A 57,360-nucleotide genomic window follows, 5' to 3' on the forward strand; every position below is an offset into this window, starting at 1 on the left:
CTTTGGGGTTGTGGGGGGGGGGGGGGGGGGGGGGGGGGGGGGGGGGGGGGCGGGGGGGGGGGGGGGCCGCCTTTTTGGGCGGGGGGGGGGGGGGGGGTTTGGGGTTGTTTTGTTGTGGGGGGGGGGGGGGGGGGGCCCTTGGGTCGGGGGGGCGGGGGGGCCCCCGCCACTACGAGTGCCACTAGCAGAAGCGCCGCTACGGGCTACCGCCCCGGCACGGCCGCCTGCGCCGCTGCCGGGGACCGGTGGTCGAAGGCGATCAACGGATCGCCGGTGAGGGGGTGTTCGACCACCGCCGCCCGTACGCCGAAGACCTCGGCCAGCAGCTCGGCGGTCAGCACCTCGCGCGGTGTCCCGGAGGCCACCAGGGCGCCGCCGTGCAGGACGTGCAGCCGGTCGCAGACCGAGGCGGCGGCGTTGAGGTCGTGCAGGGCGACCAGGGTGGTACGGCGCTGCTCCCTGAGCAGGGCGAGCAGTTCCACCTGGTGCCGGACGTCCAGGTGGTTGGTCGGCTCGTCCAGCACCAGGACGTCCGGCTGCTGGGCGAGCGCCCGGGCCAGCAGCACCCGTTGCCGTTCACCGCCGGAGAGCTGGGCGAACCGGCGGTCGACGGCCTCGGCCATGCCGACCCTGGTCAGTGCCTCGGAGGTGATCCGGTGGTCCTCGGCGTCGTCGGCCGCGAAGGCCCGCTTGTACGGGGTGCGGCCCATCGCGACCACCTCGCGGACACTCAACTCGAAGTCCCCGCCGCGCTCCTGGGGCAGCGCCCCGATGTGCCGGGCGGACTGCGCGGGCCGCAGCTCCGCGAGGTCCCGCCCGGCCAGCAGCACCCGGCCGGCGCTGGGCCGCAGGTGCCGGTAGACGGTGCGCAGCAGGCTGGACTTGCCACTGCCGTTGGGGCCGACCAGTCCGGCGATCTCCCCCTCCTCGGCGATCAGGTTGGCCCCGGCCAGCACCGTCCGGCCGGCCAGGGCGACGCTCAGGTCCTCGACGGCGATCCTCAACTGCGCTCCAGTCGTCGGTCCAGCAGGTAGAGCAGGGTGGGGGCGCCGAGGACGGCGGTGACCACGCCGATCGGCAGTTCCTGACCGTCCAGGGCGGTTCGGGCCACCGTGTCGACGACGACCAGCAGCAGCGCCCCGGTGAGCGCGGACAGCGGCAGCAGCCTCCGGTGGTCGCCGCCGACCAGCAGCCGGCACACGTGCGGCACCATCAGCCCGACGAAGCCGATCGCCCCGGAGACGGCGACCAGCACCCCGGTGAGCACACTGGTGACCACGAAGACCTCGCGGCGCAGCCGGGTGACGTCCACGCCGAGCCCGGCGGCCGTCTCGTCGCCCATCAGCATCGCGTTGAGCCCCCGGGCGCGGGCCTGGAGCAGGGCCAGTCCGAGCACCACGGCGACGGCAGGGACGGCGAGTTGGGCCCAGACGGCGCCGCCGAGGCTGCCCATCAGCCAGAACAGCACGCCCCTGGTCTGCTGCTCGTCGCGGGTCTGCAGGACCAGGTAGCTGGTGATGCCGCCGAGGAACTGGGCGATGCCGATGCCCGCGAGGACCAGCCGCAGCGGCGAGAAGCCGCCGCCGCGCCGGGCCATCAGCCAGACCAGCGAGAACGCGGCGAGCGCGCCGGCGAACGCCGCCAGGGAGACGGTGAGGCCGAGCGCGCTGCCGAAGGAGAGCTGGAGCCCGAGGGTGGTGCCGAGGACGATGGCGGCGACCGCGCCCAGCGAGGCACCGGAGGAGATGCCGAGCAGGTAGGGGTCGGCGAGCGGATTGCGGACCAGGGCCTGCACGGCGGTGCCGACCAGGCCGAGGCCGGCGCCCACCACGGCCGCCAACAGGGCGCGTGGGACGCGCAGTTGCCAGACGATGAGGTCGCGGGTGCCGGGTTCGGGGGCCCGACCGGTGAGCCGGCGGGCGACCACCGACCAGACCTCGCCGGGCGGGACGTCCACCGAGCCGAGCGAGACGGCGACGGTCAGCGCGAGCACCAGGGCGACGGCGAGGGCGACGGCCAGCGGCCCGGCCCGCAGGGTGCGGGCCGGGCGGGCTTCGCCGCGCTCGTTGCGAGCGATGGCCGACGTCACCGGCTACTGCCCGCTCTTGACGAGGTCCGGGTGGACGGTGGCGGCGATCTGCCGGACGGCCTCGGCGTTGCGCACCCCCGCGATGGTGGTCACCTCGGAGCCGAGCCGGACGAAGTGCCCCTCCTGGACGGCCTTCAGGCCCTGGGTCGCGGGGAAGCCCTTCAGGAAGGCCTCGGCCTCGTCGAAGGCCTTGCGGGTGGCCTCCTCGCTGCCCCGGTTGCGCACGGCCAGCTGGATCCAGTCCGGGTTCTTGGCGACCACGTCCTCCCAGGAGCCGGGCTTGAAGTCGGCGTCGCAGTCGGCGAACACGTTGCGCGCCCCGGCCTGGGTGATCACGGCGTTGGCGACCTGCCGGCCGCAGACCGCCACCGGCTGCTTGGTGCCGGCGTCGAAGTCGAAGACGAAGTAGCTCGGCCGCTGCCCCTCCGGCACGGCGGCGAGCGCGGTGCGGACCTCGCCGAGCTGCTTCTCCATCCCGGCGACCAGTTCCTCCGCCCGCGCGGCGGTGCCGGTGACGGCGCCCAGCCGGCGGACGTCGTCCTCGATCCCGGCGAGGTCGGTGCGCGGCGCCTTGGCGGCCTTCGGCGTCCCGGCGCAGGCGGTGGAGAGCAGGTACACGTGCTGAATGCCGGCCGCCGCGTATTCCTCCTCGCTCGGTCCGGTGGCGCCGCCGCCCATCATCGGCATCGCGCCGAAGGTGTCCACGTAGAGGTCGGCGCCGGAGCCGAGCAGCTTCTCCTTGGGTATGCCCTTGTCCCCGAGCACCGGCACCTTGGCGCCCTGCTCGGCGACGGCGGCGGGCAGGGTTCCCTTGCCGGGCGGGAAGCCGGTGCCGATCACCCGCTCGCCCGCGCCGAGTTGGAGCATCAGCTCCAGGCCGGCGGCATTGCTGGTGACGATCCTGGCGGGCGCCTTGGCGATGCTGGTCTCCTTGCCCGCGCAGTCGGCGACCTTGACGGGGAATCCACCGCCCGGGTCGTCCCGGACGGTGACGGAGGCGCTCGGCCCGCCCGCGGTCCCGCTTCCGCAGGCCGTGGCGAACAGGGCGACGGCGGCTGCGATTCCGCAGGCGACGCGAGGGCGCATGACAACTCTCTCCTGGTCGGTGACCGTGCTCGGTGACGGTGCTGGTGACCGCGTTGGTGACCGTGCTCGGTGCTTGTCGTGGCTGGGTCGTGGGTGGGTCGTGGCTGGTCGTGCCGAAGGCCCGTACTGCGGACCCGGACCAGGTAGTCGGGCGGCCGGGTCGATGGGTTCCCCGCGATTCGCGACCGGTCGTCGTCGGCGCGCCCTCGCCCCGGAGCCGGACGTAGGCTGGCCGGATGGCCGCCCCCACCGTCCCGCGCGACGATCTCGACCTCCCCGTCCGGCTCGGGCCGCGTCCGCCCCGCCGGGTGGTCTCGCTGGTGCCCTCGCTGACCGAGGCGGTCGCCGCCACCGCGCCCGGGCTGCTGGTCGGCGCCACCGACTGGTGCAGCCACCCCGCCGACCTGTCCGTCACCCGGATCGGCGGCACCAAGAACCCGGACGTCCCGCGCATCGTCGCGCTCGCGCCGGACCTCGTCCTCGCCAACGACGAGGAGAACCGGCGCCCCGACCTGGACGCGCTACGGGCGGCCGGCGTCCCGGTCTGGGTCACCGACATCCGCACCCTGGACGACGCCCTCAGCTCCCTGCACCGGCTGCTGACCACCGCCTGCGGACTGCCCCGGCCGCCGTGGCTGGACGAGGCGGAGGCGGCCTGGGCCCCGGTCGGGAGCGGCGGCACTCCCGCGCTGGGCGACGGCCCGCGGACCGTCGTGCCGATCTGGCGCCGCCCGTGGATGGTCCTCGGCCGCGACACCTTCGCCGGGGACCTGCTGTGCCGCCTGGGCCTGCGGCTCGTCCACGCCGACCACCCCGAGCGCTACCCGGCCGTTCCGCTGCCCGAACTGCTCGCCTGCCGACCCGAGTTGGTGGTCCTGCCGGACGAGCCGTACCGCTTCACCGCCGAGGACGGCCCGGAGGCGTTCCCGGGCATGCCGGCGGCGCTGGTCAGCGGACGGCACCTGACCTGGTACGGCCCCTCGCTGGTGACCGCCCCCGCCGTGCTGCGGCGGGCCCTCGACCACCCGTACGGTCCGGGCGGCGGAACGGGCGCCTCGTAGGACGACCGCCACTCACCGACGGCCGCCGATGACACGGGGGGCACGAGGGTTGAGCGAGGGCGGGAGGGAAAGCACCGACTGAGGGCAGGTGCTCCGGAACGTGACAGGGCCCGGGACGCGTGTTCGCGTCCCGGGCCCTGTGCCCTGCGGCCGTGTGGCCTTGCCGGCTTGTGTCGTCAGCCGCGCGCGGCGGTGACGGCGGCGCCCAGCGCCTCCTTGATCCGGGGACCGAGGCGGGCGAAGCCCAGCTCCTTCATGGCCGCCCGCAGCAGTTCCTCGTCGGTCCGCTCGACGCCGTCGCCGTCCACCCACCGCACCACGGCGAGCAGCTCGTCGGCGGAGTAGGCGGTCACGGGGCGACCGGGCGTGAAGTCCGGCTTCACGGGACGGACCTCGGCCTCCGGCTCGGCAGCGGGGGCTTCGGCAACGGCGACAGGCTCGGGCTCGGCCACCGGCGCGACCTCGACGGTCGGCTCGGGCTCGGGCGCGACGGCAGGATCCTCGGCCTCGACCACCGACTCCGCCGCCTCCACGGCAACAGCCTCGGGCTCGGTCTCGGCGACGGGCTCCTCGACAGCGGGCTCGGGGTCGGTGGCCGGCTCGGGCTCGGCAGCCGCCTCGGCGACCACGGCCTCAGCCGTCTCGATCTCGACCTCGACCGCAACGGCAGGCTCGTCCACCTCCGCGGCCGGCTCGTCGACGGTGGGCTCCACCGCGACAGCCACCGGCTCGGCCTCGACCTCAGCCTCGGCCGCAACCTCGGCGGCAGTCTCGGCAGTCTCGATCGCCGGCGCATCGGTCTCGGCGGCGGGCTCCTCCACCGCGTTCACCTCAGCCTCAACGGCGTCGGTGACCTCGGCGGTCGGCTCCTCGACGGCGGGCTCCGTCACGACGGCCTCAGGCTCGGTCTCGGCCACTGGCACGACCTCGACCTCGACCTCGGTCTCAGCCTCGGCCGCAACCTCGGCGATCGGCTCCTCGACCACGACCTCGGCGGCGGGCTCCTCGACCTCAACGACCTCGGCGGCCGGGTCGGCCTCCGGTTCCGTCTCCGCCGGGGTCTCGTCCACGGCCTCATCCACGGCCTCGGCCAGGGCGGCGGTCGCGGCCGCCACCAGGTCGTCGGCCGCCGGGGAGGGCGCCGGGAGGGTGACCACCGCGGCCTGGGCCTCCTCGTCGGCCTGCTCCGTCGCCGGCTCGTCGTCCGCGACACCCGTGTTCGACGACATCTCCGCCTCGACCTCGGCGTCGGTCTCGACCTCAGGCGTGATCTCGGCCTCGGCCTCGGCCTCGGCCTCGGGCTCGGGCTCGGGCTCGGGCTTGACCTCGACCTCGACCTCAGCGGCCGCGGGCGCCGCGGCGGCCTCGTCGGCCTCCTCCGCCGGAGCGGTCACCGGAGCCGGGGCCTTCTCTCCCAGCCCGTCCCGCTGCCCACCGGCCAGCGCCTGCAGGGCAGCCGCCTCGGCGTCAGCCAGGTCCACCGACTCCTCGGTCCCGGCCTTATCGGCCACAACCTCCTCGGCACCGGCCTCGCCGTCGACCTCGGCAGCGACCTCGTCCGTCGCCTCGGCAGCGTCCTCGGCCTCGGGCTGCTCCTCGACCGCCGCATCCCCCGTGGCGGTGGCCTTCTCCCCGAGCCCGTCCCGCTGCCCGGCGACCAGCGCCTGGCGGGCCGTGTACGCGGCCTCGGCGGCGCGGCGGTCGGCCTTGGCTGCGGCGAGTTCGGCGAGCAGGTCGGCGAGGCCGGCCTCCTCCAGGCCGACCCGCAGGCCGCGGATGGTGGGCAGGCGGTAGAGGGTGCCCTCGTCGGCGGCGAGCCGCTCGACCAGGTCGATCAGCTCGGCGAAGGGCAGCCCGTCCAGGTCGTGGTCGGGAAGCAGGCGGGCGAGGCCGCGCAGGCCGGTGTTGATCGCCTCGAAGGCCTGGGCGGTGCGGTCGACCAGGGCGCCGGCGCCGGGCACTCGCGGAAGGGTGCCGGCCGGGGCGAGCGCGGCCCAGGCGCGGCGCTCGATCTCGGCGGAGGTGAGGGCCTCGTGCAGGTCCTCCCGGCGGATGCGGCGGTCGGTGGCGAGGGCGACGGCCTGCTTGCGCAGCGAGCGGCCGCGCAGCCAGGAGAGCTTGACGCCGTTCTCGCGGCGCCAGGTGCTGTCGGCGGTGGCGGCGGCGAGGGCGCCGAGGTCGGCGTCGTACGCGGCGGGGAAGAGGGCCGTGGAGGTGCGGTGCACCCGCTGGAGCATCTCGACCAACAGCACGGTCTTGGCGACGGTGTCGGGCTCGTCCAGCTTGACGTCGGCGGCGAGGGCGGTGACGGCCTCCCAGGTCTGCTGGAGGTCGCTGCCGCGCAGTTCGGCGAGGGCCGTGGAGGCGGCGCGGGCGTCCTCGGGGGTGGCGACGGTGTCGACGGCCGCGTACCAGGCGTGGGTCTCGGCGGTGAGCGTGAAGGCCCCGAGCTCGGCGTAGCGGCCGAGGTCCTCGCGGAGGTCGGGCTCCGCGGCGGCGTCCTGGGGGTCCTTGACGTCTGCGGCGTCGGCGACGTCCGCCGGGTCGGCTGCGTCGGCGTTGCGCGAGTGAAGCACTGTCATGTGAGGTCCGGTTCTGGGCGACGACGGCGGGGCTGGCGGCGAGGGGGCGGCGGACCGGTTGCGCGGGGTCGCCCCTGAGGCGGGGCTGGGGGGCGCGCGGGCGGGCTGCCGGTTGTGGACGCCCAGAATACGGGTGCCCGTTCGAGGCTTGCACGCACCCACCGCCCCGACGGGCGGGTGTCGTGTGCCATACCGCCCGCCTGGCCGCCACTCGGGCGGTCCGCCCGGGTGGTCGGGCGTTGGTCCGGACGGGTGTCTCCGCTGCTCACGGCTCCTCCTCACGGCTCCTCCTCGCGGAACCCACCGCGGCTGTTCACCACGGCTGTTCACCGCGGCTCCTCTCGACGGCCCTCGGCCCGACGGTAGCCCCGGCGGAACCGCTCCATCGGCACCTCCCGGACGCCACGTCCCCGTACCGGGCCCGGCCGGCCGGGCGGCGGCCGGTAGCCGGCCCGGCCGAGGGCCTGCAGATCGACCGGCGCGAGGTATTCGCTGAGCGCGGTGCGGTGCCACCACGCGCCGGTTTCCCGCAGTTCGCGCCAATCGGTGAACCGGTAGAGGTAGAGGGTCGCCCGGACGTGGGTCGGCGGGGCGTCCGGGAAGGGGTTGTGGCGCAGCAGGCGCAGAGTGGCCCGGTCGCCGGACAGCAGGCGGGCGACGAAGGGGAGGAACCAGGGGCGGGCGTAGGCGGAGGAGATGCCGGCGAACCACATCAGCCAGTCGAGCCGCAGGTGGTAGGGCGCGAACTGGCGCGGGCGGCGGCGCACGTCGCCGGGCTTGCCCTTGAAGCCGTACTCGCGCCAGACGGTGTGCGGGGTGAGCACCGTCTCGTCGGTGCCCTCGACCACCACCTCCTGGCGGAACCGGTTGACACTGCCGAAGGCACCGTAGGTGTTGACGAGGTGCAGGCGGTTGAAGGAGCGGTTCATGGCCTGGCCGCGGGAGATCATGTTGCGCACCGGCCAGTAGCTGAGCACCAGGACGGCGGCGGTCAGCGCGATCACCAGCACCTCGTACCAGACCGGGGTGCCGGGGTAGGCGCGGGCGTGGACGGGCAGGCCGAGGCGGGCCGGTTCGACGGCGGCGAGGGCGAGGGCGATGGTCAGCCAGTTGAGCCAGGCGAAGTTGCCGGACGCCACCAGCCAGAGCTGGGTGGCGATGACGGCGCAGGCCGCGCCGCTCGCGACCGGCTGCGGCAACAGCAGGCCGACCGGTACGACGAGTTGGACGATGTGATTGACGGCGGCCTCGACCCGGTGCAGCGGGGCGGGCAGGTGGTGGAAGAACCAGCTGAGCGGTCCGGGCATCGGCTGGGTCTCGTGGTGATACTGGAGGCAGGTCAGGTCGCGCCAGCAGCTGTCGCCGCGCAGCTTGATCAGTCCGGCGCCGAACTCGACCCGGAAGGCCAGCCAACGCATCAGCCACAGCACCAGGGTGGGCGGGGCGGTGTCGGCGTCGCCCAGGAAGGCGGCGAGGAAGCCTGCTTCGAGCAGCAGGGACTCCCAGCCGAAGGAGTACCAGGTCTGCCCGACGTTGACGATGGAGAGGTAGAGGGTCCAGAGCACCGCCCACAGCAGGATCGACGCCCAGAGCGGGACGGCGTCGCCGAGCCCGGCCGCGACGGCGGCGGCGAGCGCGGCGCCGCTCCAGGCGACGGCGGCGAAGAACCGGTCGCTGTAGTGGAGGTGGAACAGGCCGGGCGACCGGCGGAACGGGACCCGGGCGGTGAAGCGGGGCACCGGCAGCATCCCGTCGGCGCCGATGAGCGCGCGGAACTGCCCGGCGGCGGCCAGGAATCCGATCAGGTAGAGGGCGGCGAGCAGGCGTTGGACGAGCAGCCGGCTCAGCCAGTAGTCGGGGGCGGCGAACCAGTCCATGCGGCCCATGCCTACCATCCGGTGCCCCGGGCACGGGCCCGGTCGGGGCGGCGGAGCGGGGAGGGTTCACCCGCTCGGCCCGGGCGGCGGGCCTCCGGCAGTGCCCGGCGGACGCGGACAAGCACGGGAACGTCACCCCGCGGGCACCCGGCGGGCTCCCGGCGCCGGACGGCAGCGTGGCGGGGTCCTCTCCACGGGGGTGAGAGGCGCCCCGCCACGGTGGTGGACGGTCCGCACCCGGCCGGGGTTCAGGCGGGCAGGCCGGGTCCGGCCCCGCCGGCGACGGCGGAGCGGCCGGGCACGGAGGCGCCGCTCTGCTGGAGCCGGTCGACGAGCAGGGCGGCCAGCGTGCCGAGTTCCTCCTCGGTGCGGGACTGGGCGGTGATGTCCATGCCGACGGTGAGGACGCCGTTGATCCGTCCGGTGAGCGCGGCCCGCAGCGGGGTGCAGGTGAAGCTGAACACCTGCCGTCCGCGCTGCGCGTCGGGACGGGCGGAGTCGATCCGGACGTCGTCGAGGACGGCGGTGCGACCGGTGTGGTACGCCTCCACGACGGTCTGTTCGAGGCCCGCGGCGCCGAGCTGCGGGTAGGCGGCGCCGATCGTCCCGTAGGCCGTCGGCGCGCCGAAGGTGTCGGTGTGCTGGGCGTTGGCGTACCGGATCTCCTGGACCGGGCCCTCGGTGAGCATGATGGGGAACGGCGAGCCGTCGAAGGCGGCGAACATCTCCTGGCGCTGGGCGAGCAGGCTGTCGCGCAGCCGGATCTCGGAGAGCAGCGCCTCGGCGAGGTGCTGGATGTCGCGCAGCCGCTCGCGCCCCCACTGCCGGGGTTCCCGGTCGAGGACGCAGACGGTGCCGATGACGGTGTTGGTGTCGTCGACGAGCGGAGCGCCGAGGTAGGCGCGGACGCCGAGTTCGTCCACCACCGGGTTCCCGGCGAACCGGGGGTAGGCGAGGATGTCGTCGAGGGCGAGGGGGGAGCGCTGGGCGACGACGTGCGGGCAGAAGCCGTGGCTCAGCGGCATCTCGCGGGTGGGGAGGTCGAACGCGATGCCGCGGTCCGCCCAGGACGATCCGTCCTCGGCCCTGGCATCGGTCGAACTTGGCGGAATGTAGAGCCCGCGGAACATCTGGCGTTCGTCATTGATGAAGTTGACCATCGCGATGGGAGCGCGCGTGATACTGGCTGCGAGGTGGGCGAAGCGGTCGAAGGCCTCGTCCGCGGACGGGTCGTTGAGCCCGAGGCCGCGCAGCCTGCGGGTTCGCGCGGACTCGCCGGAGGCACCCGGGAACTGGCCTTGAGTGCTCATCACATCAGTCATGGCGCACATGTAACCAGACATCAGAACAGCCGGACCGTCCCGATCGACCGTTCCTCAGCCTTGCCGATGGCCAGTCAAAACTGCACGTGAACGACCGGTCGACGGACCGTCACGGAAGCGAAGATCGATTCCCGGCCGGGGCCGGGGCGAAACCCCTCCGGGCGGGGACGGGCCGAATCGCGCCAATCCAAGATCGACTCTGGGCTGCCCCGGCACCCCATACAACAATGAGCCCTGCCGAAGACACGGACGATGCCCGCCACCGGGACACCGCCCGGTGACGCATGCGCCGATCGCACCGGGGCGACCGGCCGGAACTCCCGCACACCCACCGCCCCCGCGGGGTTGCCGGAGCGGCATCGACGGCACGAACGGAGGCACGGCACCGCACACACCGAGAGGACCGGAGCATGGCGATGGACTACTTCACCGACGACCGTCACGAGGAGCTTCGCGCCGAGGTCCGTGACTTCGCGGAGAAGGAGGTGCGTCCGCGGGTGGCCGGGATGGAGGCCGAGCGGAAGATCGAGTTCGAGCTGGCCCGGCAGATCGCCCGCCAGGGCTGGATCGGCGTGACGATCCCGCGGGAGTTCGGCGGCCTCGGCCTGGGGCACGTCGCCAAGACCGTGATCATCGAGGAGTTGGCCCGGGTCAGCGGGGCCGCCGGCTCGATCGCGCAGGCCTCCCAGCTGGGCGTGGCCAAGGTCCTCCACTACGGCTCCCAGGCCCAACGCCGCAAGTGGCTGCCGAAGTTCGCCTCCGGGGAGTGCCTGCCGACCATCGCCGTCACCGAGCCGGAATCCGGCGGGCACGTGCTCGGGATGACCGGAACGGCGGTGCGCGACGGCGACGAGTACGTGCTCAACGGCCGCAAGTGCTTCGTCGGCAACTCCCACATCGGGGACGTGCACGGCGTGGTCCTGCGCACCGGCCAGGGCAGCCGGGGCCTGTCCGCCTTCCTGGTCGAGAGCGACCGACCCGGGTTCCGCACCGGCTCCCCCGGGTCGCAGAGCGGGCTGCACGGCTTCAGCTTCGGCGAGATCCTCCTGGAGGACTGCCGCGTCCCGGCCGGCAACCGGCTCGGCCGGGAGGGGCAGGGGCTGGACGTCGCCTACTCCTCCTCCACGCTCTACGGCCGGATCAACCTCGCCGCCGTCGCGCTCGGCATCCACACCGCGATCGTCGAGGACACCGTCCGGTTCGCCGGGGGACGCGTCCTGTACGGCCAGCCGCTCAGCCAACTCCCGAACATCATGCTCAAGCTGGGCGAGATGCAGTCCCGGCTGATGACCGCCAGGCTCGCCGCCTACCATGCCTCCCACCTGCTCGACCACGGCCGCGCCTGCGACGCCGAGCTGATGAACGCCAAGCTCATCAACACCGAGTACGCGCTGGACTCCGCGCGCAACGCCATGGAGATCCACGCCGCCCGCGGCCTCCAGCCCGAGTTCGGCATCGAGCGCTACCTGCGGGACGCCACCCACGTCTACCCGCCGGCCGGCACCTCGGACGTCCAGCGGCTGCGGCTCGGGCAGTTCGCCTCGGGCACGTACGGCAAGCAGTGGTCGGCGGAGCTGTCCGACCTGACCAGCTGGGCCTGGAGCGAGCTCGCCGCCCAGCGGGAGGCCTCGGTGGAGAAGCCGCCGGGGAGGGGCGGACGGGTGCTGCCGATGCCACTGGCGGGCTGAGGCCCCACCTGCCACAGCGGCACTTGACCTGTTCCTGGCGAATTCCTCGGGGGGTTGTCCCCGCCCTCCGGGAACCGTCGGCACCATCGGGGCGAGGGCCGCGAGCTGCGGCGATGCACCGGCGGACCCTCCGGCCCGAACCCCGCTCCGACGCCATCAGCCCATCAGGACGGGCCAGTTGATATTGCGTCGACGCCGCCCGGGGCTGATAGCGTTCCGTGCCGTCGACGGCCGTGCTGCACCGCGCCGGAGCAGTGACAGCACGTCACCGGCTCCGGCACCCCCGGCCCCGACTCCCTGAAGCCCGGCCGCGCCGTACGGGATCGACCCCGCCGCTCGGACCCACCGGTCCGGACCGGCGTCCCGGTCCCGCGACTCGGCCCTGCAGCAAGGAACATCGGCCCTGCAGCAAGGAATCAGATGCCAGGCATACCGGCCCCCCGCACGGGCCACCGCGCCGGCCGGTCCGGCTCGCTCCGCGGCCCGCTCCTCTCCCTCGTACTGGTCCCCAGCCTGGGCCTCGCCGCCGCCTGGGGCTACGCCGTCCACCTGCTGCGCGACTCCGGACAGCGCACCGCACTGCTGGCCGGCAGCGCGGCCGTCGCCCTGGTGCTGCTGATCAGCCTGGTCCGTGGCGTCCGGACCGCCTGGGCCCTGTCCGCGCGGCTGTCCGGACTGCGGGCCGACACCTTCGCGCTCGCCCAGCAGGAGATCCCCGAGGTGGTCGGACGGCTGCGCGCCGGGGAGCAGGTGCCCGCCCCGGCCGTCTGGGCACCGTCCCGGCGGGCCGGCGACGACGTCCAGCAGACCTCGGAGGGCCTCGCCGCCGTCCGCCAGGCCGCGATCGCCGCCATCGTCCACCAGGCCCAGGGGCGCGAAGGGACGAAGAAGGTCTTCCTCAACATCGCCCGGCGCACCCAGATCCTGATCCACCGGCAGATCAGCATGCTGGACGCGCTCGAACGCGAGCACGAGGACCCGGAACTGCTGCGCGAACTGTTCGCGGTCGACCACCTGGCCACCCGGATGCGGCGCAACGCCGAGAACCTGGTCATTCTCGGCGGCGCCCTGCCCGCCCGGCGCTGGCGCAACGCCGTGCCCATGGTCAACGTGCTGCGCAGCGCCGTCTCGGAGACCGAGAGCTACTCCCGGGTCGTCGTCCAGGGCGTGCCGCGCGTCTCGCTCGACGGACAGGCCGTCGCCGACGTCATCCACCTGGTCGCCGAGCTGATCGAGAACGGCACCACCTTCTCCCCGCCGTACACCCAGGTGCAGGTCTCGGCTCAGGAGGTCGGGGAGGGCCTGGCGGTCGAGGTCGAGGACCGCGGGCTCGGCATGACCGAGCAGGAGTACCAGCGGTTCAACGCGTACCTGGCCAACCCGCCCGAGCTGGACGTCTCCGCGCTCGGCGACGACCTGCGGCTCGGTCTGTTCGTCGTCGCGCGCCTCGCCTCCCGGCACGAGGTCCGGGTCTCGCTGCGGCCGTCCCCGTACGGCGGCACCCGGGCGGTGGTGCTGGTGCCCTCGGCCCTGCTGGAGCAGGCCGGACACCCGGCCGCGGTGCCCGGACTGCCGTCGGGGGCCCGGATCACCCGGGCTCCGGTGTCCGAGGGGCAGGCGGGGCAGGCGGGGCAGGTGGGGCAGGCGGGGCAGCCGGAGCAGCCGGAGCAGGCGGGGCAGCCGGAGCAGCCGGAGCAGGCGGGGCAGCCGGAGCAGGCGGGGCAGGCGGGGCAGGCGGGGCAGGCGGGGGCCGAGGACGGCCCGGGTTCCGGCTCCGGTTCAGGTCCCGCGCCCGACGGCCTCGGACCGGGACCGTCGGACGCGGCGGCAGAGGGGCTCGGCGGGCCGCTGGGTGGGGTCCAGCAGGCTCCGGGGCCCTTCGGCCTCCCCGGGGCTCCCCCTGTCCCCTACGCCACGGACGGCCCCCGCACGGGCGGCGCAGGGCTCGGCGATGTCGCCGGTGTTGCTGGTGCCCCCGGGGTCGCGGGTGTCGCCGGGGTCGCGGGTGTCGCCGGTGCCGTCCGCGCCGATGCGCCGCCCGCCAACGGGGGCTTGGCGGTCGGCGCCGAGATCCCCGGGCTGCCCGGCGCCGTGGTCGTGCCCCGGCCCGTACTGCCGCGCATGTACGACCTGTCGGGCAGCCCCACGGGGGGACACACGGCCGGACTGCCCGCCGTCAGCCGCGCCGACGGCCCGGGGACGGGCCCGGGGACCGACCCGAAGGACGACACGGGCGATGGCCCGGACCGGGGACCGCGCACGCCCCGGGTCCTGCCGCGGCGGGCCCTCGACGCCGGGCCGGACGTGCCCCGGGGCGAACAGTGACGACGCGGCGCATCGGACCCCTGCACGATCACCACCGGACGCCGAGTGGTCCCGCCGCCCTCCGGCTCACCCCGCTCCCGCGCAGGAGACCCGAAGCCGCCGGACGGCGGCGAGGCCCCGGCCCAGGTGGCCCGGCGGCCCGCCGGCCCGGCAGCCTGAGCGGGCCGACTCGGCCTCAGGCCTTGGTGTGGACCGGGTGGAGCTCGGCGAGCGACCCGACCAGCGGGGCCAGCTCGGGGACCTCGGTCGCCTCGGCCAGCGTCGCCTCCAGGGCGGCGTCGTGCACCGGACGGGCGGCCGTCAGCAGGTCACGGCCCTCGGCCGTCAGCTCGGTGTAGATGCCGCGCCGGTCGTCCGAGCAGAGGAAGCGGCTGAGCAGGCCCCGGTCCTCCAGACGGCTCACCAGCCGGGTCGTCGCGCTGCTGCTCAGCGCCGCCGCGCGGGCCAGCTGCTGCATCCGCATGTGCCAGCCGTCCTGGCGGGAGAGCGCGTCCAGCACCGTGTACTCGACCACCGAGAGCTTGAACTCGGCCTGGAGCGCCTTCTCCAGTGCGGTGTCGATCATCCCGTGCAGCGCGGCGAGCGTCCGCCAGCCGCCGGCCCGGACCTCGGCCGCATCGTCGCGGATTCCCATGGCTCGCCCACCCTTCCGTCGCGCTGCTCGTGCCGTGAGCCGGACGAGGCCCCGTGCGAGGTCTCGTACCGGCTCTGGTACGAGGTCTCGTCCTGTTGTCTTCCTACGACAAGTATGCCAGTTGGCGCGGAATACCGGTCTGTGCAAATAGTTCGACTTGTACCCCGGCGGCCCCTCCCCTGCCGGCCTGCCGTGGAAGTCCCCTCACTCCTCCCCGGACCAGGCCGCCGCGCACAGCGCCGTGGCCAGCTCTTCGGTGTAGGAGGCCGCCGCCAGCCAGGCGGCGGCGAAGGCCTCGTGGTCGTCCGTGACGATCCGGCCGAAGACGTCGCGCTGACGGTTGGCAGCGGTGGCCCGCAGAGCGTCGAGGAGCTCGGCGGCCGTGGCCAGCCCGGCGGCACGCAGCAGCGCGCGGTCGGCCGCCGCCGAGGCCTCGCTCGGGACGAGGGCGTGCCGGCCGGTGGTGACCGTCTGCTCGACCCGGCGCCCGAGCACGTGGACGGGCGGGCCGTACGGCGCCGGGGCCGTCGGCCCGTCCGCCGGCCCACCGACCGGGCCGGGCCCCGCGAGGTCGGCGGTCTGGAGGCGTTCGAGGCCGAGGTTGACCCGGCCCGCCCGGGCCGCGGGCAGGGCGAGTCGGTCCGGCGTGCCCGGGGGCGTGCCGATCGCGAGCAGGCGCAGCTCCGGACGGTCCGCGCGCTCCAGCCGGCCGATCACCCGCAGCCGCAGGCCGGGCGCGGTGGCGAGCAGCGCCAGGTTCGCCCGGAACGGCAGGTCGGGGTGTTCGTGCGCGGGGCGCAGGACGATCACCGGACCGCCCGAGCCTCCCGGACCGTCCTCCGCCGGGCCGCCCGCGGCGCCCCCCGCCGTGTCTCCCGCCGTGCAGCGCGCCAGCAGCTGCGGCGTCCCGCCCGGGCCGGTGGGGGCGGTGCCCAGCAGGGTGACGTCCAGGAACAGCAGGTCGCTCCCCGCCGGGCGGCTCTCGTACGGCCGTTCCTGCGCCGCGAGCGCCCGGGCCACCTGTGCCGGAGCCGGTTCGGACCAGAGCCGGGCGGCCGGCTCCGCCGTCCACGCCGTGCCCGCCGCACGCACCGCCCGGACCAAGGCGCCGGCGCCCAGTCGGCCGCCGGTGGACCTGGTCGCGCCCTGGACGGCCAGCCCGGCCCGGCTCAACTCGCGGTGGCTGAGCGCGGCGTCACCCAGCCGGACCGTCCGGTTGCCCGCCCCGACCGCCTGCGGGGCGGCGGCCGCCGCGTCGTCGTGCGGCATCACCTCGGCGATCGTGCTCAGGCGCCCGTTGGCATCCACCGCCCAGCTGACCGCGCCCGCGTGCGTCGCCGTCAGCACCGGCTCGGCGAACAGGCCGTAGAGCCGCAGACCCCCCTCTTCCCGGTAGGCCTGGCGCGCGGTGCCGCGCAGTTCGGCGACCGGGGCGGCGCCGGCGGCCAGCGCGGCGGTGAGGCCGAGCAGTTCGCGCAGGCCCGCCACCAGGTCCACCAGGCGGTGGTCCGGCGCGCCGGAACGCGCCGCCCGGACCCTCGTCGCGACGGTGACCGCCGCCGAGGCCGGGCGGTGCAGGCCCGCGAGGCGTGCCCGGTGGGCGGCGCGCAGCAGCTCGGCCTGGGAGACGGCGCCCGCCCCGCTCACCCCGGCGGCCAGGACGGCGGCCGCGGCCTCGTGGAGGTGGCGGACGGCGGCGAGTTCGACGGTGGTGAGCGGGGCGGGGGCCGTCCGGTCGGTCGGCGCACCGGGCGTCTCCGGGGCTCCTTCCCGGCCTTCCGCGGCCGCCGACGCGGTGCCGCCGTCGGGCGCGGGTCCGGGCCCGGCCTCGGGCCCGGCCTCGGCCTCGGCCTCGGGGTCGGGCTCAGGCCCGGCCTCGGCGAGCGGGCAGAGGGTGACGGCGGCGGCCCGGTGCACGCAGGCCGGGGCCAGCAGACAGCCGCAGCGGACGTCGGCCTCCACCACGACCACCCCACCCGGGGCGTGCAGCACCAGCAGCGTCTCCTCGTCCACCTCCACCCGCCACTCGTCGCCCTCCCGGGCCACCGGCCGCTCCGCCAGCTTCGCCGCCGCGCCGTCCAGCCGCTTCTGCAGCCGGGCGCTCAGCCCGGCCACCACCTCGGCGACCACCTCGGGCCGTACGCCCGGCCAGTCGCTCGTCCGTGCCGTCACGCTCATCGCACCTTCTCCCCCACCCAGCGGGCCAGTTCCAGCGGGCTCAACGCCGCCACGGGCATCCCGGCCGCGACCAGTTGGCCCGCGACCGCCTTCGAGTAGCGGGCCGTCCCGGTGTCGTCCAGCGCCGCACAGCCGAGCAGGTGCACGTCGGAGTCGACCAGCGCCCGGGTCTGGGCCAGCAGCCCGCCGATCGGCCCGCCCTCCTCGAAGTCGCTGATCACCGCGATCAGCGTGCGGGACGGCACCGTCACCAGCTCCCGCGCGTAGCGCAGCCCGCTCGCGATGCTGGTGCCGCCGCCGACCCTCACCTCCAGCAGCAGGCTCAGCGGGTCGTCCACCCGTGCCGTGAGGTCCAGGACCTCGGTGGAGAAGGCCACGAAGTGGGTGCTCAGCGAGGGCACCCCGGCCAGGATCGAGGCCGTCAGCGCGGCCCACACCGTGGAGGCCTCCATCGACCCGGAGACGTCCACGACCAGGATCAGCCGCCAGTCGTTGGCCTGCCGAGCCCTGGTCCGGAAGACCGGGCGCTCGGGCACGATCAGGGTGCCGCCGTCCGGCCCGGGCCGGACGGTGGCGAGGTTGGCCCGGATGGTCCGGTCCAGGTCCAGCCCGCCGCCCGGGCGGCGGGACGGGCGCGGCACGGCGATCCCGGTCAGTGCCGGGCGCAGCCTGGTGGCCAGCTCCCGGTTCAGCTCGTCCACCAGCCGCCGCACCAGCGGGCGCAGCCGGGCCACCCGGGCCTCGGGCAGACCGCCCGCGTGGTCCAGCACGGTGCGCAGCAGCTCGACGGACGGGCGGACGGCGCCGGGGTCGATCGTCTCCAGGACGTCGGTACGGCCCTGGGCGACAGCGGCGGCCAGCACCTCCTCGCGCACGCCGGGGCCGAACAGCGACTCCAGCTCCTCGGCCCACTCCCGCACGCCGGGGTACGGGGCCTCGCGGCCTCCCCTGCCGCCCCGGCTGTCCAGGCCCGGGCCGGAGCCCTCGCCGTGGCCGGTGCCGTACAACTCGTCCAGGGCCGTGGCGAGTCGGGCACCGCGACCGGTCAGGCCGCCGTCGCCGGGGCGGCCGAGGAGCAGCCGCCAGCGCTCGGCGGGGGCGAGGGTGCGGGGCGCGGTGGTTGTGGTTGTAACGGTCGCGGCGGTCGCGGCGGTCGCGGAAATCGTGGCGGTTGGGGCGGTTGGGGCGGTCGTGGCGGGGAGCCGGGTGGGAGGCCGCTCCGAGGCCGTGGCCAGCGGCGCGACCGCCGGGGGCAGGAGGCCGCGGCGGGCGAGGGCCGCCCGTGCCGCGAGGTCCGCCCGCACCCAGCCGGCGAGCACGGCCGGGCCGGCCTCCTCGGGCAGCGCGGCGAGCCGGGCGCCCAGGCTCTCCTCGACCAGGGCCAGCAGCCGGTCGCGGGCGGCCGGACTGAGCGTGTCGAACCCGCCGCGCAGGGCGGGCAACCGGTCCAGGAAGGCGTCGTCGGGCAGCGAGGTGACCCGCTCCAGCACCGGCTCCAGTGCCTGCGGCGCGGAGTCGAACAGCCCCTCCGCCGCCGTCAGCAGACCGACCAGCGCCCGCCCGAGCGCCTGTCGCGTCTTCGGACCGGCCGCACCGTCCACCCAGGAGGCGGCCCGGCCGCCCAGCACCTCGGCCGGCTCCTGCCCGAGCAGCACCCGGACCGCACCGGCCGCGCCCCGTACCAACGGGCTCCCCCGCTCGGCGAGTTCGGCCAGCGTGTACGCCAGCCGCACTCCGCCGAGCCGGTCCGCCCGCCGCACCAGCTCGACCAGCGCCCGCGCGTCCTGCGGATCGTCCGACCCGCCCACGCCCTCCAGTTGCCGCACGGCGGCAATGGTGAGCACCTCCCCGGCCGCGGCGAGCACGGGCCGACCCGCCGGAACGGCGGAGGCGGGGGCGGAGGCCTCCCCTCCGACCGGGGCGTAGCCGGGGAAGTGGCCCGCGGTCAGCCGGTCGACGAGCGCCAGGGCGTCGAGGAGGTCGGGCAGCGTGGCGGAGGTGGGGAGGACGGTGGTGAGTTGGGCGAGGCGGGTCTCGGCGAGGGCGGGGAGGGCGCAGGAGGCGGCGGCGGTGAGGCCGTCGATGATCTCGCGCGGGGTCGGCTGGTCGGTGAGGCCGGCGCGCAGGGCGCCCTCGGCGGCCTGCGCGGGGGTGACGCCGCGGGTGCCGGCGACGGTGAGCATGGCGGCGCTGGCGGGCGTCCAGTGCAGGCGCCAGCGGGTGCCGAGGGTTTCGGTGCCGCCGGCGCCGGTGGTGGCGACGGGCTCGGCGTAGGGGACCTCGCAGACGGTGAGCCGGTGCAGGAGGATCTCGCGGCGGCGGTCGAGGTCACTGCGCAGCGGGTCGAGGCGCAGGTCCCGCGGGCCGGGGTCGGCGGGGCCTGGCAGGCCGAGGCCGGCGAGGAGCGTCTCGACGGCGGGGGCGAGTCCGCTGCGCGGGGCGGCGGGGGTGGGGCGGCCGGTGCGGGTGCCGACCAGCACCTGTTCGAGGGCGCGGGCGACGGCCCGGCCGCGGCCCAGGGGTTCGCCCTGGGCGAGGACGGTCTGCACCGCTTCGACGAGTTCGCCGCGGCCGGGGGCGGCGTGGCCGCGCAGCCGGGCGAGGTCGCCGGCCAGGCGGACGATCTCGCGGGCGTCGGCCGGGCCGCTGGGGTGGTCCTGGCTGCGCAGGGCGGCGCAGATCCGGACGGCGGTGGTGGTGAGCGCCTCGGCGAGGCGTTCCGGGTCGCCGCCGGCGTCCAGGACGGTGTGCTGCCACTCCGGGTCGCGGATGCCCGCCGGGTAGCCGGAGCGGGCGTCGAGCAGCGGGTAGGTGTACGGGATCAGGGACAGGACGTGCCCGGGGTCGTCCGGGTGCGGCGGCTCCTCGGCGGCGAGGGGGCCGTCCAGCAGGGCGGGGGCGTGGAAGGCGCCGATCACGGCGGCGACCCGGCGCCCGCCGGCCGAGGCGTCCTGGATGCGGGCCCTCATCCAGGCCTCGCGGCGCAGGTCGTACGGGTCGACGCCGGGGCCGCGCTCGGCGTCCCGGCGCAGCGCCCAGCCGACCAGCAGGGCGGCGCGCCGGACGGCTTCCGGGGAGGAACCCGGGGCGGCCGTCTCGACCAGACGGTCCCACAGGTCCTCGTCGGCGTCCCGGCCGGTGAGGCGGTGGCGCAGCGCGTCGGCGACGCCGGGTGCTTCCGGGCCTCCGTCGGTGCGCCTCGACTCCCCCGCCCGCTCCCCAGTCCGCTCCACGGCGCGCTCGCCGCCCCGCGCGGCGGCGCGGTGGGCGAGCGGGAGGTCGCAGGCGATGGCCTCCACCCCGTTGCGCCGGGCCCAGCGCAGGGCGGCGAGTTCCGGGGAGAAGTCGGCGAACGGGTAGAAGGCGGGCCCGGCCGCCTCGTCGGGCCCGGCCGGGGCCGCCGCGAGGGCGACCGGGGCCAGGGTGGCCTCGTCGGCGAGCCGGCCGAGCCAGGGCTGGAACTCGGCGGGCAGCTCGACCAGGACGGCGTCCGGCCGGGCGGCGTCGAGCAGCGCGGGGACGACCGCGCTGAGGGACGGCGCGTGGTGGCGCACGCCGATCAGGTGGGGCCCGGGGCGGCCGGTGCCGGAGGCGGCCAGCCGGTCGGCCTCGGCCCGGACCGTCCGGTCCGCGTCGTCCGGGCGGGGGATCTCCGCGCTGCTCATCGGATCAGGCCTCCAGTGCCGAGCGGAGGTCCCACAGGGTGCGCCAGGTGGCGGCGCCCTGTTCGGCGCGGCGGCGGACCGGGCCGTCCCAGTAGCCGAGCAGCCGGGCCGCGTCGGCCGGCTCGTCCTTGCGGACCACACCGAGGAGCTGGCCGGGCAGCCGGCCGAGCAGGTCCCCGCCGTCGGGCAGGTAGGCGGCGCTGACCCCGAGCGAGGTGGCGACGGAGACCGCCTCGGCGGTGCTCATCACGGTGGACGGGCGTTCGACGTCCCAGCCCTCGGTGGAGCGGCCGGTGCGCAGGTCGCGGAACGCGGTGACCAGGGCCTCCAGGACGGCGTCGTCCACGGCGTAGGCGGCGCCGGCCCGGGCCACGGCGGTGGTGGACTGGCGGCGGACCAGGTCGACCTCGGCGGCGAGGCTGCCGATCGGGCCGACCGTCTCGAAGTTGAAGCGCCGCTTGAGCGCCGCGGACATCTCGCTGACGCCCTTGTCCCGCAGGTTGGCGGTGGCGATCAGGGTGAAGCCGGCCGCGGCGTGCAGCTGCCCGTCCGGGGTGCCGGCCAGTTCGGGGACGGCGATGCGCCGTTCCGAGAGCAGCGAGACCAGGGCGTCCTGCACCTCGGGCAGGCAGCGGGTGACCTCCTCGACCCGGGCGACCGCGCCGGCGGTCATCGCGGTGAGCACCGGCGAGGGGACGAGGGCCTCGCGGCTGGGCCCCTTGGCGAGCAGCAGGGCGTAGTTCCAGCCGTACTTGAGCTGGTCCTCGGTGGTGCCGGCGGTGCCCTGGACGGTGAGCGCGCTGGTGCCGCAGACGGCGGCGGCGAGCAGCTCGGAGAGCATGGACTTGGCGGTGCCGGGCTCGCCGACGAGCAGCAGGCCGCGCTCCCCGGCGAGGGTGACGACGCAGCGCTCGACCAGGGCGCGCTCGCCGACGAACTTCGGCTCGATGACCAGGCCCTTGCGCCCGGCCTTGAGCTTCTCGCCGCCGCTGCCCCTCACGAAGGTGACCACGGCGCGCGGGGTCAGCCGCCAGCCGGGCGGGCGCGGGCCGCTGTCGTGGGCGGCCAGGAACTCCAGTTCGGCGGCGTACTTCTCCTCGGGCGGGACGGTCTGCCGGTCCGCGGCGGCGACGGTGGCGGTCGCGCCGGGGGTGGTCTCGGTGGCGGTCATCGGCGGGCCTTCCTGCGCTTGCTGGTCTGGAGCTCTTCGTAACCGGGGGCGTCGCCGTCGACGGTCCGCTGCCAGGCCCGGGCGAACAGCTCGGGGACGGGCAGGGGGACCAGCGCGGGCCGGTGGGTGTGCAGTTCGTACAGGGCGGCCTTCCAGGTCTCGGCCGGCAGCGCCGGCGCCTTGGCCTCCAGCCAGCCGCCGGGCAGGAAGAGGCCGCGGCCGGCCCGGGCCCGCTTGGCCTCCAGCACCAGGCCGGTGGCGGCGAGTTCGGCGCGGGCCTTCTTCAGCCGGGCGGGCTTCCAGCCCGTCCAGCGGGCGGTGTTGCGGTCGGTCGGGTCGGGCAGGGCGAGCAGTTGGAGGTAGAGCGTGGCGGCGTCCTCGCCCAGGTCGTGGGTGCGGGACACCTCGGCGACCAGTGCGGGGACGGACAGCTGCGGGTTCTGCAGCCAGGCGGGGCCCTCGCCGGGGGCCGGGACGGTGGTGGTGGCGGCAGCAGCAGCGGTGGCGGTGGCGACCAGCTGCTCCGGCTCGCCCCGGAGCACGGCTTCGACGGCCGACCGCTCGGTGCGGTACCAGTGGCTGTCGGCGAGCCCGCCGATCAGTTCGAGCAGTGGGTCGTCGGGGCCGGTGAGGGCGGCCGGGCGCAGCCAGATCCGCTCGTACTTCTCGTGGTGGGGCATCAGGACGAGCGCCGGGCCGCAGCGGACCATGCCGTCCGGGTCGGTGCCGCCCTCGGCGGGCAGGCCGAAGTGGGTGCGCAGGACGGCGGCCAGCGGCTTGCCCTTGACGGTGCTGGTCACGTGGAGGTCGAGCAGCAGCTCCGGGTCGGCCAGGCGCTCGCGCAGCGCGGTGGCGGCGGCGGGCAGCAGCGGGCGCAGCGGGCTGTCGGCGGGCAGGTGGTAGGCGAGCCAGCGCAGTGCGGCGACGGTGGAGGCGAGTGCGCCGACGTCCGGCACGGCGGAGCCGTCCTCGGGGACCAGCCGGGGGCCGGAGCCGTCCTGGCTGACGACCCGGAAGGGGGTGCGGCGGGTCAGCCACGGGGTGCTGGAGAGGTTGAGCACGGCCTCGACGGTGTCGATGGACACGCCCTGGACGGTGGCCAACGCCTCCTCGGGGAGGGTGACGAGGCGTCCGAAGCGCCGGATCCACTCCTCGGCCCCGGCGGCGAGGTCGGGGCCGTCGGTCCACAGGGTCTTCGGGTCCGCGGGCAGCAGGGCGCCCCAGACGGCGGCGAGGCCGGTGTGGTCGTGTCCGCGCAGCCATGTCCGGGCGGCCTTGAAATCGGCGGCCTTGAGCGCGAGTTCGGCGGGCACGGCGATGTCGTTCCAGTACAGCAGGCCGGACGGCGGGCTGAGCAGCAGGGCGGAGCGGGCGGTGCCGATGCCGGTGAGCTCGCTGAACGCCTCGGCCCTGGCCGCGTCCCAGGGGACGGCGCAGCGCAGCGCGGCGACCTTCGAGAACTCGGCGACCCAGGCGGCGTCGACCAGTTCCCCGGTGTCGCGCTCCTCGACCGTGGTGAAGTGCGCGACGGGCCCGAACTCCCCGCTCGGGTCGTGGTCGACGGCGAGCCAGTGCACGATGCCGTCGGCGTACTGCCGCTGGTGGCCGAGGATGACGACGGTGCGCCCGCCGTGCCGCAGCACCTCGCCCTGGCGCTGGGCGACCGGCCGGCCGCCGGTGGCGTTCACGGCCGTCGGCACCTGTTCGGCGAGGACGATCTCGCGCAGGGTGGTGCCACGGTCGGCCAGCGGGCCCTTGGTCAGCTCGCCGAGCAGCAGGACCAGCGAGGAGCGGTGGGCGGGCTCGGTGAACGGCGAGGCCACCGCGTGGGCCAGCGCGTGGACCCGGCCGAGCAGGTGCAGCCAGCCGTGGCTGACGTCGCCGTTGCGCAGGCTGAGGGTGGCGGGGCTGCTCCAGCCCTCGCCGTCGGCGGCGGGCGGGGCGGCCAGCACCCCGGTGACGGCACGCAGGTTGTTGAGCACCCACCAGTGCGCGGCGGATCCCCAGTTGTTGCCGAAGCCACCGATCTCGGGCAGCACGGCGCGCACGGCGTCGCGCAGTTCGTGGTCGCGCCCGTGCTCGGGCTGCCATTCGGTGTTCTGCTTCGTGCTCGGGCGCTCGGCCTCCGGCTGCGGGGCGAACCGGGCGATCCGGTCCAGCAGGTCGGCGGCGAGGCGGGCGAGGCCGGCGACGCCGGCCAGCAGCCGCTGGTCCGCGATGCCGGGCAGGATCGCGCCGACCTCCGGGACGGGCAGGGTGCGCGGGGTGCGCCGGGCGAGCGGACGGCGCACGCCCTGGACGGTGAGCCAGCACTGCTCGTCCTCGGGGACCGGCTCGGTGTCGGTCGGCCAGGCGGCGTCGATCAGCCGGGCGGCCTGCTCGGAGGAGACGCCGCGCAGCACCGTGGAGCCGGCCTCGTCACGCGGGCGCAGGGCGTGCCAGTGCGGGAACGGCGGAACGAGCGGGGTGCCGGCGGCGGAGAGCTCACCGGCGCGGCAGGGGTGCAGGTCGACGGTGCGGTCGGCGCGGCCGGTGAGGTCGGGCAGGTTGAGCGAGACGTGCTCGCCGGAGGTGTGGCTGACCACCGGGGCGGCCGCGCCCGGCAGGGCGAGCCGGCCGACCGGGACGGTGTCCGACCGGTATCCGGTCAGCGGCAGCACGATGCGCTGCCCGTCGGCCGTGAAGGTGGTGACGGCCTTGTGGGGCTCGACCCTGGCCCAGCTGCCGAGCACGGTGCCGTCGGTGCCGAGCGGGGTCCGCTCCAGGCCGGGCTGCAGCGGCAGCAGCCAGGTGCTCTTCCGGACGAGCCGGCCGGCCTGGGCGGTGGCGGCGATCACCGGCGGTTCGGCGGCGCGGCCCAGGGCGCCGGTGGCCGGGTCGAGTTCGCGCAGGACGGCCTCGCCGTCGGAGGCGTGGCGCACCGTCCAGTAGCCGGTGCCGTCGCCGAGGACGGGGTGCTCGTCGGGCATCCGGGTGTCGCCGGCGTGCAGCGGGCGCTCGCCGGTGGTGCGGCCGCCACCGGGCAGCTGGAGCGAGGGCAGCTCGGGCTGGCGGTCGCCGTAGTAGTAGCCGGCGATGGTCTCGCCCTCCAGCTCGAACCGCTCGTCCGGGCGGCTCGACCAGTAGGCGAGCTGCTTGCCCTCGTGGGACCAGACGACCAGCAGTTCGCCGTCGACCAGGCGCAGCCGGATCCGGTTGCGCTGGTGCAGCTCCTCGGGCAGCCGGAGGGTGTGCTCCAGCACGATGCCCTCCGGGCCGACGACGACGGCCCGGTCGAGGCGGGCGAGGATCAGGTGCGGCCAGGCGTCCTCGACGACCAGGCCGCTCAGGCCCGCGCCGCCCAGGCTGGGGACGGGGTGCTGCGGGGCGTCGTCGGCGGGCGGGTCGGCGATCTTGCCGAGTGCCTCCTCCAGGGCGGGCCAGCCGAGTTCGTCCAGGATGCCGGCCCGGAGGGCGTCGGTGAGCAGCGCGGCGACGTCGAGGGCGGCGACCCGGTCGGCGACGGCCGGCGCGACCGTCCGGACGGCGGTGCGGTGCTGGGCGAACGCGCGGACCAGGTCGGCGGCGGCGGCCAGGCCGCGGGCGGCGAACAGCTCCTCGGAGCGCTCCTCGGCCCACTCGGCGAACAGCTCGTTCAGCAGCGGCAGGGCGGGCACCTCGCGCTCGGCGGCCGTCTTCCAGGCGGCCGGGGCGGCTCGGCGCAGCAGCGGCCGGTAGCGCTCGTCGGCGCCGACGGCGGCGAGGGAGGGACTGTCGGGGCCGCACTCCGAGACCCAGTCGTGCAGCTCGATGCCGAGGCCGTCCGGCGGACCGGCCACCGGCACGCCCGCGGTGAGCAGCAGGTCCAGCAGGTCGATCCTGGTCCGGCTGGCGCGGATGCCGGTGTGGAGGTCCACCGGGACGGCGTCGGCCTTGAGCCGCTCGACCATCCGGCGGGCCAGCGCGAGGGTGTCCGGGCAGCTGGGCCGGCTGCGCCAGCCGCGGCCGTGGTGGTTGCACCAGCGCTGCAGCCAGGCGGCGGCCGGTTCGGCGCCCTCGGGGCGGGGGCCGGTGAGCAGGTCCTCGGCGCCGGTCTCGGCGAGCAGCGCCAGCCAGGCGGTGTCGTGCGCGGCCGGTTCGGAGGAGGACGGGTCGGGCAGCAGTTCCAGCAGGCGGGCGCGGACCGCCGCGTCGCTGCGGCCGAGCTCGACCAGCGCGCCGTGCCAGGACTTCCAGAACGCGGCGGGCGCCCGCGTGACCGCCGGGGAGTCCAGCAGCTCGGCGAGCAGCGCGCGTTCGTGCTCGGCGCGGTCCAGCCCGGCGGCCTTGATCAGCGCGCGGGCGTCCTCGGCGACCCCGGCGTACGGGGCCATGCCGGCCGCGGAGCGCTCGGTGCACAGCTGGCGGAAGCGCTGCCAGGCGGTCAGCGGGTCGAGCCGCTGGGCGAGTTCCTTGACGTACTGGCGCAGGGACTTGACGGTGAGCGCGCCGGCCAGGGCGAACTCCAGGAAGACGGCGCGCAGCCGCTCCTCGTCCACCGGCAGGCCGTGGGTGCGCTCGGCCTCGCGGGCCTTGCCGAACCAGGCGGCGGCGTAGGTCCGGTTCTCGTGGCGCAGGAAGATCCGGCCGACCTCCTCGCAGAAGGTGGGCAGGAAGTGCGGGACGGCCCGGCCGAGGCGGACGGCCAGCTCGTCGAAGCCGTCCTTGGCGGCGCCGGGCTTGGAGGCGGCCTGGCGGGCGAGCCGCTCCAGCTCCTTGACCAGGGCGAGCGCGTGGTGGCCGTTGGCCGGGTCGTGGACCAGGGCCCAGGCGGGGAAGCCGAGCGCCTCCTGGCGGACCTGGCCGACCTCGGCGGGCGCGGCCTCCGGCGCCAGGCCGAGGAAGTCGAGGGCGAGGTCCTCGGCCGGGCCGAGCGCCCCGGGGACGAGCCGGACGATCCGGCGCCCGTCGAGCGCGGGGTGGGTGTAGCCGCGGGCGGTGAGGACGTCGGCGGCGCTGTCGGGGCGGCCGGCCCCGGGCAGGGTGCCGGGCGGGAGCACGGCCCCGGCGTCGAGCAGTTCCTCGGGCGTCGCGGTGGTCGGGTGCGCGGTGGTCGGGTGCGCGGTGGCGGTCATGCGGCTTCCTCCCCCTGGATCGTGCGGCCGGCGTACAGGGCGGCGGCCATCCGCATGCCCTCGGACCAGGCGACCGGTCCGACCTCGGTGAGCGGCAGGGCACGGCCGTCGGGGCCGGCCCAGCTGAGCGCGCCGGTCTCGCACGCGTCGTACTCGTAGTAGTCGCCGACCCAGACCCGGGCCTCGACGGTGCGCCCGCCCTCGGTGACCGGCTGGACGGCGGAGCCGCCGCGGACCCGGCAGCCGAGCCGGTTGCAGCGCCCGACCAGCTCGCGCAGCTCCCGGTAGCGGCCACCGGCGTAGGTGGTGACCTCGGTGCCCGCCGGCAGCTCCGCGGGCCGGTGCCAGACCTCGCGGTAGAGCTGCTGGACACGCTGGGAGACGCCGAGTTCGACGGCGAACTCGCGCAGCTCGTCGAGGTCCTGGAGCAGGACGGGGTGCGGTATCAGCACCTCGCCGTCGGTGAGGCGCACGGTGTCCCCGTCCAGGTCGACCAGGCCGAGGCCGCGCTCGGCGTCGACGCCGCGCAGGAAGCCGGCCACGGAGCCGTCCGTGGTGGTGACCACGAGGTCCTTCAGGACGCCCTGCCAGGCCTCGTCCGGCCACACGGCGGTGAGCACGGCGGCGGGCACCGGCAGCGAGCGGACCATCCAGCGCTCGACGTCCTCCAGGCAGCCGCGCTCGTGCGCGGCCAGCCACTCGGCGAGCTGCTTGAGCTGGATGACCACGCGGTCGTCACCGAGCTTCGCCGGCAGGGACTTGAGGTCGCGCCCCGCCGCGTTGCGGCACGCCACCCTGCCCTCCCCGTCGAGCGCGACGCGGTACCCTCCCGCGTCCGTCTCCACCCATGCCACGGCCGTACTCCTCCCACCGGGAAACACTTGTCGATCGCCTGCTGACCAGCGATGCGAGGAACGTAGCGAGGCCCACTGACAACGCGACGGGCGGGGTGAACTCGGGCCGTGACATGCAAAGTTCAAACCACTCGAACGAGTGATCGAGGAGGCGAAAAAAGCGGGGCGGCCGCCCGAAAGCAGCCGCCCCGCCCGTCCCTCCGCCCTGTCCGTCCCTCCGTCCCTCCGCCCCGTCAGACCGACGGCGCCCGGGGCACGATCACCGGCGCACCGTCGCCCGGCGCCGCCAGCACATGGCTGTCGATGTCGTACAGCGCCCGCACCAGCGGCGCGTCCACCACCTCGCGCGGCGGCCCGCAGGCCACCACCGCACCGTCCCGCAGCGCGACCAGCAGGTCCGCGTAGCGGGCGGCCGCCGCGAGGTCGTGCAGCACCATGACCACCGTCCGCCCGCCCGCCGCGACCCGGCGGACCAGCTCCAGCACCTCCACCGCGTGCCCGAGGTCGAGCGCGCTGGTCGGCTCGTCGAGCAGGACCACCGGGGTGTCCTGGGCGAGCACCATGGCGAGCCAGCAGCGCTGGCGCTGGCCACCGGAGAGCCGGTCGAGGCGACGGTCGGCGAGGTCCTCCACGCCGGTGGCGCGCAGGGCCTCGGCGGTCAGCCGCTCGTCCTCCGCCGACCACTGGCGGAACAGCCCCTGGTGCGGATGGCGGCCGTAGCGGACCAGCCCGGCGACGGTGACCGCCTCCGGGGCCTGCGGGCTCTGCGGCAGCAGCGCGACCCGGTGGGCGGCCTGGCGCGGGCGCAGCCGCCACACGTCCTCGCCGCCGACCAGGACCCGCCCACTGTCCGGGCGGTGCAGCCTCGCGACGGACCGCAGCAGGGTGGACTTCCCGCAGCCGTTCGGGCCGACCACCGCCACCACCTGTCCGGCCGGCACGGTGAGGTCGACGCCGCCGAGCACCGGGCGCCCCGGCCCGTAGCCTGCGCTGAGCCCTTGGATGGTCAACTCCATGGCAGCTCCCCCTGGTTCGACGTACGCTCAGTTGCCGCCGAGCGCCTTGGCGAAGTCGCCGATGACCACGTCGGCGGCGAGCGGGCCGCCCCGGGTGGACCAGACCGAGCCGTCCACGGTGACGGCGTGGTTGTTCTTCACCGCGCCCAGCTCCTGGTAGGCGGGCTTGGACTGGACGTCCTTGAGCGCGGCCTTGCCGTCGTCGGTCAGGGTGGACAGGAACAGCCAGTCGCCGTCGATCTCGTTGAGCTTCTCCAGGCTGAGCGCCGGGCTGTGCGCGTTGCCGTCCTTGTCCTGCGCGGCCGGGCGGGTCAGGCCCATGTCCAGGGCGACGCCGCCGGCGAACTGCTTCTTCTCCATCCAGCTCGGGCCGGTGGGGTTCCATCGCACGATGGAGACGGCGGCGCCCTTGTTCCTGGTGAGCTCGGCGCCCGCCTTGGCGGCCTTGGCGTCGTAGTCGCCGATCACCTTGTTGGCCTGGTCGAGCTTGTTGACGGCGTTGCCGATGCCGCGGAAGGCGAGCTTCCAGTCGTCGGTGGGCGCCATGGTGACCAGCGTGGCGGGGGTGATCTCGCGCAGCTGCTTGAGCACCTGCTCGTCCTGCATGTCGCCGGCCAGGATCAGGTCGGGCTTGGCGGCGATCACCTTGTCCATCACGGGCTGGAGCAGGTTCCCGACCACCGGGACGCCCTGCACCTTGTCCTTGAGGTACGCGGGCGGCTCGGCCAGCCCCTGGCCGTTGGTGATGCCGACCGGCTTGACGCCCAGGGCGAGCACCGCGTCCAGGTCCTCCTGGGTGAGGGTGACGATCCGCTTGGGCTCGGCGGGGACCTCGACGGCCTTGCCGGTGGCGTCCTTGACGGTCCGCTTGCCGCCGCCCGCCGCGTCCGCCGCCGGGGAGGCGGCCGTGGAGGAGCCCGAGGACGAGGAGGACGAGCCGGAGGAGCCGCAGCCGGTGAGCAGGAGCGCGGCCGCCCCGGAGACGGCCAGCGCCTGGGCCGCACGGCGGCGGACGGGGCTGAGCGGGCGACGGGCGAACGGCATGGGTGCCTCCGGGCAACGGTGGTACGGAAGTTGAGCGGCGTCCGAGAAGTTCGACGGGACGGGGGTGCCCCACGGGACGGACTCGGCCATTAGGTTAGCCTTACCTTATGACATTCTCGCAAGCCGGCGTCCGCGCGGCGCCCCCCGCCACCGCGCCGGATTCGCCGCCACCGGGCCGGCGGAGCCGTCGGCCCGAGGGTGCCCGCCCCACCTGGCCGGCCGTCACGGCGGCGGTGGTCCTCCTGCTCGCCCTGGCCGCGCTCTCGCTGTCGGTCGGCGCCGGCGAGGTCGGCCCCGGGCGGGTGCTGGACTACCTGCTGAACCACGACGGCGCCCGCGCCGACGGCCGGCTCGCCCTCGTCGTCGGCGACCTGCGGCTGCCGCGCACCCTCACCGCCCTGCTGGTCGGCGCCGCGCTCGGCGTCGCCGGGGCGCAACTGCAGTCCGTCACCCGCAACCCGCTGGCCGAGACCGGCCTGCTCGGCGTCAACGCCGGCGCCTCGCTGGGCGTCGTGCTCGGCATCGCCGTGCTCGGCGTGCAGACCTCCTTCGGCTACCTCGCCTTCGCCTTCGGCGGCGCGGTGCTCGCCAGCACCGTGGTGCTGCTGGTCGCCAGCAGCCGGGGCGGCGGATCGCCGATGCGGCTGGTGCTCGCCGGCTCCGCCGTCGCGGCGATCTTCCGCGGGCTCACCGACGTGCTGATCGTCAACTCCCCCGAGGCGTACGAGCGGTACCGGGTGTGGGTGCTCGGCTCGCTGGCCGGGGTGGAAGGCTGGACGACCCTGCGCCAGCTCGCCCCGGTGCTCGGCGCCGGATTCCTGCTCGCCGCCCTCACCACCCGTCCGCTGACCGCGCTCGCCCTCGGCGACGACCTCGCCCGCGGCCTCGGCCACCGACCCGGCGCCACCCGGGCCGCCGTCGCCGTCGCCGTCACCCTGCTGACCGCCTCGGCGGTCGCGCTGGCCGGGCCGATCGCCTTCCTCGGGCTGCTCTCCGGCTTCCTCGCCCGCACCGTCGCCGGCCCCCGGATCGGCCGACTCACCCTGCTCGCCGCGCTGTTCGGCGCCACCGTGCTGACCGGCGCGGACGTGCTCGCCCGGGTGGTGGCCCGGCCCTTCGAGGCGCCGGTGTCGGTGATCGTCGCGCTGATCGGCGCCCCGGCCCTGATCGCGATCGTCCGCTCCCGGCACTCCACCGCCCTGGCCATGGCCGACCCCGCCGAGTCCACGCCGGCCGCGCGACGCGGCGAACCGGCGCCGCCCAAGCCGGACTTGACCCTGCGGCACGGCACATGGTCGCTGCTGCTGCCGCGCCGGGCACTGCTGGCCTCGCTCGGCCTGGCCGCCGCCCTGCTGGCCGCCGTCGTCGTCTCGGCGCACGCCGGACAGAGCGAACTCGACCTCGCCCGCACCTTCCAGGCCGTGTTCGGCTACGGCGACCGGCTGGACGTCCTGCTGGTACAGAAGTTCCGACTCGGCCGGATCGTCGCCGGACTCGCCGCCGGCGCCGCCCTCGGCCTGGCCGGCTGCCTCACCCAGACCCTCGCCCGCAACCGCCTGGCCACCCCCGAACTCCTCGGCGTCAACGACGGCGCGACCGCCGCCGTACTCATCTCCGCCAGCACCGCGGGCACCTTCGGCGCCTGGTGGGCCGGACCGCTCGGCGCGCTGGTCGCCGTCCTGGTCGTCACCCTGGCCTCCGGCGGACTCGGCGCGCGCGGCTACCGGGTCCTGGTGGTCGGGCTCGCCATGTCGGCGCTCGCCTCGGCCGTCATCCAGGTCGCGATGGCCCGGCGCTCCCTCAACTCGGCCGGATCGCTGTACATCTGGACCAACGGCAGCCTCAACGGACGCGACCTCGCCGTCGCCACGCCCGTCCTGATCGGACTGGCGGCACTGGTGCCGATCGCGCTGGCGGTGGCCCGGCGGCTGGCGGTGCTGCGCTTCGACGACAGCGTCGCCTCCGCACTCGGCGTCGACCCGGGCCGGGTCCGGCTCGCCTGCCTGCTGCTGGCCGTCGCCCTGGCCGGGCTGGCGGTCGGCGTCTGCGGGCCGGTCGGCTTCGTGGCCCTGGCCGCGCCGGTGATCGCCGGACGGCTGGCCGGGCCCGCGCGGGTGCCCGTGCTCGGCTCCGCCCTGACCGGCGCCCTGCTCGTCGTGCTCGCCGACACACTGGGCCGGGTTCTGTTCGCCGGAGTGGAGATCCCCGTCGGCATCGTCACCACCGTCCTCGGCGGTCCCTTCCTGCTCTGGGTGCTGCTCGGCCGCAAGGGCAGCCCCGCCTAAGCCTTTTGGAGTCACTGCTGTGGAAACCCCGCTCGTCGCCCTCTGCCCCGACGATCCCGCCTACCGCCTGGTCACCTTCACCCATCACGACGGCGACTGCGACGGCGTGCTCGCGCTGCTGCACACCGTCACCGACAAGGACCGCCATGCCGGGGACCTGACACCGCATCTGATGCAGCGCCAGGACGATGGGGCATGGTCGATCACCTACCGGCTGCGCGCCGACCACCGCGCCTCGTACCAGCTGTACCCGTTCCGCGGCGAGGCCCCCGGCACCGCCCGGCCCGACTGGCTGCGCGTCCTCGACCAGGCCCGCCCCGACCCGTACGACACCGAGCCCCGGCTGCCCGCCCGCGACGGCCGCCACCCCGCCTCGGTGCTCAGTCTGCCCGCCGCCCCCGCACAACCGTACGTGGCGCGGCGCGACGGCGTGCCGCGCGGACGGACGCTCGCCCACACGGTGGCCGGCCGGCGGGTCGACGTCCACCTCCCCGCCGGACACCGGCCGGACGGTGGCCCGTACCCGGTCGCGGTGCTGCTGGACGGCGAGATGTGGGGCGAGGTGCTCTCCGCCGGCGACACCCTCGACAACCTGACGGCCGACGGCGCCATCCCGCCCACCGTCACCCTGCTGGTGCACACCATGGGGCCGAAGCGCCCGGACGACCTGAGCTGCAACCCGGCCTTCATCGACCTCCTCGCCGACCGCCTGCTGCCCTGGGCCACAAAGGAGTTCGGCGCGAGCGGCGACCCGACCGCCACCGTGATCGCGGGCCAGAGCGCGGGCGGCCTCACCGCCGCCTACGCCGCCTACCGCCGCCCGGAACGCTTCGGCAACGCGCTCTCCCAGTCCGGCTCCTTCTGGTGGCCCGACGAGACCGAGTTCGACGCGGGCAGCGAATGGCTGACCCGGCGCCTCGCCGCCGAGGAACGACGGCAGGCCCGCTTCTGGATCGAGGTCGGGCTCCAGGAGTGGATGCTCCTCGCCCAGAACCGCCACCTGCGCGACGTCCTCACGGCCCGCGGCTACGACCTCGCCTACCGCGAGTTCAACGGCGGCCACGACTACGCCTGCTGGCGCGGCGGCCTGGCCGACGGGCTCGCGCACCTGCTCGGGTCACCCGAGGGGATGGTTTCGGGCTGATTCGCATACCTCCAGGCCATCAGGCGTCTAGCGTCGAACTTCGCACCGATCGGCCTGGAGGTACCCCATGAGCACGTCCTCGTCCGCCGCGCCGCCGCCGATGTCGTGGAAGTACTGCGGCAACCAGATCAAGCTGTGGCGGACCCGCGCGGGTGTCAGCCGCGAGCACCTGGCCACCGAGGCCGGGTACGGCATCGAGAGCCTGCGGTCGATGGAGGCGGGGCGGCGCAAGCCCTCGATGCACCTGCTGCAGGTGGCGGACGACATGTGCGACGCGAAGGGGATCCTGGTGGCGGGGGCGCAGTTCCTGAAGCCCGAGAAATATCCGTCCTCCGCCGAGGACTACATGAAGTACGAAGCCGAGGCGGTGGCACTCAACTGGTACGAGAACCACTTCTTTCCGGGTCTGCTGCAGACCGAAGAGACCGTGAGAACGCTCCTCGAATCCCACTGGCCGCCACTCGATGACGAGACGGTCGAAACGCGGGTCGCAGCGAGGTTGGAGCGCCAGGAAATGCTGAAGGTGCAGACCAAGGCCTTCAACTTCCTCATCGAGGAGGGGGTCCTACGACGGCCGCTCACGACCATCGAAGCCCACCACCGCCAGTTGCGCCACGTTCTGACGGTCGCCGAGGCACGCCACATCACGGTTCAAGTGGTTCCGTCCCGGGGGATCCACCCTGGTCTGAACGGGCAGTTCATCCTTCTGGAAACCGTCGAACATCAACGACTCGCGTATGAGGAAGGCCAGGCGATGGGCATGCTCCACGCAGACCCGGCCAGGGTGAGCATCCTCAGTCATCGCCATGAAATGATCCTCCGGCAGGCGCTCAGTCCCGAGGCCTCGGCCAAGCTGATCAGTGAGTCGCTGGAGGAGCTATGAACGATGCGTTGACCTGGTTCAAGTCCAGCCACAGCAACACCGAGGGCGGCGCCTGCGTCGAGATCGCGGTCACCCCGGGCACCGTCCGCATCCGGGACTCCAAGGACAAGACCGGCCCTCAGCTCACCTTCACGGCCGAGGCCTGGGTCGACTTCATCGGCGAGCTCGCGGAGGAACTATGAGCACTGAACCGGCCTGGTTCAAGTCCAGCCACAGCGGAACCGAAGGCGGCGCCTGCGTCGAGGTCGCTTCCACTCCGGGCACCGTTCATGTCCGCGACTCCAAGGACAAGACCGGGCCCCAGCTCGCCTTCAACCCGACCGCCTGGACCGACTTCGTCCAACTCGCCCGAGACCTCGCTTCTCCGGACCACTGAAGCCGCCGCCAAGGCCCCCGTGCTAGCGTCCCCGGGGCGGTGCAGCGGCACCGGCCCCGGACGAGACGTGCGCCGTACCCGGCCTGCCAAGACGACGCACTCTGGAGGCGTCATGGCCGCTGCCGGTGCACCGATCGCCCGTCCACTGGACGTGCGGTGGATCCACGGTTCCCCGTCCGCGAAGCACAACACGGACCCGGACATCCAGGTCCACGAGTACGACGAGCACACCGTCATCCTGCGGCAGAACAAGGCGATCAACTACGAGGCCCCGTTCCTGTTCCTGCTCTTCGGGACGGAGCGGGCGGTGCTGATCGACACCGGGGCGACGGCCGAGGCCGCGTACTTCCCGCTGCGCGCGACGGTCGACGGGCTGGTGGAGGCGTGGCTCGCCCGCAATCCCCGGGACGGCTACGGGCTGCTGGTGCTGCACACCCACCCGCACGGCGACCACGTCGCGGGCGACGGCCAGTTCGCCGACCGGCCCGCGACCACCCTGGTCGGTGCCGATCTGCCCACCGCCTGGCCGTACTTCGGCTTCGACCGGGACGAGGAGGCCGTGGCCCTGGTCGACCTCGGCGGCGGGCGGGTGCTGAAGTGCCTGGCCACGCCGGGACACCACGAGGCGGCGGTCACCTTCTACGACCCGTGGACGGGCTTCCTGCTCACCGGCGACACCGTCTATCCGGGGCGGCTGTACATCGACGACTGGCCGGCCTTCCGGCGCACCGTCGAGCGGCTGGCCGCGTTCGCCGGGAGCCACCCGGTGACGCACGTGCTCGGCTGCCACATCGAGATGACCCGCGAGCCGGGCGTCGACTACCCGATCCGCACCACCTACCAGCCCGACGAACCTCCGCTCCAGCTCACCCCCGCCCACCTGGACCGCATCCGGGCGGCCGTCGCCGAACTCGGCGACGGTCCGCGCCGGTACCCGCTGGACGACCTGATCCTCTGGCCGAACGAGTGAACTCCCCGGGTCCCGCGGCCGATCAGTCCCGGTAGGGCACCAACCGGGTCAGGTCCAGCTCGAAGTCGAAGGGCGCGGGGATGCGGAGCTTCTCGCCGAACTCCCGCTCCGTCCTGGTGTGGTAGCGGTCGCGGTTGGGTTCGGAGAACAGGGTCACCGTCTTCTGCCGGGGGTCCACGATCAGGTAGAGCGGGAAGCCCATCCGCGGGTAGTCGCGGACCTTCCCGCTCCAGTCGTTGTCGGGGTTGGACGGCGAGACGATCTCGACCGCGATCAGCGCCAGGTCGGCGGGGATCTCGCGGCCCAGCTCGATGACGTCCTCGGGCAGGTAGGTGAGGTCGGGGTTGCGAACGGTGCCGAACTCGGGCGAGGAGAGGTCACTGTTCCCCGTCGGGAAGTAGCCGGGAGGACAGTGCGCCTCGAACTGGCGCTGGACGATCGCCAGGTTGAGCTGGTGAATCGATGACGGTGACGTCTGCATGACGATGACGTCACCGGACAGCTCGACCTTGTAGCCGTCCGGCAGGCTGCGGCAGGCCTCTTCAAGCAGACGGTAGTGCTGAGGGTTCATGGGCTCTCCTCCGGTGCTCCGACCACCGTAGGGCAGTCGGAGCACCGGAGGACCACGGACCGCACCGGCGTCATTCCTCCGGGGGTGGGCCCGGAGCTTCGGTGGGGAGGCGAAGGGCCAACAGGGTGCCGGCGGCGACCAGGGCGGCGGTGAGGAGGAGGGCGAGGCGGTAGGGGGTGGCGTCGGTGCCGTCGGCGAGGGCGCCGATGAGGGCAGCGGTGGCGGCGATGCCGAGGGCGCCGCCGAGGGTGCGCAGGATGGTGAACAGGCCCATCGCGCGGCCCATCGCGGGGCCGGGGACGTCGGCGAAGCCGGCGATCTGGACGGTGAGGACGGCGGTGCCCAGGATCAGGCCGACGCAGAACATCAACACCCGTACGGCCCACGGGTTCTCGGCGAAACCGAGGGAGGCGAGGACGACCGCCGCCAGCAGCAGGCCTGGCAGGGCGAGCCGGCGCGGACCGAGCCGGGGCAGCAGGCGGTCGACCACCTGCGAGGCGGCCATCAGGCCGATCGCCTCCGGGAAGACGCTCAGCCCGGCGTCCAGGGCGGTGGCGCCGCGCGCCGCCTGGTAGAGCAGCGGCAGCACGAACAGCGCGCCCATCAGCCCGGCCGAGGTCAGCAGGGCGAGCCAGCTCGCCGCGCCGAAGGTGCGGTCGGCGAGCAGCCGCAGGTCCACCAGCGGTTCGGGGGAGCGGAGTTGGTGCCGTACGGCCGCCCCCAGCAGGGCCAGGCCGAGCAGTCCGCCGAGGGCCACGCCCGGGGAGGTCCAGCCGTGCGCCGGGCCGAAGCCGAGGGCGTAGGTCAGCAGGCCGAGGCCGGGCGTGGCGAGCAGGAAGCCGGTGGTGTCGAAGCGGCCGGCCGGGGGCTCCTGTTCGCCGCGCAGGCCGATCAGCCCGATGATCACGGCGGCGACCCCGATCGGCACGTTGACCAGGAACAGCCAGTGCCAGGAGAGGTGTTCGGTGAGGAAGCCGCCGAGCGGCGGCCCGAGGGCGGGCATCAGCGCGGTCGGGACGATCAGGATGCGGCCCAGGCCCGCCCGCTCGTGCGGGGCGAAGGCCCGGAACAGCAGGGTCATCCCGACCGGGGTGAGTAGCCCGCCGGCCACGCCCTGAACCGCCCGGGCCGCCGACAGCGTACCCAGACCGGGTGCCGCCGCGCAGAGCGCGGAGGCGAGCGTGAAGGCGGCGAGCGCACCGAGGAAGACCCGCTTGACGCCGTACCGGTCGCCGAGCCAGCCGGCCACCGGCAGGCCGAGGGCGAGGCCGACCAGGAAGGCGGTCTCCACGGCGTTGGCCGCCGAGACGGGCCGGCCGAAGTCCTCGGCGATGCTGAACAGCGCCGGGTTGACGATCGTCGAGTCCAGGCCGTTCATGCACATCGCGGCCGTGTAGGCGACCACCACCGCGGCGCGCCCCGCGAGCAGGGGGCGCGCCGGGGCCTCGGCGCCGGGGGTGGCGGGAGGGGTCACAGGGTGGTCCAGTTCGCGGTGATCCACTCCAGGGCGGCCGGGCGCTCGCACGGGCCGTGGGCGATGCTCCAGCCGGCCGGGACGGCGGCGAAGGCGGGCCACAGGGAGTGCTGTCCCCCGGGGTTGACGAGCGCGAGGAACTCGCCGTCGGCGTCGAAGGGGTTGGCGGGGGCGTCACTCATCGGTGGTCTTCTCCATCGTCGGTCTGCTTCGGGAGGTCGGCGAGGTGGTCGGCGATCACGCTCGCGATGTGCGCGATCGGGGCGGGCAGGGTCATGTCCTTGTGGGAGCAGGCCACGTTCGTGTTGGCGATCCGGCCGGACACGTACGGCTCCCAGAGCTCGGGCACCAGGGTGTCGTCGATGGTGTCGACGGTGGCGCGGAAGAACAGCACGTCGCCGTCGAAGCGGCGGTGGTCGTAGCCGCGCACCAGGTGGTTGGTGTTGAGGTAGATCTCGTTCAGCGCGGCCACGGTGGCCTCGTCGAGCCCGGCGAGCGGGCTGCCCTCGCGGCGCAACAGCTCGGTGACGGGGCCGAGTTCGAGCGGACGGCCGTCGAGGTCGGCGGGCCCGAAGCCGCCCATGGTGAGCAGTGCCTCCAGCGCCTCGGCCCGGTCCGGGACGGGCAGCTCGCGGAAGCCCTCGGCGGGGTAGGCGTCCAGGATCGCGAGCAGTTCCACGTCCTGGCCGAGTTCCTGGAGGCGGACGGCCACCGCGTGCGCGATGATCCCGCCGGTGGACCAGCCGAGCAGCCGGTACGGGCCCTCGGGCTGGACCTCGCGCAGCCGGTCGGCGTAGTGCGCGGCCAGCTCCTCCAGGGTGCCGGGCAGCGGCTCGGCAGCGGTGGCGGCGCCGACGCCCTGGGCCTGGAGGCCGTAGATCGGCACCTCGCCGGGCAGGTTGCGGATCAGTCCGGTGTAGCACCAGCCGAGGCCGCCGGCCGGGTGGACGGCGAACAGCGGGCGCTGCCGGCCGGGGGCGACGGGCCGCAGCGGGAGCAGCACGTCCAGGGCGTCGGTGTCCGGTGCGCCCGCCGCGAGGGCGGCGTCCAGGGCGGCCACGGTGGACGCCTGGAACAGGGCGCCGATGCCGACCTCCAGTCCGAGCACCTCGCGGATCCGCCCGGCGAGGCGCACGACCAGCAGCGAGTGCCCGCCGAGCGCGAAGAAGTCGTCCTCGACACCGACCGAGGCCACGCCCAGCACCTCGGCGAACAGTTCGCACAGCTGCTGCTCGCGCGGGGTGCGCGGCGGGCGGCCGGCGCCCGAGGCGGGGGCCTCGGGGGCGGGCAGGGCGCGGCGGTCGAGCTTGCCGTTGGCGGTCAGCGGGAGGCGGTCGAGCAGGACGACGGCGGAGGGCACCATGTGGACGGGCAGTTCGGCGGCGGCGTGGGCGCGCAGCTCGTCCGGGGCGGCGCCGTCGGCCACCGCGTAGCCGACCAGCCGCTTGTCCCCCGGCACGTCCTCCCGGACCACCACGGCGGCGTCGGCGACGGCCGGGTGCGCGGCCAGCACGGCCTCGATCTCGCCGAGTTCGATCCGGAAGCCGCGCAGCTTGACCTGCTGGTCGGCACGGCCGAAGTACTCCAGCACGCCGTCGGCGCGGCGCCGGGCGAGGTCCCCGGAGCGGTACATCCTGGTGCCGCGCTCGCCGAACAGCTCGGCGTACGGGTCGGCGACGAAGCGCGTCGCGGTCAGCTCGGGGCGGCCGAGGTAGCCGCGGGCCAGGCCCGCCCCGGCCACGTACATCTCACCCGTGACGCCGGGCGGGACGGGCTGGAGGTGCTGGTCGAGGACGTAGACCCGGAGGTCGGGGATGTTGACGCCGATGGTGCTGCTGCTCCCGGCGGTGGCGCTCGCCCGGTCGAGGGCGATGTACGAGACGTGCACGGTGGTCTCGGTGATGCCGTACATGTTGACCAGCACGGGGGCGTCCTCGGCGTGCCGGTCGTACCAGTCGTCCAGCCGGGCGAGTTCGAGCGCCTCGCCGCCGAACACCACGTAGCGCAGGGCGAGTTCGCTGCCGGGACGGTCCCGGTCGGCGGCACTGAGCTGGTAGAAGGCGGACGGCGTCTGGTTGAGCACGGTGACCCGCTCGCGGGCGAGCAGCTCCAGGAAGGCCGCCGGGTCGCGGCTGACCAGGTGCGGGACGACGACCAGCCGGCCGCCGTGCAGCAGGGCGCCCCACAGCTCCCAGACCGAGAAGTCGAAGGCGTAGGAGTGGAACAGCGTCCACACGTCCTCGGCTCCGAAGCCGAACCAGTGGTCGGTGGCGCCGAACAGCCGGACCACGTTGCGGTGGGTGACGGGCACGCCCTTGGGCCGGCCGGTGGAGCCGGAGGTGTAGATGACGTAGGCGGTGTCCTCGGCGCGCAGCGGGCGGGTGCGCTCGTGCTGGGCCAGCGGGACGGCCGGGTGGCGCTCGGACTCCGGGCCGTCGACCAGGAGTTGGCGCACCTCGTGGGCGGGCAGCCGGGGCGCGGTGGCCCGGTCGGTGAGCAGGGCGGCGGGGGTGGCGTCGGCCAGCATGTAGGCGAGCCGGTCGGCCGGGTAGTCGGGGTCGAGCGGCAGGTACGCGGCGCCGGACTTGGCCACCGCCAGCAGGGCGACGACCAGTTCGAGCGAGCGCGGCAGGGCGAGCGCGACGATGGTGCCGGGGCCGATTCCCTCGGCGGCCAGCAGCCGGGCCAGCCGGTCGGCGCGGGCCCCGAGTTCGGTGTAGTCGAGCTGCTCGCCCTGGTGACCGACCGCGACGGCGTGGGGGTTGGCGGCGGCGGCCGCCTCGAACAGCTCGGGCAGGGTGGCGTCCGAAGCCGTCGCCACCGACGGGCCGTTCCACTCGATCAGGGCACGCCGCCGTTCCTCCTCGCCGATCAGCGGAAGCCGGCCGATCGGGGTGTCGGGGGCGCTCGCGGCGGCGGTGAGCAGCCTGGTCAGGCGCTCCGCGAGCGCGGCCGCGGTGGCGGCGTCGAAGAGGTCGGTGCGGTACTCCAGGAACCCGCCGATGCCGCCGCCGGGCAGTTCGCCGGCATTGAGGGTGAGGTCGAACTTGGCCGTACCGCTGGGGATCGCGGCGATGTCGGCGGTGAGGCCACCCCCCAGGGCGATCCGCTCGTCCGGGCGGCTCTGCCAGGCGAGCATCACCTGGAACAGCGGGTGGCGGGCGAGCGAGCGGGCCGGGTTGAGCTCCTCGACCAGCCGGTCGAAGGGCAGTTCGGCGTGCTCGTGCGCGGCGAGCACGGTGGCGCGGACCCGGGCGAGCAGCTCCCGGAAGGTGGGGTCGCCGGACGTGTCGGTGCGCAGCACCAGCGAGTTGACGAAGTAGCCGACCAGTGCGGCGGTCTGCTCGTCGTCGCGGCCGGCCACCGGGGTGCCGACCGGGACGTCCGTGCCGGCGCCGTGCCGGGTGAGCAGAGCGGCGAGACCGGCCTGGACGGCCATGAAGACGGTGCTGCCGGCGGCCCGGGCGAGCCCGGCCAGGGCGCTGTGCGCCTCGGCGCCGAGCGCGAAGGGAACGGTGGAGCCCCGGTGGCCCGCCACGGCCGGGCGGGGGCGGTCGAGGGGCAGCTCCAGCTGGTCGGGCAGTCCGGCGAGCGCGGCACGCCAGTGCTCCGCCTGCCGGACGGCGAGCGCGCTGGGCGCCTCGGTGGTGCCGATCCGCTCCCGCTGCCAGGCCGCGTGGTCGGCGTACTGGACGGTGAGCCGCGGCAGTTCGGGGTCCAGTCCGGCGATCCTGGCGGTGTAGGCGGCGGCCAGGTCGCGGAGCAGCGGGGTGGTGGAGGCGCCGTCGCCCGCGATGTGGTGGAGCAGCAGGAGCAGGGTGTGCTGGTCCGCACCGCCGGTGGGCCGGGTGGATCCGCCGGCCGCGGCGGGCCCGGTGAACAATGTGGCGCGCAGCGGGGGTTCGGCGGTCAGGTCGAAGGCATACCGGGCGGCCTCGGCCAAGTCGCCGGCGCCGTCGTGGAGTTCGGTGCCCGCAGCGGGCAGGATGCGCTGGTACGGGCTGCCGTCCGCCTCCTCCCCGTAGACGGTGCGCAGGACTTCGTGCCGGGCGACGAGGTCGCCGAGGGCGAGGGTGAGGGCGTGCCGGTCGAGCGGGCCGGTGAGGGTGAGCGCCAGCGGGATGTTGTACGTCGGGCTGGGGCCTTCGAGGCGGTGCAGGAACCAGAGGCCGCGCTGGGCGGGCGAGAGCGGCATCCGCTCGGTGCGCGGCACGGGCACCGGGACGGAACGCCGCTCCTCGGGCTCCGAGGCCGGGCCGGCCGCCCCGCCGAGCAGGGCCGCGAGGCCGGCCGGGGTGGACTGCCGGAACACGTCGGCGAACCCGACCGGGGCGGCGAAGGTGTCGCGCAGCCGGGCGGCCAGGCGGCCGGCGAGCAGCGAGTGGCCGCCGAGGTCGAAGAAGGAGGCGTCCCGGCCGGGCGCCTGCGGCAGACCGAGGACCTCGGCGAACAGGCCGCAGACCAGTTCCTCCTGGGGTGTGGCCGCCGCCGTGCCCTCGGTGGTGACGGCCGGCTCGGGCAGGGCGCGGTGGTCGAGCTTGTCGTGGGCGGTGCGCGGCAGTTCGTCCAGCAGCAGGACGGCCACCGGGACCATGTGCGCGGGCAGCCGGGCGGCGAGCGCGGCGCGCAGCCCGTCCGGGTCGGGCCTGCTGCCGCTCTCCGGGACGGCGTAGCCGAGCAGCCGCTTGCCCTGCGGTCCGGGGCGGGCGATCACCACGGCCTGGGCGACGCCGGGCAGTTCGGCGAGGACGGCGGCGATCTCGCCGGGTTCGATCCGGAAGCCGCGGATCTTCACCTGGTCGTCGGCCCGGCCGAGGAACTCCAGGGTGCCGTCGGGGCGGCGCCGGGCGAGGTCGCCGGTGCGGTACATCCGGCCGCCGGGCGGGCCGAACGGGTCGGCGAGGAAGCGTTCGGCGGTGAGGTCGGGGCGGCCGAGGTAGCCGCGGGCCAGGCAGGCGCCGGCCACGTACAGTTCGCCGGTGACGCCGTCGGGAGCGGGGCGCAGCGAGCCGTCCAGGACGTAGGCGCGCGAGCCGCGCACCACCCGGCCGCGCGGGGCGCCGTCCGGGCCCGGGGTCCAGGCGTAGGCGTCGACGGTGGTCTCGGTCGGGCCGTAGAGGTCGACCGGGTGCAGGCCGGGGACCGCGGTGAGGCGCTGCCAGAGGGCGGGCGGGGTGGCCTCGCCGCCGACCACGAGGACGGACGGGCGGTGCCGTCCCTCGTCCAGGATGCCTTCGGCGAGCAGGACTTCGAGGTAGGAGGGGGTGAGGTCGAGGTAGTCGATGCGCTCCCGGTCGAGGTGGGCGGCGAGTGCGGCCGGGTCGCGGTAGGTGGCGTCGTCCAGCAGGTGGAGCTCGTGGCCGTGGACCATCCAGAGCACCGGGTCCCAGGAGGCGTCGAAGGCGAAGGAGGCGCTGTGGGCGACGCGCAGCCGGTCCCGGCCGGTGCGGCGCACGGCGGGGGCGACGTGGTCCTCGCCGAGGCCGGCGTGCAGGTTGGCCAGCGAGGCGTGGGTGACCACCACGCCCTTGGGGCGGCCGGTGGAGCCCGAGGTGTGCAGCACGTAGGCGGGCTGGTCGAGTCGCGGGGCGGGCAGGGCGGCCACGGGCTCGCGGTCGGGCCCGGGTTCGCCGTCGGCCCCGGGCTCACCGCTGGGCCCGGCGTCGGTGGCTTCCGGCCGGACGGTGGGCAGGCCGGCGGGCAGGTCGAGCCCGGCGAGGGCCTCGGCGGTGGCGACCGCGCAGACCGGGCGGGCGTCGGCCAGGACGGCGGCCAGGCGCTGCGCGGGGTGGGCGAGGTCGAGGGAGACGCAGGCACCGCCCGCCTTGAGGACGGCGAGCATCGCGACCAGGGTGTCGGTGCCGCGCGGCAGGGCGATCGCGACCGGCGCCCCGGCCCGGACGCCCAGGGCGGTCAGGCGGTGGGCGAGCCGGTCGGCGGCGGCGTCGAGCTGCCGGTAGGTCAGCGCGCTCGAACCGGAGCGGACGGCGACGGTGTCCGGGGTGCGGGCTGCCCGGGCGGCGAACAGCTCGGGCACGGTCCGCTCGGCCGGGGGCTCGGTGCGGCCCTCGGTGGCGCGGCGCAGGCCGTCCGGGTCGAGCAGGTCGATCCGGGCGATCGGCGTCCGCGGGTCGGTGAGCAGCAGCTCGGCGAGGGCGTCGAGGTAGCGCAGCAGGCCGTCGCGGTGGGCGGCGAGCGAGGCGGGCCCGTAGCGGGCCGGGTCGGCGTCGATGACCAGGCGCAGCCCGCCGTCCGGGCCGGGCGAGACGTTCAGGGCGAGGTCGTCCACCGGGCCGGCGGCGAGGTTGCGGACGGTGCCGGGCAGGCCGGCCAGGTCGAGGTCGCTCTCGAAGGCCTTGATGTTGACCATCGGGCCGAACAGGGCGCGGCGGTCGCCGGTGCGGCCGAGGTCGCGGCGCAGTTCCTCCAGGGGGTAGCGCTGGTGGCGGCGGACGGCGCGCAGCTCGCGGACCACGGCGCGCAGCAGTGCCTCGGCGCTGTCGGCGGGGTGCACGGCAAGGCGCAGCGGGAGCACGTTGGCGGCGGCCACGGGGGTGCGCAGGGCGGCCGGACCGCGCCGGTTGGCGAGCGGCAGGCCGAGGACCACGTCCTGGGCGCCGGTCAGGCGGTGCAGGTATCCGGCGGCGGCGGCGAGGAGCAGTTCGGCCCACGTGGCGCGGACGGCGTCGGCGGCGCGTTCCAGGCGGTCGCGGGTGCCGGCGGGCAGGTCGGCGGCGAGGCGGACCGCCTCGCCGGGCACGGCGTCCCGGTCGCCGGCCGCGGGTTCGGGCGTTCCCGGGAGGGCGGCCGGGGTGTCGGCGCCGGCCATCCGGGCGGACCAGTGGGCGCGGTCGGCCTCGTACTGCGTGCTCCCCCGGTACGCGGCCTCCTCGGCGGCGGCCTCGGCGAGTCCGGCGAAGGGGTTCGGGGCGGGTTCGGCTCCGGTGACGCGGGCGGCGTAGAGGGCGGCGATCCGCTCGCCGAGGAGGGTCAACGCGTAGGCGTCGACGGCGAGGTGGTGGATGCGGCGGTACCAGATCCGGCGGTCCTCGGCGAGGCGGATCAGCGCGTGGGTGAACAGCGGGCCCTCGGCGAGGTCGGCCGGGCGGGCGAGGTCGGCGCGCATCCAGGCCTCGGCCTCGGCGGCCGGGTCGGCGGCGGCGCGCAGGTCGAGGCGGTGCAGCGGCCAGCGGCGGCCGGGGCGCAGCCGCTGGCGCGGCGTGCCGTCCGGGCCGGTGACGACGACGGCGCTCAGTGCCTGGGCCTCGTCCACCGCCTGCCGCAGCGCTTGTTCGAACCGGTCCTCGTCGAGCGGGCCGGTGATCTCGACCGCGTCGCCGGTGTTGTAGACCGGGCTCGCGGGGTCGAGGGCCTGGGCGTACCAGATCGCGGCCTGGGCGGCGAGCAGGGGGACGTCGGCGGTCTGGCTGTCGGCGATCTGGGTTTCGACGGCAGGCATGGGGTGGAGAGCTCCTCGGGGATCCGGAACGCCTTACTTAGGTTAGCCTAATCTAACTTCATATGATCTGGTCAACGGCCCCGCACGGACGGGCCCCTGACAACCCGGAGACGCCACCCATGCCCCTGACCGAGCCGCCGACCAGTCCCCCCGCCGAGGCCAAGCAGGCCGTGCGCGACCGCGTCCACACCCACCGGGCCGAGCTGCTCGCACTCAGCCGCCGCATCCACGCCCACCCCGAGACCGCCTTCGAGGAGCACCTCGCGACCGCCTGGTGCGCCGAACTGCTGCGCGCACACGGCTACTCGGTCACCGCACCCGCCCACGGCCTGGCCACCGCGTTCGACGCGCGCCTCGGCAGCGGACCGGTCACCGTCGCGCTGGTCTGCGAGTACGACGCACTGCCCGACCTCGGCCACGCCTGCGGGCACAACCTGATCGCCGCCGCCGGGATCGGCGCCGCGCTCGGGCTCGCCCCGCACGCGGACCGGCTCGGGCTCACCGTCCGGGTGATCGGCGCTCCGGCCGAGGAACGCGGGGCCGGCAAGGCGCTGCTGCTGGAGGCCGGGGCGTTCGACGGGGTGGACGCCGCGATGATGGTCCACCCCTGCCCCGTCGAGATCGCCGACTTCCACTCCTTCGCGCTCGGCACACTGTCCGTCCGCTACACCGGGCGGGCCGCCCACCCGAGCCTCGACCCCCACCGGGGGCGCAACGCCGCCGACGCGCTCACCGTCGCCCAGGTCGCCATCGGACTGCTGCGCCAGCAACTCCCGCCGCAGTGGCGGGTGCACGGCATCACCACGGCGGCCGGGACGGCGCCGAACCTGATCCCGGACAGCGCGAGCGCCGAGTACGAGATCCGGGCCTCGGCGGCGGAGGACCTCGCCGAGCTGCGCTCCCGGGTCGAGGACTGCTTCCGCGCCGGGGCGCTCGCCACCGGCTGCGAGGTGGAACTGACCCGACCCGAGCCGGACTACCTGGACATGCGCTCCGACGCCCGGTTGCTGGCACTGTGGCGGGCCAACGCGGCGGCGCTCGGCCGGCCGGAACCGGTCGAGAGCGGACCCTTCGCCTGTACGGACATGGGGAACGTGTCGCACGCGGTGCCGTCCATCCATCCGGTGCTGGACATCACCGGCGGCGCCTGCGCCCCGCACGAGGCGGCCTTCGCCGAGGCGGCGCTGGGCGTGGAGGCGGAGCGGGCGGTGCTGGACGGCGCGGTGGCGATGGCGTGGACGGCGGTGGACCTGGCGGTGGACCAGGCGGTGGACCAGGCGGTGGACCAGGCGGTGGACCTGGCGGTGGACCAGGCAGCGCGTTCGGCGACCGAGGCCGCGGCGGGTGGGCCGCGCTGACCGACGGGGGGCAGCCGACAACTTTCAGCGAACAGATGATGAAATCTGTCATCTGAACTCTGTTCGCTGAAAGTCGTCACCCGAAGTCCGTCCGCGTCCGCACTCCGTAGCGCCCGGCCGCCCGCCCTCACCCGCCGAGCAGCACCCCCGGCGCCGCCCGCACCGCCGTCACGCCCAGCTTCCGCACCAGCTCCCCGACCTCGCCCTCCTGCCACGGGTCGGCGAGCACCACGGCGGCACCCGTCCGCAGCGGCCACAGACACTCCCAGAGCGGCAGGCCCAGGTGGAGCACCCGGTCGCCCGGCCCGAGCGGGTGCTCGGCCTGGAGCTCGCGCACCCGGCGGTCCGCCTCGGCATGGGTGAGCCGCACGGCGGTCGGGCGCCCGCCCGGGCCGTACCCGACGCAGAGCAGGTGGTGCGGGGTCAGCGCCCTGGGCGGGTCGGTCGGCAGCTCGCCGTCCGTCTCCAGCCCGGCCAACGCCCCCGGCACCCCCTCCCCCAGCACGCAGACCGGCGCGTTCTCCGCCAGCAGCCGCTCCCACCGCCCGGGCGTGTCCGCCGGGTCCAACGGGAGGTACGCCGCGCCCGACTTCGCCACCGCCAGCAGCGCCGTCAGCAACTCCGCCGGACGCGGGAGGCCCGCCAGACCGACCACCGCGCCCGGGCGGGCCCCGCGGGCGGCCAGGGCGCGCGCCAGCCGGTTGGCCGCGGCGTTCAACTCCCGGTAGCTGACGGTCTCCCCGTCCGTGAGCACCAGCGCCGGCGCGTCCGGCGTCCGGGCCGCCTGCGCCTCGACCGGACCCACCGCGGTGGTCGCCGGGTACCACACCGCACGCCGGGGCAGTGCGGGCAGCTCGGGCGCCGCCGACAGCACCGCCTCGCCGACCGCACCCGGAACCGCGCCTCGGACCGCCTCGCGCACCCCCGCCGCCGCCCCCGGCGCCATCACCTCCGGCACCATCACGCCGCGCCCAGCAGCTCGGCCCAGGCCTCGATCGCCGGGCGCTCCGCGAGCTGGACGAACGCCACCTCGGCGCCCGCCTCCTGCCAGCGCCCGGCCAGGGTCATCAGCCGGATGGAGTCCAGCCCCCAGTCGACCAGGTTCTCGTCCAGCGGGATCTCCGCCGGGTCCTCGCCGAGCAGATCGGCGACCTCGGCCCGGATCCGCTCCACCGTGAAGCCCACGCCCGTCACTTCCCGCTCACCCCTTCGAGTTCCGCGACAACCGCGACACCAGCGACGCCCGCGACACCCGCGACACCCGCGACACCCGCGACACCCTGGACATCCGAAACGCCCGGGGCGGCCGGAGCCAGCGCCCCGAGCACGGCCTTCGCCGTGGTGACCGTCCCGCAGCGCCCGGCCACCCAGGCCAGCGCGTCGCGGTGCTCCGCCGGGCCGAAGTCGGCGACCGCGTCGGCCACCACGAAGGCCTGCACGTCCCGCATCCAGGCGTCGCACGCGGTGGCCTGCACGCCGATGTGCGCGTACACGCCGGTGATCACCAGCTGGTCCCGCCCCTGCTCGCGCAGCAGCTGCTCCAACTCGGTGCGCACGAAGGCGCTGTACTTCCACTTGGTGAGCACCGTGTCCACCGGCTCCGGGGCCACGGCCTCGGCGATCGCGGTGGCCCGCGGGTCGTCCGGGATGCCCGGGCCCCAGAAGTCCTGCTGCAGCCCGCGCTCGGCCGGGCTCTGCCCGCCGAGCTGCGCCGAGTACACGACGGGGACGCCGGCGGCGCGCGCCTCCCCGGCCAACGCCGAGACGTTGTGCAGAAGTTCGGGCACCGGCGCGGCCTCGGCGTCGAAGGCGTCCAGAAAGTGGTTCTGCAGGTCGTGCACCAGCAGCACGGCGCGCGCCGGGTCCACCGTCCAGGAGACCCGGTTGGCGGGCAGCTCCTCGGCGGCGGGCATGGGATAGCGGGGAATGCGGGGCAGGCCCACGGTGGTGTTCCTTAGCTAGACGTAGCGGAGTGGGGAGAGTCAACGGGCGGTCGGCGGGCGGTCGGCAGCCGATCCGCGGGCGTTCAGCGGCCGGTCGACGGGCGCTCAGCGGCCGGTCAGCGAAGCCGCGATCGCGGCGCGCAGGTCCTTCTTGCTGACCTTCCCGATCCCGGTGGCCGGGAAGGCGGCGACGAACTCGACCCGGTCCGGCACCTTGTACTCGGCGAGCCCGCGTTGCCGCACGAACCTCTTCAACTCGACGCTCTTCGGCGGGCTTTCGCGGTGCCCGGCACGCAGCACCACGTAGGCGCAGGTGCGCTCGCCCAGGTACGGGTCGGGCATCGACACCACCGCCGCGTCGTGCACCGCGGGGTGCGCGAGCAGGTGGTTCTCGATCTCCTCGGCGGCGACCTTCTCGCCGCCCCGGTTGATCTGGTCCTTGGCCCGGCCCTCGACCACCAGGTGGCCGGTCGGGGTGCGCCGGACCAGGTCCCCGGTGCGGTAGAACCCGTCCGCGGTGAAGGAGTCGGCGTTGTGCTCGGGCGCGTTCCAGTAGCCGCGGATGGTGTACGGCCCGCGGGTGAGCAGGTGGCCGGTGGCGCCGTCGGGCAGGTCCCGGTCCTGGTCGTCCACCACCCGGACCTCGTCGTCCGGCGAGATCGGCCGGCCCTGGGTGGTGGTGATCAGCTCCTCCGGGTCGTCCAGCCGGGTGTAGTTGACCAGTCCCTCGGCCATCCCGAACACCTGCTGGAGCGTGCAGCCCAGCACCGGCCGCACCCTCCGGGCCGCCTCCTCGCTGAACTTGGCGCCGCCGACCAGCAGCACCTCCAGGCTCTCGTACCCGCGGGCGCCGCGCTCGGCGGCGTCCAGCCAGAGCAGTGCGAGCGGCGGCACCAGCCCGGTGATGGTCACGCCCTCGCGCTCGATCAGCGGGAAGGCCGTCTCCGGGGCGGGCTGCGGGCAGAGCACCACCCGGCCGCCGGCGTACAGCGTGCCGAGCGAACCCGGCGAGCTGAGCGGGAAGTTGTGTGCGGCGGGCAGCACGCACAGGTACACGCTGTCCCGGTCCTGCCCGCAGAGCTCGACCGAGCCGCGCAGCGAGTAGATGTAGTCGTCGTGGGTGCGCGGGATCAGCTTCGGCACGCCGGTGCTGCCGCCGGAGAGCTGGAGGAAGGCGACGTCCCCGGGCCCGGGCTCCCCGCCGAAGGCCTCCGGTCCTGGACCGTCGCAGGGCACGTCCGTGAGCCGGACGTGCTCGCCCGGGTCCTCGCCGGCCACCAGCACCAGCCGCAGCGCGGGGTTCTCCGCCTGTACCCGGGTGGCGAGTTCGCGGTAGTCGTGACCGCCTTCGACGGCCGGCACCACATAGGCGACCGCCCCGGTGAAGGAGCAGAAGTACCCGATCTCGGCGTACCGGTGGGCAGGCAGCGCGAAGACCGGCAGTGCACCGATCCGGAACAGCGCGAAGACGACCTCGAAGAACTCGGCGGCGTTGGGCAGTTGGACCACCACCCGGTCCCCGGCCCGGATGCCTCGGGCGAGCAGCCCGGCGGCCATCCGGTCGGCCCGGAGGTCGAGTTCGGCGTACGTCCAGCGCCGCTCGGCGGCCGCCACCGAGTGACCGCCCGGGTCGACGACGGCGATGCGCCCGCCGTGCGCGGCGGCGCGTTCGCGCAGCATCCGCCCGAAGGTCTCGCCGCGCCAGTACCCGGCGTCCCGGTAGCGCTCGGCGAACTCGGCGGGGTACGGGGTGAAGCCCGCCCGAGCGGTCTCCAGCGGCGTCACCGGGCCACCCCCGCGGCGTCCAGGAAGGTGCGGAACTTGGCGCTGGTCTCGGCGAGTTCGGCCTCCGGCCGGGACTGCTCGACCACGCCCGCGCCGGCGTACACCCGCAGCGTCCGCTCCTGCGCCTCGGCGCAGCGGATGGTGACCACCCACTCGCCGTCGCCGGTCGCGTCCTCCCAGCCGACCATGCCGGTGTAGAGGCCGCGTTCGAAGGGCTCGACCTCGCCGATCACCCGGCGTGCGACGTCGGTCGGCGTGCCGCAGACCGCCGGGGTGGGGTGCAGTGCGCAGGCCAGTTCCAGGGCGGAGACCGCGGGGTCGGCCAGCTCGCCGCGGATCGTGGTGGCCAGGTGCCACATCGCGGCCGTCCGTACCAGGGTGGGACGTTCGGGCACTTCGAGAGTGCGGCAGTACGGAGCCAGCGCCTCGCGGATGGCGTCCACCACGACGGCGTGCTCGTGCAGGTCCTTGGGCGACTCCAGCAGCGCGGCGGCGCGCCTGACGTCCTCGCCGAGGTCCTCGCTGCGCGGGACCGAGCCGGCCAGCGGGTTGGCCAGCACGGTCGTTCCCCGCCGGGAGAGCAGGAGTTCGGGGCTGGCGCCGATCAGGGTGCGGCCGCCGCCGGACGGGACGGCGAAGGTGTAACCGCCCGGGTCGCGCCGGGCCAGCCGCTGCAGGATGGCGGGCAGGTCGAGCGGCTCGGCGGCGCTCAGCTCCAGCGTCCGGGCCAGTACCACCTTGCTCAACTCCCCGCCGCGCAGCCGCTCGACGGCCGCCGCGACGCCGGCGCCGTACGCCTCCGGCGCGGGCACCGGGGCGATCCGCCAGTCGATCCGCTCGGCCGCCGGCGCGGGCAGCGCGATCAGCGGGTCGTCGCGCAGCGCCCCGGCGGTGCGGATCCGGGCGGGCACGGCGAGTTCGACCCGGCTGTCCCGGTCGAACGCCACCGCACCGACCACCAGCGGCCGTTCGACCCCGTCCCGGCCCGCCTCGGCCAGCGTCTCGGCGACCCGCACCGGCAGCGGCCGCCCGTCCTGGGGCACCCGGGCGTGCACGCCGGAGCCGAGCAGGGTGCGGGTCGGCGAGGCGAAGAACGCCTCGTCGGAGCCGGCCCGGTACTGGCCGAGCAGTCCGCTGGCCGCGCCGATGACGGCGTGGTCCGGGCCCTCGGCGAGGGCGGTCGCCGGGGCGTCGGGCCCGGCGGGTATCGGCCCGGCAGGGGCGTGGTGCACCGTGGTCACGGCGGTCTCTCCAGTCTGGGACGGTTCTACGGGGGACGAGGAGGAACGGGAGGGCGGCGAGGAGCAGGAGCGCGGGCGAGGAGGAGGGACGGGCGGGGCGCCGATCGGCACCGCCCTGCCCCGCTCAGGCGCGCAGGGTCGCGCCGCCGTCGACGTACAGGTCGTGCATGGTGATGTGCCGCGCCCGGTCGGAGGCCAGGAACACCACCGCCTCCGCGATGTCGGCGGGCGCGGCGATCCGCCCGAGCGGGATGCCGACCCGCCAGGCGCCCGGGTCGCCCTCGATCACCCGGCGTTCGGCCGCCTCGGCGTCCTCGCCCCACAGGGCGCGCTGCATCTCGGTGTCGGTCGAGCCTGGCGACACCACGTTGCACCGCACCCCGGACCGGGCGAGTTCCAGCCCCAGGCAGCGGGTGAACATGGTGGCCGCCGCCTTGGACGCCGCGTAGGCGGCCATCCCGGCCCGCGGCACCCCGGCGGCGTTGGACCCGACGGTCACGATCGCCCCGCGCCCGCGGTCCGCCATTCGACGGCCGACGGCCCGGCCGGTGTGGAAGACCCCGGTGGTGTTGACGGCGAAGGTGTCCGCCCAGTCCCCGTCGGAGAGTTCGACGACCGGTGCGGTGCGCAGGATTCCCGCGACGTTCACCAGCGTGCCGATCGGCCCGAGTTGGCGTTCGATCAACTCCACGGCGCCGTCCACGGCCTGGGCGTCGGACACGTCCAGCACGTACGGACGCACCGTCGGCAGCTCGGCCACCAGGGCGTCGAGCCCGCCACGGTTGCGGTCCACCGCCGCGACGACGGCTCCCTCGGCCACCAGCGCCCGCACCACGGCCGCGCCGATGCCCTGCCCGGCCCCGGTGACCATCGCGACGGCACCGGCGAATTCGGACTGTTGCTGCACAGGACATCCCCTCCGACCAGCAAGATTAGGCAAGCCTAACCTAACACAGCTGTTCGCCTGCATCGAGAGCCTGTACGAACGTCAACTCGCTCCCGCTGGTACCGCGGCGACCACTCCGCACCGCGAACGCGTCCCCGAACACGAGAAAGCCGCCCGCCCCCGGGCTGGGGGCGGGCGGCCTCTGCGCCTGCGGCCTCGATGTCCCGCGGCCTCGGCGTCTGCGACAGTGGCGCCGGTCGTGCCTGTGGTGCTGGTGGCCGTGGTCGCAGAATCCGGCGGGTCCCTACGGCAGGCGGCTCGCGAAGATCAGGTCGAAGCCGCGACAGCCCTCACCGTCGAGGTGTTCCGCGCGACGCAGGCCGGCGCGCAGGGCGACGCGCCGGGAGGCGAGGTTCTCCGGGCGGACACGGGCGATCAGGGGAAGGTCGGGGGCATGGGAGGACGCCCAGGCAGCGACGGTGGTGGCGGCCTCGGTCGCCACGCCACGACCCCAGGCGGCGGGAGCGAGGCGGTAGAAGAGGTTGAGGATCGGCAGACCCGCCAACGTCATCGGCTTGATGCCGCAGAAGCCCGGTACGGCCGGGGAGTCGTGCTCGCGGACCGTCCAGTAGCCGAAGCCGTGGCGCTCCCGGACCGCGTTCCAGCGGCCGTACAGCTCTTCGGCCTCGGTACGGGTCCCGAGGGCGTCCGAGGGGTTGTGGACGCAGGTGGCCGGGTCCCGGTGGACGGCGAGGACGGCGTCGATGTCGCCCTCGGCGGGGCGCAGCAGGGAAAGCCGTTCGGTCGTCGGGGCCTCGTGCCCGCCCATGGCGGGCACCCTAACGCGGGACGGCGGGGGTGGTGGCTGCCTTCGCGGGACCCGAAGGGGCCTTCGCGGGAGCGGTGGGGGCCGTCGCCGGAGCGGTGGGGGCCGACGGTGCCGCACCGGGGCCGGCCGGGGCCGGGGAGAGGCCGGTGCAGCCGCGCAGGCCGTCGCGGCGCTTGAGGGCTGCCTCGGCGGTGGCGCCGCTGACCGGCTCCGGGATGCCCTTGTCGTCGATGGTGGCCGGGGTGAAGGCCTCGCCGGTCACCTTGCCCTCGGCGGTGAGGGTGAGGGTGGTGACACCGGTCTCGTTGGAGTTGGGGTAGTTGGAGGTGCCGTACCAGAGGAAGTTGCCGAAGCCGTAGCCGACGTAGGTGTTGCCGAGCATGCCCGAGCCGACCATGGTGTGCGCGTGGGTACCGACCACGGCCGTGGCGCCCGCGCCGGCGAGCTTCTTGGCGATGGTGGTCTGCGGACCGGTCGGACAGGCCTTGCCCTCGTCGCCCCAGTGCAGGTAGACGAGCACCACCGGAGCCTGCTGCTTGGCCGTCTCCACCGCCTTGACCAGCGCCGGCACGTCCAGGGCCGAGGCGATGCCCGGCTTGTCGGCGCCGGCCCGCCACTTCTGGTTGGTGAGGTCCTCGACCTGGCTGGCGGCGACCACCGCGACCTTCACCCCGCGCACGGTGGTGACGTACGGGGCGTACGCCTCCTTGGCGTTGCGTCCGAAGCCGACCACCGGGATCGGCGAGGAGTCCTTGGCGGCGAGGGTGTCGGTGAGGCCGTCGGCGCCGAAGTCCACGGCGTGGTTGTTGGCCATCGAGACGACGTCGACGCCCGAGTCCTTGAGCACCGACAGCGCCTTGGGCGAGGTGCGGAAGGTGTACGTCTTCGGCTCCGGGGCACCGCGCCCGGTGATCGCGGTCTCCAGGTTGAGGACGGACAGGTCGGCGTCGGCGAGGGTGCGGGAGATCGGGCCGAGCGCGGGCTCGGGCTGCTGGACGGCCAGCCGGGCCTCGGTACGGCCCTCGAAGTGGACGTCCCCGGCGAAGGCGACGGTGATGGTGCCGTCGGGCCGGGGCGGGGCACTCTTGCCCGGGGCCGTGCCGGAGGGCGTGCCGTCCGGCGCCGAGGACGGCGGGACGGGGGCGGCGGAGGCCGGGGCCGGCTCGGGGTCGTCCGGCCCGCAGGCGGCGACGGCGGTCATTCCGACGAGCAGCGCGACGGCGGCCGCGACACGGCGCATGAGTGGATCCCCCCGAGGATGGTGCAAGAGCGGTCAGCCTACGCCACCGAATCACCACCACCCGGACCCGAGCCAGCAACATTGCGGCCACAAAGGACACCCCCTGGGCCGGGGTGGGCATCGACGGTCGGACATCGACCGGCGGACATCGCCGCCCGCGCATCGACGGCCCGGCATCGACGGCCCGGCATCGAGGGCCCGGCATCACCGGCCGGTCGCCGGACGCCCCCTGGCCCGACCGTCCCCATGGCCCCGGCCGACCCGGCCACCGTGTCCCTGGCGCGGAGGCGGGCGGGGCGCGCAGCGTGGTGTGCAGGGAGCGAGTCCCGCGCCGAAGGCCGGGAGGTGTGGCGTGATGGGCAGCAATCAGATCTCCGCCGTGGGCGGCAGTCCCCCGTCCCTCACCCGGGAGCACCGGATCGTGGTCGGGATCGACGGCTCCGGGCCGTCGAAGGCGGCCCTGCGCTGGGCGGTCGGCCAGGCCGTGCTGACCGGCGCGGCGGTGCACGCGGTGGCGGCCTGGGAGTACCCCTCGCTGTACGGGTGGTTCGCGCCGATGGTGGACGACGGCTTCGAGCGGACCGCCCGCCGCACGCTGAGCGCCGAGATCAACGAGATCCTCGGCCCGGACCGCTCGGTGGAGGTCCGGGAGAGCCTGGTGCTCGGCCACGCCGCCGAGGTGCTGCTGGAGGCGGCGGAGGGGGCCGACCTGCTGGTACTGGGCAGCCGGGGCCGGGGCACCTTCGCCCGGACGCTGCTCGGCTCGGTGTCCACCCGCTGCGCCGTGCACGGCGGCTGCCCGGTGGTGATCGTCCGCGCCGACGGAACGGTGGCCGCCCCGCCGCCGGCCGCGGCCGGCCGCGAGGGCGTCGAGCAGTCGGCCCCGGGCGCCGTGCGCACCAAGGACTGGCAGCTCAGCCTGCACGTGGTCGAGGACGAGGACACCACCCGGGTGCACGCCGTGCTGAACGCCGACGGCGACGTGCTGCACAGTGACGCCCGTTCCCGCCGCAACCCGCGCGACGCCCCGGCCCCCGCCGTCGGCGACGAGTTCGCGGTCGGACGCGCCCTGGTGGACCTCGGCCACCAACTGCTGCGCTCCGGCGTCCACGGCGCCACCGGGCCGACCGAGGAGTGAACCGCCGCCCGCGGGCGACCGCCGGGCCGCGGCGTGCGCATCGCCCGGTCGGGTACGCCATGCTGAATCACCGCTGGACCACCGCTGGACAATCGCCGAACCGCCGTACCGCCCCTCCCGCGACCCGACCGGAAGAGCCGCACCCCGCCATGGACACCACCCCGGCCCCCGAACCCCCGGCCGCCGAACCCCCGAACCCCGAGACCGCGACCCCCGAGGCCGTGGCCTCCGAGACCGCGGCGTCCGGGACCGCGACCCCCGAGTGCGCCCCGCCCGGCGAAGCCCCCACGCCGGACTTCACCCCCGACGAGCGCGCCCGGGGCCGCGCGCTGCGCCGCGCCCAGCTGCCGTGGGCACTGGGCGGACGACTGGCGGGCCTGGCGCTGACCCTGCTGCTCGGCCTCACCCCGGCCGGTGCCGCCCTGGTGACCGCCGTCGGCGGCTGGTTCGGCGGCTCCCGGACGGCCGGGGTACTGGCCGGCGCGGCGGCCCTGGTGGTGCTCGGCCAGGCGCTGCAACTGCCGTTCGGCGCCGGGGCGCGGACCGTCCGGGCCCGGTACGGGCTGGTGACCCAGGGCTGGGCCGGCTGGGCGCTGGACGCCGTACGCGGCCTCGCGCTCACCCTCGTCCTCGTCCTCCCGCTCGCACTGGGCCTGTTCGCGCTGACCGCCTGGTCGCCGCAGCGCTGGTGGCTGCCGGCGGCGGGCGCGGCGGCGCTGCTGACGGCCGCGCTCTCCTTCCTCCATCCGCTGCTGATCGAGCCGGTGTTCAACCGCTTCTCCCCGATGCCCCCGGGGGAGCTGCGCACCGCGCTGCTCGCACTGGCCGAGCGGGACGACGTCCGGGTGCGGGACGTCCTGGTCGCGGACGCCTCCCGTCGCACCACCGCGCTCAACGCGTACGTCTCCGGATTCGGGGCGACCCGCCGGATCGTCGCGTACGACACGCTGCTGACCACCGCGGAGCCGCGCGAGGTGGAGCTGGTGGTCGCGCACGAGCTGGGCCACGTCAAGCACCGGGACGTGCCGGTCGGCACCGCGCTGGGCGCGGTCGGCGCGGCCGTCGCGGTGGCCGTCCTCGGCCTGCTCGCCACCTGGCCGCCGCTGCTGGACGCGGCCGGGGCGACGGACGCGGCGGACCCCCGGGCGCTGCCGCTGCTGGCGGCGCTCGCGGCGCTGCTGGGCGCGCTGTCGGGGCCGCCGCAGTGCGCGGTGAGCCGCCGGATCGAGGCCAGGGCGGACCGGCACGCACTCGAACTGACCGGGGACGTCGAGCAGTTCGTGGCCATGCAGCGCAGACTGGCCGTGGCGAACGTCTCGGATGTCGACCCACCGAGGGTGCTTGAGCTACTGTTCGCCACTCACCCGAGTGCGACCAGGCGGATCGCCGCCGCCCGCGCCTGGCGGGCCGCACCGGAGCAGCGAGCGCCGGGGCGACGGGCAGCGGGGCGATGAGCGCCGGAGCGGCGAGCACCGGAGCAAAGTGCACCCCCGGGCAAATCCGTTGTATAGTGCAACAAATATCGAGGAGATAGGAACGCCGTGCCCGGCCGCCAGTCGTCCATCGAGACCATCCAGCGCGAGCTGACCGCCTTCGCCCGCCGCGCCCGGCACAAGGCCTCCCAGCTGCACCCCGACCTCTCCCTGGTCACCTACAGCATCCTCGACCTGATCACCGAGCGCGGCGGCTGCCGGGCCGCCGACGTGGCCGCGCACTTCATGCTCGACAAGTCCACCGTCAGCCGCCAGGTCACCGCCCTGGAGAAGCTCGGCCTTCTGGCCCGCGAGACCGATCCGGACGACCAGCGCGGCCAGATCCTGCGCGCCACCGAGGCCGGCCTCACCCTGCTGCGGGACGCCAACGAGCAGCGCCGGCTCTCCTTCACCGCGCGCTTCACCGACTGGTCCGACGAGGACGTCGCCCGCTTCGCCGACTACCTGGCCCGGTACGGCCAGGAGGGCTGACCTGGGCGACACCTGCCGGACGGCGATGCGGGACGCGGGACGCGGGACGCGGGACGCGGGACGCGGGACGCGGGACGCGGGACGCGGGACGCGGGACGCGGGACGCGGGACGCGGGACGCGGGACGCGG

General features: G+C 75.3%; 37 protein-coding genes, 2 pseudogenes and 1 riboswitch. Of the genes and pseudogenes, 13 read left to right on the top strand and 26 right to left on the bottom strand.

The window, feature by feature from the left end:
* Positions 1-203 precede the first annotated feature (203 nt).
* From ACWGKU_RS02595 to ACWGKU_RS02605, 3 genes are read right to left on the bottom strand one after another with little or no spacing between them, the layout of a single operon-like run.
* Positions 204-1,004 carry an ABC transporter ATP-binding protein gene (locus ACWGKU_RS02595; RefSeq protein ID WP_359900381.1) on the bottom strand — a complete coding sequence of 267 codons (801 nt, stop codon included), beginning with the start codon at positions 1,002-1,004 and terminating at the stop codon, positions 204-206.
* Positions 1,001-2,089, bottom strand: coding sequence for a FecCD family ABC transporter permease (locus ACWGKU_RS02600; protein WP_452177705.1), 1,089 nt, complete (start codon positions 2,087-2,089; stop codon positions 1,001-1,003). Before ACWGKU_RS02600 ends, ACWGKU_RS02595 begins: the two co-directional genes overlap by 4 nt.
* Before the next feature lie 3 nt (positions 2,090-2,092).
* A complete protein-coding gene (locus tag ACWGKU_RS02605) occupies positions 2,093-3,175 on the bottom strand; it encodes an ABC transporter substrate-binding protein (RefSeq protein WP_452177706.1) in 1,083 nt (360 codons plus the stop codon).
* A gap of 236 nt (positions 3,176-3,411) precedes the next feature.
* Here ACWGKU_RS02605 and ACWGKU_RS02610 point away from each other — a divergent pair, with 236 nt between their 5' ends.
* Positions 3,412-4,236: a helical backbone metal receptor gene (locus tag ACWGKU_RS02610; RefSeq protein WP_452177707.1), complete on the top strand. Its 825-nt coding sequence runs from the start codon at positions 3,412-3,414 to the stop codon at positions 4,234-4,236.
* Between the two features lie 176 nt (positions 4,237-4,412).
* On the opposite strand, the gene ACWGKU_RS02615 is transcribed toward ACWGKU_RS02610, so the two are convergent.
* The 3 genes from ACWGKU_RS02615 to ACWGKU_RS02625 all read right to left on the bottom strand — a co-directional run bounded on the left by ACWGKU_RS02615 (position 4,413) and on the right by ACWGKU_RS02625 (position 10,017).
* On the bottom strand, positions 4,413-6,818 hold the full coding sequence (locus ACWGKU_RS02615; RefSeq protein WP_452177708.1) for a hypothetical protein: 2,406 nt from the start codon (positions 6,816-6,818) through the stop codon (positions 4,413-4,415).
* Positions 6,819-7,144: 326 nt separating this feature from the next.
* Entirely contained in the window at positions 7,145-8,695 is a 1,551-nt protein-coding gene (locus ACWGKU_RS02620) for a lipase maturation factor family protein (protein ID WP_452177709.1), read from the bottom strand.
* A 248-nt stretch (positions 8,696-8,943) separates the two neighbouring features.
* The gene (locus tag ACWGKU_RS02625; protein ID WP_401051326.1) at positions 8,944-10,017 is read right to left on the bottom strand and encodes a GAF domain-containing protein; all 1,074 of its coding nucleotides are present in this window, start codon (positions 10,015-10,017) and stop codon (positions 8,944-8,946) included.
* Between the two features lie 410 nt (positions 10,018-10,427).
* Here ACWGKU_RS02625 and ACWGKU_RS02630 point away from each other — a divergent pair, with 410 nt between their 5' ends.
* Together ACWGKU_RS02630 and ACWGKU_RS02635 are read left to right on the top strand one after the other, a co-directional pair.
* A complete protein-coding gene (locus ACWGKU_RS02630) occupies positions 10,428-11,705 on the top strand; it encodes an acyl-CoA dehydrogenase family protein (protein ID WP_401051329.1) in 1,278 nt (425 codons plus the stop codon).
* Between the two features lie 420 nt (positions 11,706-12,125).
* On the top strand, positions 12,126-14,030 hold the full coding sequence (locus tag ACWGKU_RS02635; RefSeq protein WP_452177710.1) for an ATP-binding protein: 1,905 nt from the start codon (positions 12,126-12,128) through the stop codon (positions 14,028-14,030).
* A gap of 175 nt (positions 14,031-14,205) precedes the next feature.
* On the opposite strand, the gene ACWGKU_RS02640 is transcribed toward ACWGKU_RS02635, so the two are convergent.
* The 8 genes from ACWGKU_RS02640 to ACWGKU_RS02675 form a co-directional block, all read right to left on the bottom strand.
* Complete coding sequence (locus tag ACWGKU_RS02640; protein WP_401043256.1) at positions 14,206-14,664, bottom strand: MarR family winged helix-turn-helix transcriptional regulator; 459 nt, start codon at positions 14,662-14,664, stop codon at positions 14,206-14,208.
* Positions 14,665-14,868: 204 nt separating this feature from the next.
* Entirely contained in the window at positions 14,869-16,842 is a 1,974-nt protein-coding gene (locus ACWGKU_RS02645; protein ID WP_452177711.1) for a hypothetical protein, read from the bottom strand.
* Entirely contained in the window at positions 16,839-20,507 is a 3,669-nt protein-coding gene (locus tag ACWGKU_RS02650; protein WP_452177712.1) for a DUF5682 family protein, read from the bottom strand. The genes ACWGKU_RS02645 and ACWGKU_RS02650 overlap by 4 nt, the downstream gene beginning before the upstream one ends.
* 4 nt (positions 20,508-20,511) lie before the next feature.
* On the bottom strand, positions 20,512-21,678 hold the full coding sequence (locus tag ACWGKU_RS02655) for an ATP-binding protein (RefSeq protein WP_452177713.1): 1,167 nt from the start codon (positions 21,676-21,678) through the stop codon (positions 20,512-20,514).
* The gene (locus tag ACWGKU_RS02660) at positions 21,675-26,771 is read right to left on the bottom strand and encodes a hypothetical protein (protein ID WP_452177714.1); all 5,097 of its coding nucleotides are present in this window, start codon (positions 26,769-26,771) and stop codon (positions 21,675-21,677) included. The genes ACWGKU_RS02655 and ACWGKU_RS02660 overlap by 4 nt, the downstream gene beginning before the upstream one ends.
* Positions 26,768-27,625, bottom strand: coding sequence for a DUF4132 domain-containing protein (locus ACWGKU_RS02665; protein ID WP_452177715.1), 858 nt, complete (start codon positions 27,623-27,625; stop codon positions 26,768-26,770). Before ACWGKU_RS02665 ends, ACWGKU_RS02660 begins: the two co-directional genes overlap by 4 nt.
* 233 nt (positions 27,626-27,858) lie before the next feature.
* Entirely contained in the window at positions 27,859-28,641 is a 783-nt protein-coding gene (locus ACWGKU_RS02670) for an ABC transporter ATP-binding protein (protein WP_401043266.1), read from the bottom strand.
* A gap of 27 nt (positions 28,642-28,668) precedes the next feature.
* Positions 28,669-29,685, bottom strand: a complete 1,017-nt coding sequence (locus ACWGKU_RS02675; RefSeq protein WP_401043267.1) for an ABC transporter substrate-binding protein — start codon at positions 29,683-29,685, stop codon at positions 28,669-28,671.
* 107 nt (positions 29,686-29,792) lie between these two features.
* On the opposite strand from ACWGKU_RS02675, the gene fhuB reads away from it, so the two are divergent.
* From fhuB to ACWGKU_RS02705, 6 genes and pseudogenes are all read left to right on the top strand, one after another.
* Positions 29,793-31,970 carry a Fe(3+)-hydroxamate ABC transporter permease FhuB gene (gene fhuB / locus ACWGKU_RS02680; protein WP_401043269.1) on the top strand — a complete coding sequence of 726 codons (2,178 nt, stop codon included), beginning with the start codon at positions 29,793-29,795 and terminating at the stop codon, positions 31,968-31,970.
* A gap of 10 nt (positions 31,971-31,980) precedes the next feature.
* Positions 31,981-33,114: pseudogene (gene fes / locus ACWGKU_RS02685) on the top strand (enterochelin esterase); the annotation flags it as partial.
* A gap of 67 nt (positions 33,115-33,181) precedes the next feature.
* Positions 33,182-33,997: a helix-turn-helix domain-containing protein gene (locus ACWGKU_RS02690; RefSeq protein ID WP_452177716.1), complete on the top strand. Its 816-nt coding sequence runs from the start codon at positions 33,182-33,184 to the stop codon at positions 33,995-33,997.
* On the top strand, positions 33,994-34,179 hold the full coding sequence (locus ACWGKU_RS02695; protein ID WP_401043273.1) for a DUF397 domain-containing protein: 186 nt from the start codon (positions 33,994-33,996) through the stop codon (positions 34,177-34,179). The genes ACWGKU_RS02690 and ACWGKU_RS02695 overlap by 4 nt, the downstream gene beginning before the upstream one ends.
* Positions 34,176-34,373: a DUF397 domain-containing protein gene (locus ACWGKU_RS02700; protein WP_401043275.1), complete on the top strand. Its 198-nt coding sequence runs from the start codon at positions 34,176-34,178 to the stop codon at positions 34,371-34,373. The genes ACWGKU_RS02695 and ACWGKU_RS02700 overlap by 4 nt, the downstream gene beginning before the upstream one ends.
* Positions 34,374-34,406: 33 nt before the next feature.
* Positions 34,407-34,474, top strand: a riboswitch (guanidine-III (ykkC-III) riboswitch).
* A gap of 11 nt (positions 34,475-34,485) precedes the next feature.
* The gene (locus tag ACWGKU_RS02705; protein ID WP_401043277.1) at positions 34,486-35,343 is read left to right on the top strand and encodes an MBL fold metallo-hydrolase; all 858 of its coding nucleotides are present in this window, start codon (positions 34,486-34,488) and stop codon (positions 35,341-35,343) included.
* 22 nt (positions 35,344-35,365) lie between these two features.
* On the opposite strand, the gene ACWGKU_RS02710 is transcribed toward ACWGKU_RS02705, so the two are convergent.
* The 4 genes from ACWGKU_RS02710 to ACWGKU_RS02725 form a co-directional block, all read right to left on the bottom strand.
* Complete coding sequence (locus tag ACWGKU_RS02710) at positions 35,366-35,914, bottom strand: Uma2 family endonuclease (protein ID WP_401043279.1); 549 nt, start codon at positions 35,912-35,914, stop codon at positions 35,366-35,368.
* A 70-nt stretch (positions 35,915-35,984) separates the two neighbouring features.
* Entirely contained in the window at positions 35,985-37,388 is a 1,404-nt protein-coding gene (locus ACWGKU_RS02715) for a DHA2 family efflux MFS transporter permease subunit (protein ID WP_452177718.1), read from the bottom strand.
* Positions 37,385-37,570, bottom strand: coding sequence for an MbtH family protein (locus ACWGKU_RS02720; protein WP_401046573.1), 186 nt, complete (start codon positions 37,568-37,570; stop codon positions 37,385-37,387). The genes ACWGKU_RS02715 and ACWGKU_RS02720 overlap by 4 nt, the downstream gene beginning before the upstream one ends.
* Complete coding sequence (locus ACWGKU_RS02725) at positions 37,567-44,847, bottom strand: amino acid adenylation domain-containing protein (protein ID WP_452177719.1); 7,281 nt, start codon at positions 44,845-44,847, stop codon at positions 37,567-37,569. The genes ACWGKU_RS02720 and ACWGKU_RS02725 overlap by 4 nt, the downstream gene beginning before the upstream one ends.
* A 119-nt stretch (positions 44,848-44,966) precedes the next feature.
* On the opposite strand from ACWGKU_RS02725, the gene ACWGKU_RS02730 reads away from it, so the two are divergent.
* On the top strand, positions 44,967-46,205 hold the full coding sequence (locus ACWGKU_RS02730) for a M20 family metallopeptidase (protein ID WP_452177720.1): 1,239 nt from the start codon (positions 44,967-44,969) through the stop codon (positions 46,203-46,205).
* Positions 46,206-46,332: 127 nt separating this feature from the next.
* Here the strand turns inward: ACWGKU_RS02730 and ACWGKU_RS02735 are convergent, their stop codons facing one another.
* From ACWGKU_RS02735 to ACWGKU_RS02770, 8 genes and pseudogenes are all read right to left on the bottom strand, one after another.
* The gene (locus tag ACWGKU_RS02735; RefSeq protein ID WP_452177729.1) at positions 46,333-47,151 is read right to left on the bottom strand and encodes an AMP-binding protein; all 819 of its coding nucleotides are present in this window, start codon (positions 47,149-47,151) and stop codon (positions 46,333-46,335) included.
* A gap of 14 nt (positions 47,152-47,165) precedes the next feature.
* Entirely contained in the window at positions 47,166-47,399 is a 234-nt protein-coding gene (locus tag ACWGKU_RS02740; protein ID WP_380348422.1) for a phosphopantetheine-binding protein, read from the bottom strand.
* Positions 47,400-47,530: 131 nt separating this feature from the next.
* Positions 47,531-48,148 (bottom strand): annotated as a pseudogene (locus tag ACWGKU_RS02745) (isochorismatase family protein); the annotation flags it as partial.
* Positions 48,149-48,253: 105 nt separating this feature from the next.
* Positions 48,254-49,933 carry a (2,3-dihydroxybenzoyl)adenylate synthase gene (locus tag ACWGKU_RS02750; RefSeq protein WP_452177721.1) on the bottom strand — a complete coding sequence of 560 codons (1,680 nt, stop codon included), beginning with the start codon at positions 49,931-49,933 and terminating at the stop codon, positions 48,254-48,256.
* Positions 49,930-51,141 carry an isochorismate synthase DhbC gene (gene dhbC, locus ACWGKU_RS02755; protein WP_401050945.1) on the bottom strand — a complete coding sequence of 404 codons (1,212 nt, stop codon included), beginning with the start codon at positions 51,139-51,141 and terminating at the stop codon, positions 49,930-49,932. Before dhbC ends, ACWGKU_RS02750 begins: the two co-directional genes overlap by 4 nt.
* A 157-nt stretch (positions 51,142-51,298) precedes the next feature.
* Positions 51,299-52,045: a 2,3-dihydro-2,3-dihydroxybenzoate dehydrogenase gene (locus ACWGKU_RS02760; RefSeq protein ID WP_401050943.1), complete on the bottom strand. Its 747-nt coding sequence runs from the start codon at positions 52,043-52,045 to the stop codon at positions 51,299-51,301.
* 319 nt (positions 52,046-52,364) lie between these two features.
* Positions 52,365-52,889 carry a GNAT family N-acetyltransferase gene (locus tag ACWGKU_RS02765; protein ID WP_452177722.1) on the bottom strand — a complete coding sequence of 175 codons (525 nt, stop codon included), beginning with the start codon at positions 52,887-52,889 and terminating at the stop codon, positions 52,365-52,367.
* Between the two features lie 10 nt (positions 52,890-52,899).
* Positions 52,900-54,129 carry a CapA family protein gene (locus ACWGKU_RS02770; protein ID WP_452177723.1) on the bottom strand — a complete coding sequence of 410 codons (1,230 nt, stop codon included), beginning with the start codon at positions 54,127-54,129 and terminating at the stop codon, positions 52,900-52,902.
* Positions 54,130-54,484: 355 nt separating this feature from the next.
* Here ACWGKU_RS02770 and ACWGKU_RS02775 point away from each other — a divergent pair, with 355 nt between their 5' ends.
* From ACWGKU_RS02775 to ACWGKU_RS02785, 3 genes are all read left to right on the top strand, one after another.
* The gene (locus tag ACWGKU_RS02775; protein WP_401052453.1) at positions 54,485-55,267 is read left to right on the top strand and encodes a universal stress protein; all 783 of its coding nucleotides are present in this window, start codon (positions 54,485-54,487) and stop codon (positions 55,265-55,267) included.
* Positions 55,268-55,416: 149 nt separating this feature from the next.
* Positions 55,417-56,721, top strand: a complete 1,305-nt coding sequence (locus ACWGKU_RS02780; RefSeq protein ID WP_401052454.1) for a M48 family metalloprotease — start codon at positions 55,417-55,419, stop codon at positions 56,719-56,721.
* A gap of 87 nt (positions 56,722-56,808) precedes the next feature.
* The gene (locus tag ACWGKU_RS02785; protein ID WP_359904334.1) at positions 56,809-57,231 is read left to right on the top strand and encodes a MarR family winged helix-turn-helix transcriptional regulator; all 423 of its coding nucleotides are present in this window, start codon (positions 56,809-56,811) and stop codon (positions 57,229-57,231) included.
* Positions 57,232-57,360 lie beyond the last annotated feature (129 nt).

Source organism: Kitasatospora sp. NPDC054768 (assembly GCF_053612025.1).

Bases quoted from the DNA above. Each gene is read 5' to 3' on its own strand.
- ACWGKU_RS02605 (WP_452177706.1), bottom strand. From the start codon at position 3,175: ATGCGCCCTCGCGTCGCCTGCGGAATCGCAGCCGCCGTCGCCCTGTTC.
- ACWGKU_RS02610 (WP_452177707.1), top strand. From the start codon at position 3,412: ATGGCCGCCCCCACCGTCCCGCGCGACGATCTCGACCTCCCCGTCCGG.
- ACWGKU_RS02615 (WP_452177708.1), bottom strand. From the start codon at position 6,818: ATGACAGTGCTTCACTCGCGCAACGCCGACGCAGCCGACCCGGCGGAC.
- ACWGKU_RS02620 (WP_452177709.1), bottom strand. From the start codon at position 8,695: ATGGACTGGTTCGCCGCCCCCGACTACTGGCTGAGCCGGCTGCTCGTC.
- ACWGKU_RS02625 (WP_401051326.1), bottom strand. From the start codon at position 10,017: ATGACTGATGTGATGAGCACTCAAGGCCAGTTCCCGGGTGCCTCCGGC.
- ACWGKU_RS02630 (WP_401051329.1), top strand. From the start codon at position 10,428: ATGGCGATGGACTACTTCACCGACGACCGTCACGAGGAGCTTCGCGCC.
- ACWGKU_RS02635 (WP_452177710.1), top strand. From the start codon at position 12,126: ATGCCAGGCATACCGGCCCCCCGCACGGGCCACCGCGCCGGCCGGTCC.
- ACWGKU_RS02640 (WP_401043256.1), bottom strand. From the start codon at position 14,664: ATGGGAATCCGCGACGATGCGGCCGAGGTCCGGGCCGGCGGCTGGCGG.
- ACWGKU_RS02645 (WP_452177711.1), bottom strand. From the start codon at position 16,842: ATGAGCGTGACGGCACGGACGAGCGACTGGCCGGGCGTACGGCCCGAG.
- ACWGKU_RS02650 (WP_452177712.1), bottom strand. From the start codon at position 20,507: ATGAGCAGCGCGGAGATCCCCCGCCCGGACGACGCGGACCGGACGGTC.
- ACWGKU_RS02655 (WP_452177713.1), bottom strand. From the start codon at position 21,678: ATGACCGCCACCGAGACCACCCCCGGCGCGACCGCCACCGTCGCCGCC.
- ACWGKU_RS02660 (WP_452177714.1), bottom strand. From the start codon at position 26,771: ATGACCGCCACCGCGCACCCGACCACCGCGCACCCGACCACCGCGACG.
- ACWGKU_RS02670 (WP_401043266.1), bottom strand. From the start codon at position 28,641: ATGGAGTTGACCATCCAAGGGCTCAGCGCAGGCTACGGGCCGGGGCGC.
- ACWGKU_RS02675 (WP_401043267.1), bottom strand. From the start codon at position 29,685: ATGCCGTTCGCCCGTCGCCCGCTCAGCCCCGTCCGCCGCCGTGCGGCC.
- fhuB (WP_401043269.1), top strand. From the start codon at position 29,793: ATGACATTCTCGCAAGCCGGCGTCCGCGCGGCGCCCCCCGCCACCGCG.
- ACWGKU_RS02690 (WP_452177716.1), top strand. From the start codon at position 33,182: ATGAGCACGTCCTCGTCCGCCGCGCCGCCGCCGATGTCGTGGAAGTAC.
- ACWGKU_RS02695 (WP_401043273.1), top strand. From the start codon at position 33,994: ATGAACGATGCGTTGACCTGGTTCAAGTCCAGCCACAGCAACACCGAG.
- ACWGKU_RS02700 (WP_401043275.1), top strand. From the start codon at position 34,176: ATGAGCACTGAACCGGCCTGGTTCAAGTCCAGCCACAGCGGAACCGAA.
- ACWGKU_RS02705 (WP_401043277.1), top strand. From the start codon at position 34,486: ATGGCCGCTGCCGGTGCACCGATCGCCCGTCCACTGGACGTGCGGTGG.
- ACWGKU_RS02710 (WP_401043279.1), bottom strand. From the start codon at position 35,914: ATGAACCCTCAGCACTACCGTCTGCTTGAAGAGGCCTGCCGCAGCCTG.
- ACWGKU_RS02720 (WP_401046573.1), bottom strand. From the start codon at position 37,570: ATGAGTGACGCCCCCGCCAACCCCTTCGACGCCGACGGCGAGTTCCTC.
- ACWGKU_RS02725 (WP_452177719.1), bottom strand. From the start codon at position 44,847: ATGCCTGCCGTCGAAACCCAGATCGCCGACAGCCAGACCGCCGACGTC.
- ACWGKU_RS02730 (WP_452177720.1), top strand. From the start codon at position 44,967: ATGCCCCTGACCGAGCCGCCGACCAGTCCCCCCGCCGAGGCCAAGCAG.
- ACWGKU_RS02735 (WP_452177729.1), bottom strand. From the start codon at position 47,151: ATGGCGCCGGGGGCGGCGGCGGGGGTGCGCGAGGCGGTCCGAGGCGCG.
- ACWGKU_RS02760 (WP_401050943.1), bottom strand. From the start codon at position 52,045: ATGGTCACCGGGGCCGGGCAGGGCATCGGCGCGGCCGTGGTGCGGGCG.
- ACWGKU_RS02765 (WP_452177722.1), bottom strand. From the start codon at position 52,889: ATGGGCGGGCACGAGGCCCCGACGACCGAACGGCTTTCCCTGCTGCGC.
- ACWGKU_RS02770 (WP_452177723.1), bottom strand. From the start codon at position 54,129: ATGCGCCGTGTCGCGGCCGCCGTCGCGCTGCTCGTCGGAATGACCGCC.
- ACWGKU_RS02775 (WP_401052453.1), top strand. From the start codon at position 54,485: ATGGGCAGCAATCAGATCTCCGCCGTGGGCGGCAGTCCCCCGTCCCTC.
- ACWGKU_RS02780 (WP_401052454.1), top strand. From the start codon at position 55,417: ATGGACACCACCCCGGCCCCCGAACCCCCGGCCGCCGAACCCCCGAAC.